At 68.2% G+C, this 52,903-nt stretch carries 51 protein-coding genes and 2 pseudogenes; 23 read left to right on the forward strand and 30 right to left on the reverse strand.

From position 1 onward, the window contains the following. Nucleotides 1-1,229, forward strand: a 1,229-nt coding sequence (locus ABD989_RS15955; protein WP_345314224.1) for a DUF4062 domain-containing protein, incomplete at its 5' end; no start/stop codon positions are given. A gap of 144 nt (nucleotides 1,230-1,373) precedes the next feature. Here the strand turns inward: ABD989_RS15955 and ABD989_RS15960 are convergent. After that, entirely contained in the window at nucleotides 1,374-1,913 is a 540-nt protein-coding gene (locus tag ABD989_RS15960; protein ID WP_345314225.1) for a hypothetical protein, read from the reverse strand. 230 nt (nucleotides 1,914-2,143) lie between these two features. Between ABD989_RS15960 and ABD989_RS15965 the strand changes: the two genes are divergently transcribed. After that, the gene (locus tag ABD989_RS15965) at nucleotides 2,144-3,133 is read left to right on the forward strand and encodes a hypothetical protein (RefSeq protein WP_345314226.1); all 990 of its coding nucleotides are present in this window, start codon (nucleotides 2,144-2,146) and stop codon (nucleotides 3,131-3,133) included. Between the two features lie 148 nt (nucleotides 3,134-3,281). Here ABD989_RS15965 and ABD989_RS15970 read toward each other — a convergent pair whose 3' ends face one another. Both ABD989_RS15970 and ABD989_RS15975 read right to left on the reverse strand, forming a co-directional pair. After that, nucleotides 3,282-3,950 (reverse strand): Ltp family lipoprotein, encoded by a 669-nt coding sequence (locus tag ABD989_RS15970; RefSeq protein WP_345314227.1) that lies wholly within the window; start codon nucleotides 3,948-3,950, stop codon nucleotides 3,282-3,284. 273 nt (nucleotides 3,951-4,223) lie between these two features. Further along, entirely contained in the window at nucleotides 4,224-5,606 is a 1,383-nt protein-coding gene (locus ABD989_RS15975; protein WP_345314228.1) for a cytochrome P450, read from the reverse strand. Between the two features lie 69 nt (nucleotides 5,607-5,675). Between ABD989_RS15975 and ABD989_RS15980 the strand changes: the two genes are divergently transcribed. The 7 genes from ABD989_RS15980 (at nucleotide 5,676) to ABD989_RS16010 (ending at nucleotide 11,241) form a co-directional block, all read left to right on the forward strand. Continuing rightward, nucleotides 5,676-6,275: a biotin transporter BioY gene (locus tag ABD989_RS15980; protein ID WP_345314229.1), complete on the forward strand. Its 600-nt coding sequence runs from the start codon at nucleotides 5,676-5,678 to the stop codon at nucleotides 6,273-6,275. A 7-nt stretch (nucleotides 6,276-6,282) separates the two neighbouring features. Continuing rightward, nucleotides 6,283-6,963, forward strand: a complete 681-nt coding sequence (locus ABD989_RS15985; RefSeq protein ID WP_345314230.1) for an energy-coupling factor ABC transporter ATP-binding protein — start codon at nucleotides 6,283-6,285, stop codon at nucleotides 6,961-6,963. Between the two features lie 69 nt (nucleotides 6,964-7,032). Continuing rightward, a complete protein-coding gene (locus ABD989_RS15990) occupies nucleotides 7,033-7,443 on the forward strand; it encodes a VOC family protein (protein WP_345314231.1) in 411 nt (136 codons plus the stop codon). Nucleotides 7,444-7,450: 7 nt separating this feature from the next. Beyond that, complete coding sequence (locus tag ABD989_RS15995) at nucleotides 7,451-8,053, forward strand: energy-coupling factor transporter transmembrane component T family protein (protein ID WP_345314232.1); 603 nt, start codon at nucleotides 7,451-7,453, stop codon at nucleotides 8,051-8,053. Nucleotides 8,054-8,098: 45 nt separating this feature from the next. Further along, entirely contained in the window at nucleotides 8,099-9,034 is a 936-nt protein-coding gene (cysK, locus tag ABD989_RS16000) for a cysteine synthase A (RefSeq protein WP_246994693.1), read from the forward strand. Next, nucleotides 9,034-9,633, forward strand: coding sequence for a serine O-acetyltransferase (cysE, locus tag ABD989_RS16005; RefSeq protein WP_246994692.1), 600 nt, complete (start codon nucleotides 9,034-9,036; stop codon nucleotides 9,631-9,633). The genes cysK and cysE overlap by 1 nt, the downstream gene beginning before the upstream one ends. Nucleotides 9,634-9,723: 90 nt before the next feature. Further along, nucleotides 9,724-11,241, forward strand: a complete 1,518-nt coding sequence (locus ABD989_RS16010) for an MFS transporter (RefSeq protein ID WP_345314233.1) — start codon at nucleotides 9,724-9,726, stop codon at nucleotides 11,239-11,241. A gap of 73 nt (nucleotides 11,242-11,314) precedes the next feature. On the opposite strand, the gene ABD989_RS16015 is transcribed toward ABD989_RS16010, so the two are convergent. From ABD989_RS16015 to guaB, 4 genes are all read right to left on the reverse strand, one after another. Then, nucleotides 11,315-13,093: a GMC family oxidoreductase N-terminal domain-containing protein gene (locus ABD989_RS16015; RefSeq protein WP_345314234.1), complete on the reverse strand. Its 1,779-nt coding sequence runs from the start codon at nucleotides 13,091-13,093 to the stop codon at nucleotides 11,315-11,317. Nucleotides 13,094-13,142: 49 nt separating this feature from the next. After that, nucleotides 13,143-13,562, reverse strand: a complete 420-nt coding sequence (locus tag ABD989_RS16020; protein WP_345314235.1) for a DUF1622 domain-containing protein — start codon at nucleotides 13,560-13,562, stop codon at nucleotides 13,143-13,145. 134 nt (nucleotides 13,563-13,696) lie between these two features. Further along, nucleotides 13,697-14,863, reverse strand: a complete 1,167-nt coding sequence (locus ABD989_RS16025) for a GuaB3 family IMP dehydrogenase-related protein (RefSeq protein ID WP_246994683.1) — start codon at nucleotides 14,861-14,863, stop codon at nucleotides 13,697-13,699. 25 nt (nucleotides 14,864-14,888) lie between these two features. Next, a complete protein-coding gene (guaB, locus tag ABD989_RS16030) occupies nucleotides 14,889-16,400 on the reverse strand; it encodes an IMP dehydrogenase (RefSeq protein WP_345314236.1) in 1,512 nt (503 codons plus the stop codon). A gap of 99 nt (nucleotides 16,401-16,499) precedes the next feature. On the opposite strand from guaB, the gene ABD989_RS16035 reads away from it, so the two are divergent. Continuing rightward, a complete protein-coding gene (locus ABD989_RS16035) occupies nucleotides 16,500-16,889 on the forward strand; it encodes a DUF5319 domain-containing protein (protein WP_246994679.1) in 390 nt (129 codons plus the stop codon). Nucleotides 16,890-16,969: 80 nt separating this feature from the next. Here ABD989_RS16035 and ABD989_RS16040 read toward each other — a convergent pair whose 3' ends face one another. The 3 genes from ABD989_RS16040 to ABD989_RS16050 all read right to left on the reverse strand — a co-directional run bounded on the left by ABD989_RS16040 (nucleotide 16,970) and on the right by ABD989_RS16050 (nucleotide 19,258). After that, the gene (locus tag ABD989_RS16040; RefSeq protein ID WP_345314237.1) at nucleotides 16,970-17,800 is read right to left on the reverse strand and encodes an anti-sigma-D factor RsdA; all 831 of its coding nucleotides are present in this window, start codon (nucleotides 17,798-17,800) and stop codon (nucleotides 16,970-16,972) included. After that, entirely contained in the window at nucleotides 17,797-18,369 is a 573-nt protein-coding gene (locus ABD989_RS16045) for a sigma-70 family RNA polymerase sigma factor (protein ID WP_345314238.1), read from the reverse strand. Before ABD989_RS16045 ends, ABD989_RS16040 begins: the two co-directional genes overlap by 4 nt. 88 nt (nucleotides 18,370-18,457) lie before the next feature. Continuing rightward, nucleotides 18,458-19,258, reverse strand: a complete 801-nt coding sequence (locus tag ABD989_RS16050) for a hypothetical protein (RefSeq protein WP_345314239.1) — start codon at nucleotides 19,256-19,258, stop codon at nucleotides 18,458-18,460. A gap of 245 nt (nucleotides 19,259-19,503) precedes the next feature. On the opposite strand from ABD989_RS16050, the gene ABD989_RS16055 reads away from it, so the two are divergent. Next, complete coding sequence (locus tag ABD989_RS16055; protein WP_345314240.1) at nucleotides 19,504-19,803, forward strand: WhiB family transcriptional regulator; 300 nt, start codon at nucleotides 19,504-19,506, stop codon at nucleotides 19,801-19,803. A gap of 118 nt (nucleotides 19,804-19,921) precedes the next feature. Here ABD989_RS16055 and groES read toward each other — a convergent pair whose 3' ends face one another. The 15 genes from groES to rplM all read right to left on the reverse strand — a co-directional run bounded on the left by groES (nucleotide 19,922) and on the right by rplM (nucleotide 33,142). Continuing rightward, on the reverse strand, nucleotides 19,922-20,221 hold the full coding sequence (gene groES / locus ABD989_RS16060; RefSeq protein WP_345314241.1) for a co-chaperone GroES: 300 nt from the start codon (nucleotides 20,219-20,221) through the stop codon (nucleotides 19,922-19,924). 165 nt (nucleotides 20,222-20,386) lie between these two features. Continuing rightward, nucleotides 20,387-21,415, reverse strand: a complete 1,029-nt coding sequence (gene tsaD / locus ABD989_RS16065; RefSeq protein WP_345314242.1) for a tRNA (adenosine(37)-N6)-threonylcarbamoyltransferase complex transferase subunit TsaD — start codon at nucleotides 21,413-21,415, stop codon at nucleotides 20,387-20,389. Further along, nucleotides 21,412-21,888, reverse strand: coding sequence for a ribosomal protein S18-alanine N-acetyltransferase (gene rimI / locus ABD989_RS16070; RefSeq protein WP_345314243.1), 477 nt, complete (start codon nucleotides 21,886-21,888; stop codon nucleotides 21,412-21,414). Before rimI ends, tsaD begins: the two co-directional genes overlap by 4 nt. Continuing rightward, a complete protein-coding gene (gene tsaB, locus ABD989_RS16075; RefSeq protein ID WP_345314244.1) occupies nucleotides 21,885-22,568 on the reverse strand; it encodes a tRNA (adenosine(37)-N6)-threonylcarbamoyltransferase complex dimerization subunit type 1 TsaB in 684 nt (227 codons plus the stop codon). Before tsaB ends, rimI begins: the two co-directional genes overlap by 4 nt. Further along, nucleotides 22,561-23,040 carry a tRNA (adenosine(37)-N6)-threonylcarbamoyltransferase complex ATPase subunit type 1 TsaE gene (gene tsaE / locus ABD989_RS16080; RefSeq protein ID WP_345314245.1) on the reverse strand — a complete coding sequence of 160 codons (480 nt, stop codon included), beginning with the start codon at nucleotides 23,038-23,040 and terminating at the stop codon, nucleotides 22,561-22,563. The genes tsaB and tsaE overlap by 8 nt, the downstream gene beginning before the upstream one ends. Then, nucleotides 23,037-24,227: an alpha/beta fold hydrolase gene (locus ABD989_RS16085; protein WP_425556549.1), complete on the reverse strand. Its 1,191-nt coding sequence runs from the start codon at nucleotides 24,225-24,227 to the stop codon at nucleotides 23,037-23,039. Before ABD989_RS16085 ends, tsaE begins: the two co-directional genes overlap by 4 nt. Then, entirely contained in the window at nucleotides 24,224-25,384 is a 1,161-nt protein-coding gene (gene alr, locus ABD989_RS16090; protein ID WP_345314246.1) for an alanine racemase, read from the reverse strand. The genes ABD989_RS16085 and alr overlap by 4 nt, the downstream gene beginning before the upstream one ends. Beyond that, on the reverse strand, nucleotides 25,381-26,832 hold the full coding sequence (locus tag ABD989_RS16095) for an NAD(P)H-hydrate dehydratase (protein ID WP_345314247.1): 1,452 nt from the start codon (nucleotides 26,830-26,832) through the stop codon (nucleotides 25,381-25,383). The genes alr and ABD989_RS16095 overlap by 4 nt, the downstream gene beginning before the upstream one ends. Before the next feature lie 3 nt (nucleotides 26,833-26,835). Continuing rightward, nucleotides 26,836-28,698 (reverse strand): glutamine--fructose-6-phosphate transaminase (isomerizing), encoded by a 1,863-nt coding sequence (gene glmS, locus ABD989_RS16100; RefSeq protein WP_345314248.1) that lies wholly within the window; start codon nucleotides 28,696-28,698, stop codon nucleotides 26,836-26,838. An 11-nt stretch (nucleotides 28,699-28,709) separates the two neighbouring features. Continuing rightward, nucleotides 28,710-29,657, reverse strand: a complete 948-nt coding sequence (locus ABD989_RS16105) for a dienelactone hydrolase family protein (RefSeq protein ID WP_345314249.1) — start codon at nucleotides 29,655-29,657, stop codon at nucleotides 28,710-28,712. A gap of 163 nt (nucleotides 29,658-29,820) precedes the next feature. Next, a complete protein-coding gene (locus tag ABD989_RS16110; protein WP_345314250.1) occupies nucleotides 29,821-30,396 on the reverse strand; it encodes a hypothetical protein in 576 nt (191 codons plus the stop codon). Continuing rightward, a complete protein-coding gene (locus ABD989_RS16115) occupies nucleotides 30,383-30,673 on the reverse strand; it encodes a hypothetical protein (protein ID WP_345314251.1) in 291 nt (96 codons plus the stop codon). The genes ABD989_RS16110 and ABD989_RS16115 overlap by 14 nt, the downstream gene beginning before the upstream one ends. Before the next feature lie 166 nt (nucleotides 30,674-30,839). Next, nucleotides 30,840-32,183 carry a phosphoglucosamine mutase gene (glmM, locus tag ABD989_RS16120; protein ID WP_345314252.1) on the reverse strand — a complete coding sequence of 448 codons (1,344 nt, stop codon included), beginning with the start codon at nucleotides 32,181-32,183 and terminating at the stop codon, nucleotides 30,840-30,842. Beyond that, nucleotides 32,184-32,702, reverse strand: a complete 519-nt coding sequence (rpsI, locus tag ABD989_RS16125; protein ID WP_246994646.1) for a 30S ribosomal protein S9 — start codon at nucleotides 32,700-32,702, stop codon at nucleotides 32,184-32,186. It lies immediately after the preceding gene. Further along, nucleotides 32,699-33,142: a 50S ribosomal protein L13 gene (gene rplM / locus ABD989_RS16130; protein WP_345314253.1), complete on the reverse strand. Its 444-nt coding sequence runs from the start codon at nucleotides 33,140-33,142 to the stop codon at nucleotides 32,699-32,701. Before rplM ends, rpsI begins: the two co-directional genes overlap by 4 nt. Nucleotides 33,143-33,334: 192 nt before the next feature. On the opposite strand from rplM, the gene ABD989_RS16135 reads away from it, so the two are divergent. Together ABD989_RS16135 and ABD989_RS16140 are read left to right on the forward strand one after the other, a co-directional pair. Continuing rightward, on the forward strand, nucleotides 33,335-33,868 hold the full coding sequence (locus ABD989_RS16135; protein ID WP_345314254.1) for a YceI family protein: 534 nt from the start codon (nucleotides 33,335-33,337) through the stop codon (nucleotides 33,866-33,868). Between the two features lie 224 nt (nucleotides 33,869-34,092). Then, on the forward strand, nucleotides 34,093-34,620 hold the full coding sequence (locus ABD989_RS16140; RefSeq protein WP_345314255.1) for a hypothetical protein: 528 nt from the start codon (nucleotides 34,093-34,095) through the stop codon (nucleotides 34,618-34,620). Between the two features lie 7 nt (nucleotides 34,621-34,627). On the opposite strand, the gene ABD989_RS16145 is transcribed toward ABD989_RS16140, so the two are convergent. The 5 genes and pseudogenes from ABD989_RS16145 to ABD989_RS16165 all read right to left on the reverse strand — a co-directional run bounded on the left by ABD989_RS16145 (nucleotide 34,628) and on the right by ABD989_RS16165 (nucleotide 41,794). Then, nucleotides 34,628-35,587: a type VII secretion-associated protein gene (locus ABD989_RS16145; protein ID WP_345314256.1), complete on the reverse strand. Its 960-nt coding sequence runs from the start codon at nucleotides 35,585-35,587 to the stop codon at nucleotides 34,628-34,630. Continuing rightward, nucleotides 35,584-38,049 (reverse strand): annotated as a pseudogene (eccCb, locus tag ABD989_RS16150) (type VII secretion protein EccCb); the annotation flags it as partial. The pseudogene eccCb and the gene ABD989_RS16145, both read right to left, overlap by 4 nt. Nucleotides 38,050-38,246: 197 nt before the next feature. After that, nucleotides 38,247-39,134 (reverse strand): HNH endonuclease, encoded by an 888-nt coding sequence (locus ABD989_RS16155; RefSeq protein WP_345314257.1) that lies wholly within the window; start codon nucleotides 39,132-39,134, stop codon nucleotides 38,247-38,249. Nucleotides 39,135-39,382: 248 nt separating this feature from the next. Continuing rightward, entirely contained in the window at nucleotides 39,383-40,663 is a 1,281-nt protein-coding gene (locus tag ABD989_RS16160; protein WP_345314258.1) for a hypothetical protein, read from the reverse strand. A gap of 96 nt (nucleotides 40,664-40,759) precedes the next feature. Next, nucleotides 40,760-41,794, reverse strand: a complete 1,035-nt coding sequence (locus tag ABD989_RS16165; RefSeq protein ID WP_345314259.1) for a hypothetical protein — start codon at nucleotides 41,792-41,794, stop codon at nucleotides 40,760-40,762. A gap of 501 nt (nucleotides 41,795-42,295) precedes the next feature. Between ABD989_RS16165 and ABD989_RS16170 the strand changes: the two genes are divergently transcribed. The 10 genes and pseudogenes from ABD989_RS16170 (at nucleotide 42,296) to ABD989_RS16215 (ending at nucleotide 52,812) form a co-directional block, all read left to right on the forward strand. Next, nucleotides 42,296-43,522, forward strand: a complete 1,227-nt coding sequence (locus ABD989_RS16170) for an IS110 family RNA-guided transposase (RefSeq protein WP_345314269.1) — start codon at nucleotides 42,296-42,298, stop codon at nucleotides 43,520-43,522. Nucleotides 43,523-43,549: 27 nt separating this feature from the next. Next, nucleotides 43,550-44,200, forward strand: a pseudogene (locus tag ABD989_RS16175) (transposase); the annotation flags it as partial. A gap of 1,403 nt (nucleotides 44,201-45,603) precedes the next feature. Then, on the forward strand, nucleotides 45,604-45,933 hold the full coding sequence (locus ABD989_RS16180) for a helix-turn-helix domain-containing protein (protein WP_345314260.1): 330 nt from the start codon (nucleotides 45,604-45,606) through the stop codon (nucleotides 45,931-45,933). Next, on the forward strand, nucleotides 45,930-48,155 hold the full coding sequence (locus ABD989_RS16185) for a DNA primase family protein (RefSeq protein WP_345314261.1): 2,226 nt from the start codon (nucleotides 45,930-45,932) through the stop codon (nucleotides 48,153-48,155). The genes ABD989_RS16180 and ABD989_RS16185 overlap by 4 nt, the downstream gene beginning before the upstream one ends. Further along, nucleotides 48,152-48,391 carry a glutaredoxin family protein gene (locus ABD989_RS16190; RefSeq protein ID WP_345314262.1) on the forward strand — a complete coding sequence of 80 codons (240 nt, stop codon included), beginning with the start codon at nucleotides 48,152-48,154 and terminating at the stop codon, nucleotides 48,389-48,391. Before ABD989_RS16185 ends, ABD989_RS16190 begins: the two co-directional genes overlap by 4 nt. Next, nucleotides 48,388-48,600 carry a hypothetical protein gene (locus ABD989_RS16195; RefSeq protein WP_345314263.1) on the forward strand — a complete coding sequence of 71 codons (213 nt, stop codon included), beginning with the start codon at nucleotides 48,388-48,390 and terminating at the stop codon, nucleotides 48,598-48,600. The genes ABD989_RS16190 and ABD989_RS16195 overlap by 4 nt, the downstream gene beginning before the upstream one ends. After that, a complete protein-coding gene (locus ABD989_RS16200) occupies nucleotides 48,597-49,532 on the forward strand; it encodes an NHL repeat-containing protein (RefSeq protein WP_345314264.1) in 936 nt (311 codons plus the stop codon). The genes ABD989_RS16195 and ABD989_RS16200 overlap by 4 nt, the downstream gene beginning before the upstream one ends. Further along, a complete protein-coding gene (locus ABD989_RS16205; protein WP_345314265.1) occupies nucleotides 49,519-50,016 on the forward strand; it encodes a hypothetical protein in 498 nt (165 codons plus the stop codon). The genes ABD989_RS16200 and ABD989_RS16205 overlap by 14 nt, the downstream gene beginning before the upstream one ends. Then, complete coding sequence (locus ABD989_RS16210) at nucleotides 50,013-51,185, forward strand: helix-turn-helix domain-containing protein (RefSeq protein ID WP_345314266.1); 1,173 nt, start codon at nucleotides 50,013-50,015, stop codon at nucleotides 51,183-51,185. The genes ABD989_RS16205 and ABD989_RS16210 overlap by 4 nt, the downstream gene beginning before the upstream one ends. Nucleotides 51,186-52,581: 1,396 nt before the next feature. Beyond that, nucleotides 52,582-52,812: a hypothetical protein gene (locus tag ABD989_RS16215; protein ID WP_345314267.1), complete on the forward strand. Its 231-nt coding sequence runs from the start codon at nucleotides 52,582-52,584 to the stop codon at nucleotides 52,810-52,812. Nucleotides 52,813-52,903 lie beyond the last annotated feature (91 nt).

The following is a 52,903-nucleotide window of genomic DNA, read 5'->3' on the forward strand; positions in this document are numbered from 1 at the left end:
CGGCCCCTGCCCCTCTTTCGATTCTTGAATGCTTCGCAACATCCAGAATCACGAAGGTCAGGGGCCTTTCACGTCAACGACACGCGACCGCCCTGACCAGGGACTGCCCGTTCAAGATCGAAGAGCCCCCAACGGGCGCAGTGATGGTCCGGAATGTCGGGGGTGCGTGGGATGATCATGGCGTGGATGAGAAGCGATATCAGGTGTTCGTAAGTTCGACGTACACGGACCTGGGAGACGAGCGAACCGCCGTGATCCAGTCGATCCAGCGGATGGACCACATTCCGGCTGGCATGGAACTGTTTCCGGCGGCCGATGAGAGCCAGTGGGACCTCATCAAGCAAGTAATCGACCAGAGCGATTACTACGTCGTGGTTGTGGCTGGCAGGTATGGAAGTGTTACTGCTGAAGGAATTAGCTACACGGAGAAGGAATACGATCATGCTGTCGAATCCGGTATTCCTGTATTGGGTTTCGTTCACGACGATCCTGATTCGATCCCGAGTGGTAAGTCTGAACTTGACAAAGAGGCGCAGGAGCTTCTCGCGAATTTCCGCGATAAGGTAAAAGGGAAGCCGGTGAACTTCTTTACGACGCCGGAGAGTCTCGCGGGCCTGGTTGTTACGAGCCTTCTGATGGCGATAAAAAAGAATCCGCGACCAGGGTGGGTCCGGGGGGACAAGGCTATGACACTGGAAACGGAGAAGGAGATTCTGGATCTTCGTCAAGAACTCGAAATGGCCAGGGCTGCGAAGGTTGAGGCGGAACGGACCCTGTTTGCGGATGCCTCCGAGCTTGCTCAGGGCACTGATATTGTAGAGCTTCGATACAGGGTCAAGCATCGCGCTCCCGATGAGTACGCGTTTAAGAATTTAGACTTCGACGTGCGAGTAACGTGGGACGAGATATTTGGAAGTATTGGACCTGTGCTCATCGATGAGGCAACGGTTATGCATGCGCGCGACCGTTGCAAGGTCCTTTTCAACGGTCGGATTCCGAAGAAAGTTATCGATCAAATTCCAACAGACTCGAACACAGACACTGTGATGTTTGCCGATAGTTGGGAGGTTATCGAGTTCCAGTTGCGCGCTCTCGGTCTGATTGAAACGGGCGAGAAGAAGCGGACAGTGCAAGATAAGAACAAGTACCTGAAACTTTCGGAAAAAGGTCTACGGCACTTAGCCGTGGTTCGCGCAATCAAGCGGCCAGAATCTGATTCATTCGAATAGCTGAATGACCTTGGACGGGTCGCGCCGCCGTCCTCTTCTGGAGTCCACTCACCGTAGCGTCCAGGGTCAGAACGAACAAGCCATTGCCGCGCCACTTGAAACAACGACCAGACGAAGCTGGTCTCCGCTTGGCCGTCGCGCATGTCAGTCTGGTTGCCGAACCTCGAGGACGTCGTCTCCAGACAGGGCCGCAAACGAGTTGCGCACTTTAATCGCAAGAGGATCCCGACGAAGCTCCTCGGGAGATACAGTCACGGAACCATAATCTTCCAACTGCACTGCGTACGCACCTTCGGTGACCGGAATGCTATCAAACTTGGCATACCAGTAGCACACGCCGATGGCAGTGTCCGGCTCGCTCAACGATTTCCGAAAGTCGGGGTGGGGCTCCAGTTGTGCGACTCCGAGTGTGTCGCCATTCGGACCGCTGATGGTCATGCGATCGCCGGTCTTTACGTCACCATCGTAGTATCGGCACCTTTCCTTGCCCTCATGTTTATTGACCAGAGAGTCGTTGTTGCCGATGAGTAGAACCTTGACCGGTTCTCCCGTCTGCCCGCCACCATCGCTCGCGCATCCTGCAAAGAGCGCCAAGGCCGCGATCGCGCCAACCAAGGCCGTAAATGTCCGTTTCATCGAATTATGTCCCGTCTGCGGAGTTCGTTTCCAGGAATGGTAAGCCACGCGGCGTGGGTTAGTTCGTTCGAACGACAACGACAACGACAACGACGCCATGCATAGCCGAACCCCGGCGAGTCTCGGTGCTGACGGAAGGCGACAGGCTCAGGTCGGAGTTGGGTCCGCCAGTCGCCACGACCGCGACGTCGCCGATCGGCAGCTAGTCCCGCAGTTCGTCAGTTCATGTTCCGCTCGGGCACCTCGGCCATGTCGTAGGGCCGTGGTTTCCTGACGCCATGGTCAAGCTCGGACTGATCCTCGTCGTCCTCGTCGCGGGCGTCTTCGCGGTGTCCGCTGCCGCGGCGCTCCTGTGGTCGTTGTGCGCCATGTTCGCCACGCTGATCCTCGCGCCGTTCCAGCACGGAACCGCGCGCCGACAGCAGCGGACCGCGCGGCGACGGCGCCGAGCCGAGGACGCCCACCCGCTGGCCCAGTTGGAACGCCGCCGCCGCACGAGACGCATCGACCGGCAGGCGCAGTGCGACGAGTTGCTTGCCGACGTCCGCGCCCGGCGGTGGACGCGCGAGGACACTCCCGACCGGGCCCACGGCTATCTGGTGCTGGCGTGGGATCAGTGGACCGGCGACGAGTTCGCCGATCGCCCGGTGCGCTCGTCCGGCTGGTTCAGCAGTCAGGACGGACCGGCCGACGACTCCCTGCCCGCCCGTGTGGCACACGGCTACGCCCTCTCCGACGAGGACAAGACCGCGCTGCGCCGACTGCAGAACCACAGCCTCGGCCAGTTCCCGTGGGTGGCGGCGCAGATCGTCCACCGGATCGCCGGGCGACCGGTGTGGGAGCACGACTTCTTCGACGAACACGCCGTCCGCCTCGACCTGGTCGCCGAACTGTCCGCCATCGGTGCCCGCGCTCGAGCGCTGAACGCGCAGCAGGCCCAGCTCGGCCCGGCCCCGAGCGGCGACCTCCGCGAACACCCCGACGTGGTGGACCTCTACGTCCGCAAGGCGGACCTCATCGACGAGGCCGTCGACCAGCTCCTCGAGCGCGTTAGCGCTCTGGCGGCGTACGCGGAGATGGTCGACCGCGTGCAGGCCATGCACCGCGACCAGCGCTACCGCGCTCGCCTGGAATCCTCCGACGACCTCGAGCAGATGGTCGAGACCGAGGTCGACCGCCACGAGAGCGCCCGCGTGCAGCAGGCCGCCGCCGACTCCGCCGTCCGCGCCGCCGCACTGCTGACTCCGCTGGACCCGCTCCGCAGCTGAACCATCGGGCCGCAGGAAACCTGCCACCACGCGCCTATCCGACAGCGAACCCCTCCATCGATCAGTTCGATGGAGGGGTTCGCCGGTGGAAGCCATGCAGCGCGGCGACCGCGACCTCAGGATCTTTGCTCGGGTCGCCGCGCTCCCGTCACAGCCCAGCCTTGTCGACTCCATACGCGGCCTGGGCCAGCGTGTACTGGTCGCCGTACGGCGATGACAGCTGTTCGATGAGCCCCTGCCGGGAGAACGGCGAGATCTCGAGGTAGTTCTTCGCCGCCTTGGCGGCCTGTTCGTTCCAGTTCGCATTCACGTGGTCGGCGGCGTAAGTGGCATCGGCCACCGAGTACCCCTCGCCGTAGTCGGAGGACAACTGCTCGATGAGTCCCTGCCGGGAGAACGGCGACATCGACAGGTAATTCTTCGCGGCCCGCAGCGCATTGCTCTGCCCCGACGTCATCGACGCCGTCGGCTCTACGGCCTCGGTCGTGGCCGTGGTCGTGGTTCGCTTCGGAGCAACAGTGACCGTCGTGGTCTCCGTAGCGACCGATGCTTGCGCCGTCGGTGCCGCAGAGGGCGTCGCGGTCACCGCGGACGACGGTGCCGACGCAACGTCATCGCCGCCGGAATTCTCCGTTCCTGCCCCACCGGCGGCTGCACCCACCACCACAACGACGACCGCTGCGCCGGCAAGCCACCAGCGCTTCTTCTTGAACCACGGCTTCTCAGCCGGCGGCGGCGGTGGGATCGGCGGCGGGAGCGGTCCGGGGTAGGAGGATCCGAACGGTTGGGTCGGCGGTCCCGGTGGCGGCATGGTCATTCGAGCGTCCTTCGGTGCGGCGAGGCCCGTGGGCGTCGCGGAGTGAATCGATCAACCTCACTCCTACGCGGAGCCGCCGACAGAAATGCCGCGCAGCCAGGCGGTCAACACACTTGAACGACAGAAATCAACCGATCGAACGACAGCCACCGCGGTCTCGGCGCCAACCCGTCGCGAAACCGACCCACTTGGTGGTCACAGCACACCAAGCGCGTCGGTTTCGCGGCAGCGCTGCTTCATCGGCCGGATGAAGAAGAAATACACCGCGAGGAACTACACGGCAGCGCGGGCGGAGAGCTTCACCGAGAACGGGACCGGGCGCAGGGTGCCGCGCTCGGTCATCTCCGGGTCCGACCCGGCGGCAGGCTCGGCCAACGACAGCTCGAACGCGTCGCAGATCCGCGACACCAGCAGCGCCGACTCCTGCATGGCGAAGGCCCGGCCGATGCAGCTGCGCGGCCCGGTGCCGAACGGCGTGAAGTAGCGGTCGGGGTACTCGCGCAGCGCCTTCGCCTCCCAACGCTCCGGATCGAAGGCCGCGGCGGTCGGACCCCACACCTCGGGGTCCCGCTGCGCGGCCAGCGTCAGGACGAACACCGCGTAGCCTGCGGGGATGTCGTACCCGCCCAACTGCTGGTCCTTGCGGGAGACCCGGAAGATCCCGGGCACCGGCGGCCACAGCCGCAGCGACTCGTTCAGGATGTTGCGGGTGGTCCGCATACCGGCCACACCGGAGTAGTCGAAGCCGCGGGTCCGCGCCTCGTCGGTCACCTGCTGCGCCAGGCCCGGCCGTGCGGCGAGGTACCAGAGCGTCACCTCCAGCAGCGCCGCCGTGGTCTCGTGTCCGGCGACGAGGAAGGTCAGCACCTGGTCGCGCACGTTCTGGTGCGGCAGCTTCTCGCCGGTGTCCGGGTCGACGGTGTCGAGCATCAGCCCGAGCAGGTCGTCACTCGCGGGCTCCTTCCCACTCACCCGGTCGGCGACGATGCCGTCGATGAACGCCCGCGTCTTCTCCAGGTTCGCCTGGAAGGCCCGCTCATGGAACAGTCCGCGCACCTGGCCCACGACGGGAAGATCGTTGGTCGATTCCGACGCCCACGTCAGCACCTGATCGAGCGCCACCAGCAGCGTCTGCGCCTGCGGATCGACGCCCTCCTGCGTGAACAACCCGAGGTTGCGCGAAAAGCCCGCGCGCGCAATCACTTCCAGCGTCGCGTTGGTCATCGCCGTGTGCACGTCGACCACCTCGCGGCCGGACCAGTACTCGATAAGATCGTCGGCCACCGACTGCATGGCCGCGTGATAGGTCCGCAACGCCGACTGCGCGAAGCCCGGCTCCAGCACCCGCCGCGCCTGGCCCCACAGCGGATCCGAGGTCTTCGCGGTGAACAGCCCGGAGCCGGTGATCCCGCGGAACTTCAGCGTGGGACCGGCCAGCGCCCGCGCCCAGTTGTCTTCGTCGTTACACTGCCCGGCGAGCTCGCCGCCGGCCACCAGCACCAGTCGGACGTCGAGCAGTTTGCGCTCGAAAATCGGCCCGAGCCGCTCCGCGAGGGTCATCTCGTGCTGCGTCGGATTGTTCCGGTCGACACCGAAGACGTCCCCCAACAGCGGAACTCGGGGACCCGGATGCGGAAGGCGCGAATCGAGTTTCACCGACCCAGTCTGGCACGAACCCGCAGGGCCACCGGCCCGGGGCACCACCGCACGACTTACCCTGTTCACGTGCCAGGCTTCCTCAAGTTCTCCATCAACGACCTCACGCAGGCCGCGGTCTTCGCCGCCCTGATCGTGGTCCTCGGCCTGCCCGGTCAGTTCAACCTCGCCGGCGGCGTCCCGATCACCCTGCAGACCATGGGTGTGATGATGGCCGGCGCCATCCTGGGCCCCAAGAAGGGCACCGCCGCCGTGGTCCTCTTCATGGTCCTGGCGATCGCGGGCCTGCCGATCCTGGCCGGCTTCCGCACCGGCACCATGGCGCTGAGCTCACCGACCGCCGGCTACTTCGTCGGCTTCCTGCCCGGCGTGATCGTGATCGGCCTGCTCACCGCGTTCATGATGCCGCGCTACAACCTGTGGCTGGGCATCGGAATCAACCTGCTCGGCGGCGTGCTGGTGATCTACGCGTGCGGCGTCGCCGGCCTCATGCTGCGCACCGACATCTCCTTCACCGCGGCGGTCACCTCGAACGGCGTCTTCGTCGCCGGCGACGTCATCAAGGCCGTGCTCGCGGCCCTCGTGGCGGCCGCCGTGCACCGCGGTCGCCCGGGCCTGATCCATCCCCTCCGCATCCGGCGCAGCCAGTTCACCCAGACCGCGGAATGATCCGGCCATGACCTCCATCGAGTTCGACGACGTCAGCCGCTCTTTCGGCGACCGTCCCGTTCTCACCGGCGTCAACCTCGCGCTCACCGAACACCGCATCGGGATCATCGGCGCCAACGGCAGCGGCAAATCGACGCTGGCCCGCATGATGAACGGCCTGGTCCGCCCGGACACCGGCACGGTCACCGTCAACGGCCTCAACGTCGCCAAGAACCAGCGCAAGGTCCGCAAGCAGGTCGGCTTCATCTTCTCCGACCCGGACCGGCAGATCATCATGCCGACCGTCCTGGAAGACATCGACCTCTCCCTGACCCGCGTCACCAAGGACAAGCGCGAGCGTCGCGAGCAGGCAATGGCCACGCTCGCCAAGTTCGGCCTCGCCGACCACGCCGACCAGCCGTCGCACACCCTCTCCGGCGGGCAGAAGCAGCTCCTCGCGCTCGCCGCGATCATGGTGATCGGGCCGTCGATCCTGATCGCCGACGAACCCACCACCATGCTCGACCTCCGCAACGCCAACATGCTGCGCGAGGTCCTCGCCGGGCTCGACGAACAGCTCATCGTCCTGACCCACCACCTCGACATGCTCGAGAACTACGACCGCGTGCTGGTACTCGACGGCGGCCGCGTCGTCGCCGACGACGCCCCGACCCCGGCCATCGCGTACTACCGCGGACTGATGGAGTAGTCACCGCTCGCAAGCGGGTAGATACTTGACGTATCCGCAGAACACGCACCACAGGAACGGTGACCGATCATGGCTGTGACCCCCTACCTCTTCTTCAGCGGCAACTGCACCGAGGCGTTCGAGCGCTACCGCGAGATCCTCGGCGGCGAGCTGCAGATCATGCGCAACTCCGACGTCCCTGAGGCCGACCGGATGCCCGGCGGCGGCGACTTCGTGATGCACGCGTCGCTCACGCTGCCCGACGGCGGCCTGCTGCTCGGCTCGGACGACCCCACCGGCGACGACGGCCCCAAGACCGGCTTCGCCGTCTCCACCAGCACCCCCGACATCGAGGCGGCTCGCACCGTCCACGCGGCGCTCGCCGACGGCGGAACAGTGTCTATGCCGGTCACCGCGACGTTCTGGTCCGCGGGCTTCGGCATGTGCGTCGACCGTTTCGGCGTGAGCTGGATGGTCGACGTCGAACACGCGAAACAGTGACGCCGCTGTGAGCATGCTCGGCACCTATGTGCCCGGGCGTTCCCCCATCCACCGGTTGCCCGCCGGGTTCAAACTGCTGGCCCTGATCGGCGCGATCATCGCGATGAGCGTGCTGGTCACCACGACGACCGGGGCGGCGGTCGCCGTCGGCGCCACGGTCCTGGTCTTCGCGGCGGCCGGCATCGGACCGGTACGCGCGTGGCCGCTCATGCGCGGGCCGCTGTTCGTCGTCGCCCTGATCTTCGGCTTCCAGCTCTTCATCACCGACTGGCAGCGGGCCGTGGTGGTGTCCGCGATCCTGCTGGCGTCGATCGGCTTGGCGGCCGTCGTCACGCTGACCACGCGCACGTCCGACCTGCTCGCGACCATCGTCGGCGCCCTGCGGCCACTCGAGCGTTTCGGCGTGCGGACGGATTTAATTGCCATGGCTTTAGCCTTGACAATTCGGTCCATACCGCTCATCGCGGAAGTCTTCACCCAGGTCGATCAGGCCCGCCGAGCCCGTGGCCTGCGGCCCGGGCCCCGCGTGCTGTTCGTGCCCGCCATCTTGGCGACGCTGGACACCGCGGACGGATTCGCCGACACTCTGGCCGCCCGGGGGCTGGACTAGGCTCGTTGTCATACGCATCACCCCACCGATGTCAAAGGAATTGCTGTGCCGAATGTGTTCGATGATGTGACCGCTGCCGTCGGTCGCACCCCGCTCGTCCGCCTCAACCGGATCACCGATGGCGCCGGCGCCACGGTGCTCGCCAAGCTTGAGTACTACAACCCCGCCAACTCGGTGAAGGACCGCATCGCGGTCGCCATCATCGACGCTGCCGAAGCCGACGGCACGCTGCCCGCCGGCGGCACCATCGTCGAGGCCACCAGCGGCAACACCGGCATCGCCTTGGCGATGGTCGGCGCGGCCCGCGGCTACAACGTCGTGCTGGCCATGCCGGAGACCATGTCGAAGGAACGTCGTGCCCTGCTGCGCGCCTTCGGCGCCGAACTGATCCTCACCCCGGGTGCCGAGGGCATGGCCGGTGCCGTGCGCCGCTCCGAGGAGATCGCCGCCGAGCGCCCCGGCGCCGTGCTGGCCCGCCAGTTCGCCAACCCCGCCAACGCCGCGATCCACCGCGCCACCACCGGCCCCGAGGTCTGGAACGACACCGACGGCACCGTCGCCGCCTTCGTCGCCGGCATCGGCACCGGCGGCACCATCACCGGCGCCGGCGGCTACCTCAAGAGCCAGAACGCCGACGTGAAGGTCTTCGCCGTCGAGCCGGAAGAGTCGCCCATCCTCAACGGCGGCGCCCCCGGCCCGCACAAGATCCAGGGTCTGGGCGCGAACTTCGTGCCCGAGGTGCTCGACACCGACGTCTACGACGAAGTGATCGACATCAACGCCGAGACCTCCCTCGCGTGGGCCCGTCGTGCCGCCACCGAAGAGGGCCTGCTGGTCGGCATCTCGTCCGGCGCAGCACTGGCCGCCGCCGTGCAGGTGGCCCAGCGCCCCGAGTTCGCGGGCAAGACCATCGTCGTCGTGCTCCCCGACTTCGGCGAGCGCTACCTCTCGACTCCGCTCTTCGAAGGACTCGTGGACTAGTGACGCCCGACAGTCGCGGACTTCCCGAACGTCCGGGGCTCTTCTTCCTTCTCCGCGAGGACCTGCAGGCGGCCCGGGACCGTGATCCCGCCGCCACCTCCAGGTTCCTCGTGGCGATCGCCTACCCGGGCGTGCACGCACTGTGGCTGTACCGCATCGCGCACGCGCTCTGGAACAAGAACCGTCTGCTGCGCCTGCCCGCGCGCCTCCTGTCGCAGTTCGCCCGTTTCATGACCGGCGTGGAGATCCACCCGGCCGCGGTCATCGGTCGACGCTTCTTCATCGACCACGGCATGGGCGTGGTGATCGGCGAGACCTCGGTGGTCGGCGAGGACGTCCTGATGTTCCACGGTTCCACCCTCGGCGGCACCAGCATGAACAAGGGCAAGCGGCACCCCACCGTGGGCGACCGCGTCCTCATCGGCGCCGGCGCCAAGATCCTCGGACCCATCACCCTGGGCGACGACGTGAAGATCGGGGCCAACGCCGTGGTGGTGCACGACGTCCCCACCGGTCACGTCGCGATCGGCGTGGCCGCCAAGTCGCGTCCCGGCCCCGACGTGATCGACCCGTACGCCGAGCCCGCGCTCTACATCTGAACAACTGACCTACAACCACAGGCCCCGCGGAGTTCCGCGGGGCCTGTGGTTGACTCCTTGTCGTAGAGTCCGCGACCGGAAGGAGCCCGGGTGCACACCGTGATGAAGAACAAGTGGTGGACGCTGGTGATCGTCTGCCTCGGCACCTTCATGCTGCTGCTGGACGTGACCATCGTGATGGTCGCCCTGCCGGACATGGAGCATGACCTGGGCGCGTCGTTCTCCCAGCTCCAGTGGGTCACCGATGCCTACGCACTGTCGTTGGCGGCGCTGCTGCTCACGGCCGGTTCCCTGTCGGACCGATTCGGTCGACGACTCATCTTCGCCATCGGCCTCGCGATCTTCACCGCCGGCTCGGCCCTGTGCGGCGCCGCCACCAGCCCGGAGATGCTGATCTTCTCGCGCGCGGCCCAGGGCGTCGGCGGTGCCATGCTGTTCGCCACCTCGCTGGCCATTCTCGCGGCCAGCTTCTCCGGCCGGGACCGAGGCATCGCGTTCGGCGTGTGGGGTGCGATCACCGGTATCGCCACAGCCCTGGGCCCCATTCTGGGCGGCGCCATCACCACCGGGCTCGACTGGCGCGGCATCTTCTACGTCAACGTCCCGCTCGGCGCGATCGCCCTGGTCCTCACCTTCATCCTGATGGGCGAATCGAAGGCGCCGTATGCGCGCCGCATCGACTGGGCCGGCATGATCACCTTCACCGGCGGCCTGTTCGCCCTCGTCTACGCCTTCACCGAAGCCGGCGAGACGTCGTGGACCGACAGCACCGTCCTCTGGTGCTTCGGCGTCGCCGCCGCGCTGCTGATCGCTTTCGGCGTGGTCGAATGGAAGCTCCGCGAGCCGATGTTCGACCTGGATCTGTTCCGCGTGCCGACCTTCCTCGGCGGCTCCATCGCAGCGTTCTGCATGAACGGCTCGATGTTCGCGATGATGCTCTACTTCGTCCTGTACCTGCAGAACCAGTTGGGCTACAACGCCTTCGACGCCGGGCTCCGACTCCTCGTGTTCTCCGCGATGACGATGGTGGTCGCCACCATCGCCGGCCGTCTCACCGACCGCGTGCCCGCCCGCTGGATGATCGGCCCGGGTCTGCTGCTGGTCGGCATCGGCCTGCTCACCATGATGGGTCTCGACGCCGAGAGCACCTGGACCCACCTGATCGTCGGCTTCGTGCTCGCCGGTATCGGCGGCGGTCTGGTGAACCCGCCGCTGGCCTCCACCGCCGTCGGCGTGGTGCCCGTCGACCGCTCCGGCATGGCGTCGGGTATCAACAACACCTTCCGCCAGGTCGGTATCGCCGTCGGTATCGCCGTCTACGGCACGCTGTTCTCGTCGAAGATCGTCGACAGTCTGCGCGAATCGCTCGGGCACACCCGCCTGGCCGACCACGTCGACGGCATCGCCAAGGCGGTGACCGCAGGCGACCAGAAGGCGCTCGTGGAGAAGGTACCCGCCGACTTGCGCACCGACGCGGCCGACACGATCGCCACCGCCTTCACCGACGGCCTCAATCAGCTGTTCCTGATCAGCGGCGTGGTCGCGATCGTCGGCGGTGTCGCCGCGTTCTTCCTGATCCGCAGCAAGGACTTCGTCCAGGCCGAGTGAACCGGGCGGACAGACCCGACGATGCCGCCGGCCCGGGCAGTGCGGAGCGCACAGCCCGGGCCGGTGGTGTTCGTCATGCCGTCGGCTGGTCCGCGTCCGCGGCGACCTCGGCGGGCTGGGCCGGAGCGCTCTGCACCGGGGTGATCGACAGGCGCAGCGCACCCGGGGCGCTCGCGGGCACCACCGGGGAGACCGGCGCGATCGGATCCATCCGTTGGTAGCTGTCGCCCTGGGCCGGACGCGCATCGTCGTCGCCCTTGTTGGGCCACAGCGACGCGGCCCGCTCGGCCTGCGCGCAGATCGACAGCGACGGGTTCACGCCGAGGTTCGCCGAGATCGACGCCCCGTCGGTGATGTGCAGCGTCGGGTAGTTCCACACCCGGTGGTACGGATCGATCACACCGTTGGCCGGATCATCGGAGATCACGCAGCCGCCCAGGTAGTGCGCGGTGAGCGGCATGTTGAAGATGTCGCCCCAGGTGCCGCCTGCCATGCCGCCGGGCAGGAGGTCCGCGGCCCGCTGGTTGGCCTCGTTGCCCTTGGGGATCCAGGTGGGGTTGGGCTCGCCGTGGCCCTGCTTGCTGGTCACGTACTTCAGCGGACCGCGCTTACGCATGAACGTGGTCAGCGAGTTGTTCGAGTTCTGCATCACCAGGGCGATCACGGTCCGCTCGCTCCACTTGCGCACCCACAGCAGGCGCACCAGCAGCAGCGGATTCTTGATCACCTCGCGCAGGAACTGTCCGAGGCGGTTCGGCACGCTGCCGCCCTGGGTCATCAGGGTCTGCAGGTAGGCGATCGCGTTGCTGCCCTTGCCGTAGCGGACCGGCTCCACATGCGTGTTGGGCTCGGGGTAGAACGACGACGTGATCGCCACGCCCTCGGAGTAGTCGCTGGCCGGATCCACCTTGGCGGCCTGCGCACCCAGGATCGACTCCGAGTTGGTGCGGGTCAGCACACCCAGCGAATCGGACACCTTGGGCAGCGTCGAGTCCTTGGCACCGAACATGATCTTCTGCGTGTTGAACGTGCCGGCCGCGACGATCACCTGATCGGCAGTGAATTGGCGACGACGCGCGCCGAACGGGCCCCACGCCGACGAGCCGCGGGTGGAGACCACCCAGCTGCCGTCGCTGCGCTGCTCGAGACGGTCGACGGTGGTGCGGTCGATGATCTGCGCACCGTTCGCCTCGGCCAGGCCGAGGTAGTTCTTCATCAGCGTGTTCTTGGCGCCGACGCGGCAGCCGGTCATGCAGGCGCCGCATTCGGTGCAGGCGGTACGACGCGGACCGGCCCCGCCGAAGTACGGGTCGTCGACGGTCTGTCCCGGCGCGCCCTCTCCCCCGGTCTTGGCACCGAAGTACACGCCGACCGGCGTGGAGCCGAAGGTGTCGCCGACACCCATGTCCTCGGCGACCTGCTTCATCACGCGGTCGGAGTTGGTGAACGTCGGGTTGGTGACGACGCCGAGCATGCGACGGGCCTGCTCGTAGTGCGGGGTGAGCTCGGCTTCCCAGTCGGTGATGTGCGCCCACTGCGGGTCGGTGAAGAACGGCGTCGGCGGCTTGTACAGCGTGTTGGCGTAGTTCAGCGAACCGCCGCCCACCCCGGCGCCGGCCAGGATCATCACGTCCTTGAGCGCGTGAATGCGCTGGATGCCGTAGAGGCCCAGGCGGGGCGCCCACAGCCACTTGTGCAGGCGCCAGCTGGTCTTGGCGAACTGGTCGTCTTCGAAGCGGCGCCCGGCTTCGATCACGCCGACCCGGTACCCCTTCTCCACCAGGCGCAGCGCGCTGACGCTGCCGCCGAATCCGGAACCGATGATGAGGACGTCGTAGTCACTGCTGGCCATAGCAAAGACACTAATGACCGTTGTCACGTTTCAGATAGGAAGCATGCCCTTACTTGCCGGTAGAGGGCGCCTCCGCGTCGCGGCGCACTTCTCGGGCGACGACACTCGCCCCGCTGGTCAGCAGGGCGCGACGCCACGGCAGCACGCCCTCGATCTCGATTTGGATGGACAGCGACAAGACGGTCCGAATCAGCACGATGAGACCCAGGATCAGCGCGTCCTCCATCGACGGCTTGGACGTGATGGTCCGAACCAGGTCGGCGGCGACGAGCACCTCCAGGCCCAGCAGGATGGCCCCGCCGAGCGTCCGGCGGATCACGCCGAACGCATCGCTGCCGGGCTGTCCGCGCAGCGCCGCCCGCATACCGAGCGCGATAGCGACCATCGCGCCGACCACCATCGTGACCGCCCCGAGCAACTCGAAACTCAGCGCAACCCAGGAGAAGGCTTCGTCGATCAGTTCTTCCACGCGCTCACCCTAGCCTTGCTCGCCTCCTGAGCCAGTCGAAGGGCAGAAGCCGAAATGCACACGCTCCCCGGGCCGGTCGCACACCCTTCGACAAGTTCAGGGAGCGGACCGCACGGGGAGCGTGTGCGGACGGATCAGGCGCGGACGGAGAGGCCCACCTTCTGGAACTCCTTGAGGTCGCTGTAGCCGGCCTTCGCCATGGAACGACGCAGCGCGCCGATCAGGTTCAGCAGTCCGTCCGGGTCGTCGGACGGGCCGGTCAGGACGCGCTCGAGCGAGGCCCGGCCTTCCGGCGGCGCCACCTGCAGCAGCGCGCCGCGCGGGGTATCCGGGTGGGCGGCCGCCGACGGCCAGTACCAGCCCTTGCCCGGCGCCTCGTCGGCGGCGGCCAGCGGGGTGCCGAGCGAGACCGCGTCGGCGCCGCAGGCCAGCGCCTTGGCGATGTCGCCGGAGGTGTGCAGGTCGCCGTCGGCGATCACGTGCACGTACCGGCCGCCGGTCTCGTCCAGGTAGTCCCGACGCGCGGCGGCGGCGTCGGCGATGGCGGTGGCCATCGGCACGCCGATGCCGAGCACCTCGTTGGTGGTGGTCGCACCTTCGGCGGAGCCGTAGCCGACGATCACACCGGCTGCACCGGTCCGCATGAGGTGCAGCGCGGTGCGGTGATCCTGCACGCCGCCGGCGATGACGGGGATGTCCAGGTCGGAGATGAAGGTCTTGAGGTTCAGCGGCTCGGCGACGAGCCCCTCTTCCGTTCCGCGGTCCACCAGCGTCACGTGCTCGGCGGAGATGATGGTGCCGTGCACCACGAGGATCTCCACACCGGCCTCCAGCAGCGCCGGGGTCACCTCGGGCGCGTGCTGCGGGCTGACGCGGACGGCGGTGGTGACACCGGCGGCCCGCACCTGCTCGACGGCGCCCGCGAGCAGTTCCGGCCGCACCGGTGCGCGGTGCAGCTCCTGCAGGAAGGCCACTGCGGCCGACGGGTCGTCGTTGCGGTCGGCGATCTCCAGCAACTCGGCGAGCTTGGCCTCGACGTCGTCGTGGCGGGCCCACAGGCCCTCGCCGTTGAGCACGCCGAGCGCACCCAGGCGCCCGAGCTCGATCACCGTCGCCGGCGAGCCGATGGCATCGGTCGGATGGTTGAGGATCGGGGTCTCGAACCGGTAGGCATCGATCTGCCAGGCCGTCGACACGTCCTTGGACGAACGGGTCCGCCGGGACGGAACGATCGAGATGTCGTCGAGTTCATAGGTCCGACGAGCAGTCCGGCCCATGCCGAATTCCACGAGGTCACGCACGAGGGGCGCCTTTCTTCTTCGCTGCTTAGCGAGTGTAGTAATTCGGCGCTTCGGCCGTGAGGGTCACATCGTGCGGGTGGGACTCCTTGAGTCCGGCCGCGGTGATCTGAACGAACTGGGCCTGCTGCAGCTCGGCGATCGTCTGAGCACCGGTGTAGCCCATGGCCGCCCGCAGGCCGCCGGTCAGCTGGTGGATCACCTGGTTCAGCGGACCGCGGAACGGCACGCGTCCCTCGATGCCCTCGGGCACCAGCTTGTCCTCGGCCAGCACGTCGTCCTGGAAGTAGCGGTCCTTGGAGTACGACTTGCCCTGCCCGCGGCCCTGCATGGCCCCGAGCGAGCCCATGCCGCGGTAGCTCTTGAACTGCTTGCCGTTCACCAGGATCAGTTCGCCCGGCGACTCGGCGGTACCGGCCAGCAGCGAACCCAGCATCGCGGTCGACGCACCGGCGGCGAGGGCCTTGGCGACGTCGCCCGAGTACTGCAGGCCGCCGTCGGCCACCACCGGCACGCCGGCCGCCTGCGCCGCGGCGCACGCTTCCAGGATCGCGGTGATCTGCGGGGCGCCGACACCGGCGACCACGCGGGTGGTGCAGATCGAGCCGGGCCCGACGCCCACCTTGACCGCGTCCACACCGGCGTCGATCAGCGCCTGCGCGCCGCCGCGGGTGGCGACATTGCCACCGATCAGCTGCACGCGGTCGCCGATCTCGGCCTTGAGCTTGCTGATCATCTCCAGCACGCCGCGCGAGTGGCCGTGCGCACTGTCGACCACCAGGACGTCGACGCCGGCCTCGGACAGGGTCATGGCCCGCGTCCACGCCTCGTCGCCCGCGCCCACCGCGGCGCCGACCAGCAGGCGCCCGTCGGCGTCCTTGGTGGCGTCCGGGTGCTGCTCGGTCTTGACGAAGTCCTTGACGGTGATCAGCCCGGTGAGGCGACCGTTGCCGTCGACGATCGGCAGCTTCTCGATCTTGTGGCGACGCAGCAGCCCGAGTGCGGCTTCAGCGGAGACGCCCTCCTGCGCGGTGACCAGCGGCGCCGGGGTCATCACCTCGGCGACCGGACGCGACTGGTCGTGCTCGAAACGCATGTCGCGGTTGGTGATGATGCCGATCAGCGCACCGGCGTCGTCCACCACGGGCAGTCCGGAGATTCGGAATCGCGCGCACATGGCGTCGACCTCGGCGAGGGTGTTCTCGGGGCTGCAGGTCACCGGATCGGTCACCATGCCGGCCTCGGACCGCTTCACCGTCTCGACCGACGCGGCCTGCGCCTCGATCGACAGATTGCGGTGCAGCACGCCCATGCCGCCGGCGCGGGCCATCGCGATGGCCATCCGGGATTCGGTGACGGTGTCCATCGCCGAACTCACCAGGGGCACGCGCAGCGTGATCTCCCGGGTCAGTTGCGAGGACGTGTCGACCTTGTTCGGGACCACGTCGGACGCGGCCGGGAGCAACAGGACATCGTCGAAGGTCAGGCCGAGCATCGCGACCTTGTTGGGATCATCTCCACCAGTGCGTACGGGGGTCATCGCTCTATCGTATCGACAGACTTACCGAACGGCTCCCGCCGGTGACCGGGGGCACGTCAGAAGGAGCGCCGACCGGCCCCGATCGGCTACGGTGGAGGCGTGCACGACCACTTCCCTCCCGGCATGCCGCCGGACCCGTTCGCCGACGACCCGAGTGACCCGGCCGCCGCGCTCGATGCGCTCGAACCCGCTGTGCCGCTTGATGATCATGAGCGCGAAGCGGTGCGCGAGGATCTGGTCGACCTCGAAGTCTACGAACGCCTCCTCGCGCCCCGCGGCATCCGCGGACTCGTCGTGATCTGCGAGGACTGTCGGGAAGATCACTTCCACGACTGGGACATGCTGCGCGCCAGCCTGCACCAACTGCTGCTCGACGGCTCGGTCCGTCCGCACGAACCCGCGATGGATCCTCGCCCCGAGGACTACGTCACGTGGGACTACTGCCGCGGCTTCGCCGACGCGCACGCGATCTTCCGCGACCGCCGCTGACGCTCACCGCACCGACGAAACCGGCGCCGACTTCACAGTCGGCGCCGGTTCGCTTCGACGCTTGACTCGGTCCTTCGGGGTCAGTTCTTCGGGACCGTGCTGGAAACGCTGCTCGACGACACGCTCGAGCTGCCGGAGGCCGACGTCGAACTCGATGCCGACGACGAGGACGGCGGTGTCGACGACGACGGTGGCGGTGTCGACGACGACGGTGGCACGGACGGCGTCACCGTAACGGTCACCGACGTCGATTCCGACGCCTCCGCAGGCGGGGTGGCCGGATCGGTCGACAGGGTCGACGGCCGCGGCGTACTGGGCGCCGGATCCTTGGCGAGAGCTTCGCTGTTGCGGAGTCGGGTGATCCACTGCTGCATGCGCGTGCGCGTGTCCGCGTCCTGCACGGGTTCCAGTGCCCGCTCCGCCCGATCGACGAAATCGGATGCCTCGCTGACCTGCCCCTCCGACAGTGCGGTCTCGGCCCGCTCGAGGCCGTTCTGCACGTCGAACGCGGCCTGCGTCTGCTGGGCCTCGTCCGCGAAGACCACCTTCTTCACGTTCCACAGCGGGTCGCCGGGCTGCGAGTTCTCCGACAGCACCAAAAGACCGGCGGCAGCGACCGCGGTGATGGCGGCGGCACCGGAGATCATCCGCAGGTGCCGCGACACGGCCTGACGCTTGCGGTCGTTGTCGGTGTCGGCGATGGCTTGCTCGACGTCGTCGAGCGTGGGCTCGGCAGGCATCGGCGCGGCGAGCGCCTCGGTGCGCCACGCGAACAGCAAGGCGCCGAGTTCGGCTTCGGCCGGGTCCACCGGGCCGTCGCCGGGCAGCGCGGTGCCCTCGATGAGCGCCTGCAGGAATTCGTCGTCGTGGTGGACGGCACTGATGTCGACCGACGGGTCGTGCTCGTTCATCGGCCACCTCCTGCGGCAATGATCTTCTTCAACTTCGTGAGTGCGCGGTGCTGGGCCACGCGCACTGCTCCGGGCGTGCTGCCGATCATCTCGGCGGTCTCTTCGGCCGACAGTCCGACCACGAGGCGGAGCACCAGGATCTCGCGCTGTTTCTCGGGGAGCTGGTCGAGCAGCTCACCCATGCGGCGACTGGCGTCGTTGTCGAGCGCCTGCTGTTCCGGACCGGACGAGAAGTCGACGGTCTCCGGAAGGACGTCCACGGGGTCGGCTTTGACACGGGAGGCCGAGCGCATGGCGTCGGCGACCTTGTGCGAGGCGATGCCGTAGACGAAGGCCATGAAGGGACGGCCCTGGTCTTCGTACTTGGGTACGGCGGTCATGACTGCCATCAACACCTCCTGCGCAACGTCGTCAGCGGAGAATAGGTGTCGTTCGCCGACACCTACCCGTGCTCGGCAGTAGCGCAGGACTGGTTCCCGCACGCTCTCGAGCACTGAGCTCAGCGCCGCGCGGTCCCCAGCCACCGCTTCCCGGACCTTGCGGTCCAACGCCTCACCTGTCAGTTTCATCGTCACGTCGTGCTCGAAGTGTTACATCGTCGATCCGACGGGCTCGCGCGGCGGCGGGCAGGACGGGTCGGCAGATCACCAAACCACCCTATCGGCCGTGCCGCTCGTCCGAGGACAGGGGCGCGAAGGGCATGCCGTGGCGAGCCAGCCGATCGCGCAGAACTCCCAGCTCAGCACCGTATTTCGGATCGCCGTCGACCCCGGACAACAGCGCCGCGGCAGCCCACTGCAGCGGCAGGAAGCCATGTTCAGCGGCGTCGGCGAAGACGCCGCGACCGGCCGTCGCGGCAGCGTCGACGTCCCCGCCGGCCGCCGCGACGGCGGCGCCGATCAGCGCGGTCTTGATGCGATGGCGGGGCGACGGGACGACGGCGACCAGTTCGGCCGAGCGCGACGCCGCGGCGCGGGCGACGTCCATCCGCCCGCAGTAGAGACCCCATTCGCAGCGCACCCACGACAGGCGCAGCGCGGTGCGGGCCGCGGTGCGCCAGTCGGCGTCGTCGTTGCGCGGCTGCGCGGCCGCATGCGCGGCGGCGCGGTCGAGGAGCCGCTGCGACGCGGCGAAGTCGCCGAGCCCGAGGTTGTCGGCGGCCAGGCCGATCAGGCCGTCGAGCCACGCGGCGTGCAGCCACTCCGATTCGCTCGGAGCAGTGGTCGCGTCGACGGCCAGCAGGCACGCGCGGCCGTCGCCGATCCGGGCCACCCCGTGGCCGCCGGCCTGCCGCAGCAGCGAAGCCCGCGTGCTGTGCGCGAGCGAGACCACCGCGGGCGCGCTGCGCGGGTCGTCGGCCACCGTGGCCAGCACCCGGCGGGCCGCGGCGGCCCGCCCCTGCGCGCCCAATTCGACGGCGCGCTGCCACGCCTGCACTCCGGTCGGCTCGCGCCTCATCGTCCTCTTCTCATCAGTTTCCCCAGGGGTAACACTCGGTGACTTCTCGTCGTCGTACCCGGGTCTTTCGCCACCTCATGTTTACCCGCTGTTACATCGCGGCGACGAAACCGCAGGAGCCGCACCGGTTGTTCACCTGGGAGCAAAAATGCAGTTCAACCCGGGTATTCAAGCGGTTTGACGGGCCGGAAACGTCCGCCCTAGCGTGAGCGATGCACCTAGCCATATCGAGAGAAGGAACAGCCGTGACCATCACCGCAGACCGACTGCCCGGGCCCAACGCCGACTTCTGGGATTGGCAGCGCGAGGGCGGGTGCCGGGGCCTGGATTCGTCCGTCTTCTTCCATCCCGAGGGCGAGCGCGGCCATGCCCGACTCCAACGCGAGCGACAGGCCAAGAAGATCTGCGGCGCGTGTCCGGTGATCGAGCAGTGCCGCTCGCACGCGCTGTCGGTGGACGAGATCTACGGGATCTGGGGCGGACTGTCCGAGCACGAACGCAATCTGATCCGTCGCCGGCAGCCGGCCCGCTACCTCGCCTCCTGAGCACGGGGAATCCCGAAACACCACCTGCGACAACGACTCCGCCCCGGCGGGCCGCGAGGCCTGCCGGGGCGGAGTGGTCTAAGAGGTCAGCTCAGCTGACACAGGTTCTGAAGTCAGCTCAGCTGACGACGGCGAGGATGTCGCGCGCCGACAGGATCAGGTAGGCCTGACCGTTGTAGCTGATCTCGGTGCCGCCGTACTTGCTGTAGATGACGGTGTCGCCCTCAGCGACGTCCAGCGGGATCCGCTTGTCGCCGTCTTCGTCCCAGCGGCCGGGGCCCACTGCGATGACCTTGCCCTCCTGGGGCTTCTCCTTGGCCGAATCCGGAATGACCAGGCCCGAAGGGGTGGTCGTCTCGGCCTCGATGGCCTGAATAAGGATCTTGTCCTCAAGCGGCTTGATGTTCACGCCTGCCACGATGTCAGTCCTTCTCATCTCGTAATACTGCTGAAGAGTGATCGGCTGGAGTCGGTTGCCACGTCGTCGCGGGTGCCGTGGCGGTGATCCAGTACCGACTAGCACTCTACCCATGAGAGTGCCAGCGCTTCAACCCTTCCCGAGGGTGAACCTCGCGGGGCCCGGTCAGAGCTTGCTGATCTGCACCGACATGCCGGGATCGGTGGCCACCGTGAGGGGCGACGGCGGCGCTCCCCCGCCGATGACGTGCGCGCCGAGGGTGGCCACCATGACGCCGTTGTCGGTGCACAGGCGCGGCGCGGGTACGCGCAGCTGCACCCCGGCGGCGTCGGCACGCTCCTGTGCGAGCGAACGGATCCGCGAGTTCGCGGTGGCACCGCCGCCGAGCACCAGCGTGTCGACGCCGCGCTCGGCGACCGCCCGCATGGCCTTGGCGGTGAGGACGTCGGCGACGGCCTCCTGGAACGACGCCGCGACGTCGGGGACGCTCACCGCGCGGCCGGCCCGGACCTCGCCCTCCACGTAGCGGGCGACGGCGGTCTTGAGCCCGGAGAAGGAGAAGTCGTAGGCCGCATCCCGGGGGCCGGTCAGGCCCCGTGGGAAGGCGATGGCGTGCGGATCGCCGTCGCGGGCGGCCACGTCGATCGCCGGTCCGCCCGGGTAGCCCATGTCGAGCAGGCGGGCCACCTTGTCGAAGGCCTCGCCGGCGGCGTCGTCGATGGTGGTGCCGAGTTCGTCGATCGGCTTGGCCAACTCGTCGATGCCGAGCAGGTGCGTGTGTCCGCCGGAGACCAGCAGCGCCACCGCCGACGGCATCGGCCCGTGTTCCAGGGTGTCGACGGCGACGTGCCCGCCGAGATGGTTCACCGCGTACAGCGGCACGTCCCAGGCCAACGCGTACGCCTTGGCCGCGGCCACGCCCACCAGGAGTGCACCGGCCAAGCCGGGTCCGATGGTCACCGCGATCGCGTCGGGCCGGTCGATACCGGCCGCTTCGCGGGCACGCGTCATGGTCGGCACCATCGCCTCCAGGTGCGCGCGCGAGGCCACTTCCGGAACCACGCCGCCGTACCGCGCGTGCTCGGCCTGACTGGAGGCCACTTCATCGGCCAGCAGCGTGGCGGCCTCGCCGTCCCAGGAGACGATGCCGACGCCGGTCTCGTCGCAGGAGCTCTCGATGCCCATCACGATCACGACTGGTTCACCTCCGCAGCCGCGGGCCGCACCATGGTGTAGGCGTCGGCGCCGGACGGCTGATAGTAGTTGCGGCGCACCCCGGCCACCGCGAAGCCGCTGCGTTCGTAGAGAGAGATCGCCACGGCGTTGTCGGTGCGCACCTCCAGAAATACCGGCGCGGACGCGGCATCGGCAACTTCCAGCAGCGCATCGAGCAGGGCCCGACCCGAACCTCGCCCGCGATGGGCCGGATCGACGGCGATGGTGTGCACCTCGCATTCGTGCGCGCCGCGCGGACCGAGCACGGAGATTCCGGCGTAGCCCACCACCTCGGCGTCCGACTCGGGGCGCAGGGCGAAGTAGTGGTTGTACGACGCCGCGAGCTCGCTGACGAAGCCGCTCAACGGCCACGGCGAGTCGCCGGCGAAGAGCTCGGCTTCGATCTCAGCGCACCGCGGCAGGTCGCGGGGCGTGAGGGCGTCGACGATCACAGCAGCGACTTGCGGCGCTGGTCCTTGAGCTCCACGGCGTCCGGTCGGCGCAGGTAGAGCGGCGTCAACTCGGCCGGGGGCGCCGCGAGATCGGCGACGGCCACCAGCGCGGCCGCCGTCGGCACCGTCGCCGACGACACGGCCAGCTCGTACCGGTCGGTGAATCCGGGAGTGCCGGCCACGACGGTCGCCTCCCCGGTGTCCACCGCGTCCGGGGCGGTCACCTCGGGGCCGACGAGACGCTCCCCGTCGCGGTAGCGCGCCCAGTACACCTCGCGGCGTCGGGCGTCGGTCACCACCAGCACCTCGCCTGCCGGAGCTGCTTCATCGGACTCGGCCGCGGCGTGCGCGGCGGCGATCGCGTCGAGCGAGCAGACCCCGTACGCCGGAATGCTCAAGGCGTCGGCGTAGGCCGCGGCGGTGGCCATGCCGACCCGCAGACCGGTGAACGGCCCGGGGCCGCAGCCCACCACCACGTCGGTGAGATCGGCTCCGCGACAACCGCTTTCGGCCAGCACCTGCTGCATCAGGGTGGTCAGCATCTCGGCGTGCCGCCGGTGGTCGTGCACCACCTGCTCGGCGAGGGTCGTCGGGCCGTCGTCGGTCACGGCCACCACGCCGACCACCACCGCGGGGGTGGCGGTGTCCAGCGCGAGCACCAGTCGTTGCGGTTCAGTCATTGCGCACCCATTCCCAGCTCACCTGCCGCACCTCGCTGAGGTCGTCGCGGCGCAGCCGCACCAGCAGATATTCGTCGACCAGTCGTTCGGCCACACCCTCGCCCCACTCGACCACCACCACCGACTCGTCCAGGTCGGTGTCCAGGTCGAGGGCGTCGAGATCGTCGAGCCCGCCGAGTCGGTAGGCGTCGACGTGAATCAGGCCCGGCTGTTCGGGACCACCGGGCGGATGGGCGCGCGCGATGATGAACGTCGGCGACGACACGCGTCCGCCCACGCCGAGTCCGGCGGCCAGCCCGCGGGTCAGGGCCGTCTTGCCCGCCCCGAGGGGGCCGTCGAGGATCACCAGGTCACCGGCGCGCAGCAGCGTTGCCAAGGCGGCGCCGAAGGCTTCCGTGTCGGCCACCTCGGGCAGTTCGCGCGTGCCGGCGTCGCCCCGCGCCCCGATATTCATCGCGTCCCCGACGTTCATCGGGCGCCCCAGTACCAGCGCATCTTGGGCCGCGCCGGGGCGCGGCGGGACCGCTGCACCAGATCGTCGATGCCTTCGGTGACCAGATCCGGCGCTTCCATCGGCAGCATGTGGCCGCAGCCCTCGCCCACCTTCAGCCGCGAGTCGTCGCCGAGCGCGGCGAACATGCGCAGCGAGTTCGGCAGCGGCGTGAGGCGGTCGATGTCGCCGCACATCACCACTGACGGCACCTGGGCGAGGACCGGCAGCGCCGTGGACTCGTCGTGGCTTTCCAGCGCGTGCAGGAAGTTGACCATCGTCGAGATGGAGGTGTTCTGGATCATCGACTCCACCGCGTGTCCGGCGGCGGGACTGTAGAAGTCGGGACCGAAGCTCGCGGCCACCAGCACCGGTTCCACTGCTTGGCGGGTGATGCCGCGACCGGCCTGCACCAGCCGCGGGAAGTAGCGGACCGAGACGCGCAGGGCGTCGACCACCGGATTGTTGAGGCCCTCCCCCAGACCGGCCTCGGTGATGCCGCGCGCGGCGGTGGAGACCAGCGCGACGCCGGTGACTCGGCCCTTGTGTCCGAACAGGTCCGGGTGCGCCCGCGCCAGCGCCATGATCGTCATGCCGCCCATCGAGTGACCCACCAGCACCACCGGTCCGGTGGGGGCCACCGCACGGATCACCGCGGCGAGGTCCTCGCCGAGCTGTGCGATCGACGAGCTGGCCGCCGAGCACGGATCGCTGCGGCCGTGGCCGCGCTGGTCGTAGAAGACCATCCGCACGCGCCGCTGCGCCCAGCGTTGGGCCAGCTGGTAGCGCTGGAAGTGCCAGCCCGCCATCCGCAGCGTGAAGCCGTGGACGAAGATCACGGTGAGTTCGGGTGCGAGTCCGTTCGCCGGTCCGGTGACGTGGGTGCGCACCGCGAGCGCGACGCCGTCGTCGGCGATCACCGTCGACGATTCGTCGTCGTAGATGGTTTTGAAGTCGACCTCGGCGTACGGGTCCACCGCGGTACCGCTCTTCTTGCGCCGCCGGGTGCGCCGCATGTTGCCGCCGAGGGTGGCGCCCAGCGATCCGACGTCGCGCAGGCCGGACGCCCAGCTCGCCCTCTCCCGGGTGGCTGCCGTCGCGGTGTTCTCGTGCGTGTCACCGGCGATCGGATCGTCGGAGCCCGTCGACTGCTCGTCAGGGCGACTCACTTGGCCTCCTCGCTCGGATCGTTCACGTAGCGGCGCTGCGCGCGACCGCGGATACCGGAGATGATCTCGTAGTCGATGGTGTCGACGCGTTCGGCCCAGTCGACGGCCTTCGGCATCGCCGGCTCGCCCGGGACATCGGCACCGAACAGGATCGCGCGATCCCCCTCGGCGACCCCGCCGCCGTCCGGGCCGAGGTTCACTACCAGCTGGTCCATGCAGATACGGCCCACGCCCGGGAACCGGCGGCCGTTGATGGACACCTCGAAGCGCTCCGACAGCAGGCGCGGCACACCGTCGGCGTACCCCGCGGGCAGCACGGCGACGATCGTGTCATGCGGCGCGATCCACCGGTGGTTGTACGAGATGCCTTGTCCCGCAGCGACCTTCTTCACCAACGCCACCTCGGCGCTGAGGGTCATCGCCGGGATCAGACCGAAGTCGCCGCGGTCCGGGATCGGCGAGCAGCCGTACAGGGCGAGGCCGGGCCGCACCAGGTCGCGGGCCAGGTCCGGGCGGGTGAGCGCGGCCGGCGAGTTGGCCAGGTGCAGCACGTCGGGAATCACGTTGCGGCGCTTCAGGTCTGCCGCGGCCTCGTCCAGGCGCTGTGCCTGCTGCGAGTTCATCGGGTGCTCGGGCTCGTCGCCGAAGGCCAAGTGGCACATCATCGCCCGCAGGCGGACGGCACCGTCGGCCTGCGCGGCCGCCAGCAGGTCCGCGGTCTCGTCCCAGTCGGACGCGGCGATCCCGCTGCGATTGAGCCCGGTGTCGACCTTGGTGGTCACCGTCGCCGGGACGCCCGCGGCGCGCGCCGCCGCGATCACCGCCGCCAGTTGGCGGGGCGAGGAGACGGCGAGGTCGATGTCGGCGGCGATGCCCGCGGCGAAGTCGGTGCTCGGGGTGTGCAGCCACGAGGTGATGTGCGCTTCCACGCCGGCGGCCCGCAGGGCCAACGCCTCGGTCAGGTGCGCGACGCCCAGTTCGGCGGCACCGGCCGCCAGTGCCGCCCGAGCCACCGGTGCCGCGCCGTGTCCGTAGCCGTCGGCCTTGACCACCGCGATCACCGGGGCGCCGGCGCGTTCGGTCACCACGCGGACGTTGTGCCCGATCGCCGCCAGGTCGACGGTCGCCGCCAGCGCGGGCAGTTCCGTGGTCGTCATGTCCGTTGCACTCCCGTCGCTCCCTGTTCGTCCACCAGCAGGTCCCGCAGCGCCGTCGGCACCGCACCGAGCAAGTCGGAGGCACCGATCGGCACACCGCGGGACGCTGCCCGAGCGGCTCGTGCGTGCACGCGCGCGGCGGCCGCACCGGCCACCAGCGGCGAGCGCCCGGCCGCCAGCAGCGCACCGGCGATCCCGGACAGCACGTCCCCGGCACCCGCGGTGGCCGCCCACGACGAGCCCGCATCGTTGCCGTACACCTGCCCGTCCGGGTCGGCGACCAGCGTGATCCGGCCCTTGAGCAGTACCGTCGCGCCCAATCGTGCGGCGAGCTCCCGCGTCGCCGTCAAGCGATCGGGTCCGACCGGCGCACCGGCCAGACGCGCGAACTCCCCGGCGTGCGGGGTCAGCAGCGTCGGTGCGGTGCGCCCGGACCGCAGGTCGGGGCGACGCGCGAGGACGGTGAGCCCGTCGGCGTCCACCAGCACCGGAACGTCGGCGGCGAGCACGCGCTCCACCATGGCCTCGGCCCTCTCGTCCACGCCGAGTCCCGGCCCGACCACCCAGGCCTGCACGCGCCCAGCGTCGTCGAACCTCTCGACCGCGACCACCTCGGGGCGGTGGGCCACCACCTGCGGTGCGGCGCCACCGATGAAACGCGTCATGCCGGAGGTGGCGGCCACGGCGCCACCGGTGCACAGCACGGCCGCGCCCGGATACTGCTGGGAGCCGGCGACGATGCCGACCACGCCCTGGGTGTACTTGTCGTCGTGCGGGCCGGGCACGGGCCAGGCCGCGGCCACGTCGGCGTCGGTGAGCGCGGCCACCGAGCCGTCGCCCGCGGCGCCGAGGCCGATGTCGATCACGGTGACGCGTCCGCACTGCTCGGCCGCCAGCAGGTGGGCGCGCCGGAGGACCCCGAAGGTCACCGTGATGTCGGCGCGCACGGCGGGGTTGTGGATAACACCGGTGTCCGCGTCGACGCCGGACGGCAGGTCGACGGCCACCACCGTGGTGTCCGGATCGAGGGCGGCGAAGACCGCGGCGGCAGCGGGGCGCAGCGGACCGCGTCCGCCGATGCCGACCACTCCGTCGACCACCGCGTCGAGCCCGGCGGGCAAACTCGCGACGATGCGGCCCCCCGCGCGACGCAGCGCAGCCAGTCCGCCCTCGTGCGTCTGGTCCGGCACCAGCAGTACCGCGGTCACCGCGACACCGTGCCGACCGAGCTCGGCACCGGCGTACAGGGCGTCGCCGCCGTTGTTGCCCGCGCCGATCACCAGGCCGACCGACCGGCCGTAGCAGCCGCCGGTGCCGCGGAGCTCGGTCAGCACCGCCTGCGCCACGCCGTGGGCGGCGCGCACCATCAGGGTGCCGCCGGTCAGCAGGTCACCGGTGGCCGCCTCGGCCGCCCGGACCTCGTCGGCGGTGCAGTAATAGACCGGCACGGTCTACTCCACCGTGACGGACTTCGCGAGGTTCCGCGGCTTGTCGACGTCGTAACCGCGCTCCTGCGCCACCGTCGCCGCGAACACCTGCAGCGGCACCGTGGACACCAGCGGCTGCAGCAGGGTCGGGGTGTGCGGGATCGGGATGAAGTGGTCGGCGATGGCCCGGGAGGCCTCGTCGCCCGGCTCGGCGATCATGATGGTGCGCGCACCGCGGGCCTGGATCTCACGGACGTTGCTGATCATCTTCGAGTGCAGCACCGCGCGCCCCTCCGGGGACGGCATCACGACGATCACCGGCAGACCATCCTCGATGAGGGCGATCGGGCCGTGCTTGAGCTCCCCGGCGGCGAAGCCCTCGGCGTGGATGTAGGCCAGTTCCTTCAGCTTGAGCGCGCCCTCGAGGGCCACCGGGTAGCCGACGTGGCGACCCAGGAACAGGACGGTGTTGCTGGCGGCGTACTGGCGGGCCAGCTCGCGCACCGGCTCCATCTGCTCGAGGACCTTCTCGACGGCGGCCGGAATCTCCTCGAGTGCTCGGAACTCACGCACCACTTCGTCAGGGTACTTGGTGCCGACGGCCTGCGCCAACGCCAGGCCCACCATGTAGGAGGCGGCGATCTGCGCGAGGAAGCACTTGGTCGACGCGACGCCGATCTCGGGACCGGCGTGCGTGTAGAGCACGGCGTCGGACTCGCGCGGGATCTGGGCGCCGTTGGTGTTGCAGATGGCCAGCACGCGGGCCTTCTGGTCCTTGGCGTGGCGCACCGCTTCCAGGGTGTCGGCGGTCTCGCCGGACTGGCTGATCGCCACCACCAGCGTCGACCGGTCGAGCACCGGGTCGCGGTAGCGGAACTCGCTGGCCAGCTCCACCTCGACGGGCAGGCGGGTCCAGTGTTCGATGGCGTACTTGGCGATCATGCCCGCGTTGTAGGCGGTGCCGCAGGCCACGACGAAGACCTTGTCGACGTCGCGGAGGTCCTGGTCGGACAGGCGCTGCTCGTCGAGCACGATCCGTCCGTTCTCCAGGTGCCCCAGGAGCGTGTTCGCGAGCGCCTCGGGCTGCTCGGCGATCTCCTTGAGCATGAAGTAGTCGAAGCCGCCCTTTTCCGCGGCGGCCAGATCCCAGTCGATGTGGAACGGGGTGCCGCCGGTCGGGTTGCCGTCGAAGTCGGTCACCTCGTAGGAGTCAGCGGTGATCACCACCACCTCGTCCTGGCCGAGTTCGACGGCGTTGCGGGTGTGCTCGATGAATGCGGTCACGTCCGAGGCGAGGAACATCTCGCCGTCGCCCACGCCCACCACCAGCGGCGTCGACCGGCGAGCGGCCACCAGGACGCCCGGGTTGTCGGCCGAGGTGAAGACGACGGTGAAGGCACCTTCCAGACGACGCAGGATCGCGTACGCGCTGGCCACGAAGTCGCCGACGTGCTTGCCGGAGGCGTATTCGCGCTGCAGCAGGTGCACGGCGGTCTCGGTGTCGGTGTCCGACTCGAATTCGACGCCGACGTCCTCGAGTTCGGCGCGCAGCGGCGCATAGTTCTCGATGATCCCGTTGTGCACCACGGCGAACTTGCCGTCCAGGCTGCGGTGCGGGTGGGCGTTCCGATCGGTCGGCTTGCCGTGCGTGGCCCACCGGGTGTGGCCGATGCCCGTGGTACCGGCGAGCTGGTCCGGGCCCACCTCGGCGATCAGCTTCTCGAGGTTCTCCAGGCGACCGGCCTTCTTCTCCACCGCGAGGTGTCCGGCGCCGTCGACGATGGCCACGCCCGCAGAATCGTAGCCTCGGTATTCCATCCGTCGCAGGGCCTCAACCACGACGTCTAGTGCCTGACGCTGCCCCACATATCCGACGATTCCGCACATGGTGGGCGAGTTTACCTGCCGAGGGCGGGCAGCCTCCGCTTGCTGGCGTCGTCGTCGGGCTTGTAGGCGGGGTTGCCCAGGAGCTGAGCGAAGTGATCGGCGTCGGCACGACGAATCTTGCCCTCCTCGACGGCCATCACGGTCCCCATCGAGATCTCCGAGTCGGCGAACGCGGCGTACTGCTCCTCCCCGGCCAGCCGGTACAGCAGATAGCCGGTGACCTGGGCCCGAACCGCCGCGTGCACCTTGCGCTCGGCACCGTTGACGCCGAGGAAGCCCTTCACGGTCGGGTTCTCCAGGAGGTCGTTGGCACTCACGCCGGCCAGTGTGCGCAAAACCACGTCGCCACCGAGAAGTTCCGTCAGTTCCACGGCGTTGCCGGTCATCGAATCGAGCGCATCGTCGGCCGCCACGAGCAGCGCGGGGGCGGTGACCTTCGCCGCGTCGACCCGCAGGTCGGCGGAGGTCGGCGCCGGGAACAGCGGCACCAGGGCGCGCACCGGGATCGGCGGCCGACCCAACAGGGTGCGATCGGCGGCCGCGCGCACGGCCGCCGCCGCGCCGAAGCCGTGGCCCACCAGGCCGAGGCGCTCGGCGCTGACCGACACCCGACCGGGCGCACCCAACTGGACGCCGGAGCACACCGTCAGCGCCGCGCGCAGGTCGGTGGCGAGCTCGATGTCGGAGGCCAGCGGACCGCGCTCGGAATCGGGGGCGGCCACCACGATGCCCCAGGAAGCGAGATGGAAGAGGAGGTCGCGGTACGACTTGGAGCTGCGCATCCAGCCGTGCGCGAAGGCGACGGCGGGCAGGTCCTTACCCTCGGTGGGTGCGAAGACCTGGCCGGCCAGTCCGACGATGCCCAGATCGCCACGGTTGACCTTGTGCGGTCCGCGGCGAGCCAGGAGCTTCATCAGCTCGTCCGGCGGGGGCGCTACGACCTTCTTCTTCCCGAACACGGTCCTACCCTATCCAGTTCCACCGGCACCATCAGTCGCGGTAGCGATTCGGGTTCGTCGACGACCACCGGCGCGGGCGGAGCGGAGCGACGGTACGCGCCCCGGGCCGCCGCCAGTTGGGCCCGCGCCCGGGCGCCGATCTCCTCCAATCGGGCCTGCGTGCTCACCGATCACCCGCCAGCACCAGTTCCCCGCCGGAGAGGTCCCCAGCCGAGCGCCATTCGTCGCCCAGCACGGCGATGCTGTCGTCCACGGCCGCCGACGCCGCGCGCCCCGCCTCCGCCGCCAGTTCCAGGCGGGCGTTCAGCTCGGCACGCGCCTCCGGCAGGGCCAGTCCGGCGGCCAGCGGATCGGTCGCCGCCGACATCGTGGTCCGGTAGTCGTCGAGCACTTCGCTCAGCACGTCCCGCGCCGCGGTCACCGAGGCGGCATGGCGCGCGACCGCCTCCGCGGTGGGAACCAGGTCGACGGCCAGCCTGCTCGCAGCCGTCTGCAGTGCCGTGGCCGCCGAGCCGGTCCAGCTCTGCGGCACCTCGGCGCCGACGTCGGTCAGTGCGCTCACCGCGTCGTGGAGGGTGCCGGACTGGCGGCGGAGGGTGTCGGCCAGCTGCCCGAAGGCGTCCAGGTCGAAGGCACTGACCGCGGCATGTGGGGCGTGCACGGCGTCGTCGTCGAAGGTCACCGCGCCGCGGTCCCGCCACTGGCGCAGCAACTCCAGGAACAGCTCAATCGGGTTCACCGACCGACTCCCGATCCGTCTGCACCACCGCCGCGGCATGGCTGCCGATGCGTTCGGCGAGCCCGGCCACCCCGGCACTGGCCGCCGTCAGGCGCTCGACGATGTGGTCCAGCCGCTGGTCCAGCGCCGCCGCGGCCTCCCGGTGCGCGGGCGACTGCGCCCAGCCGGGCCGCAGCGCCAACCGCTGCGCGCAGGCGGCCAGGGTCTGCGCCACAGCGTGCTGTCGTGCGATGAGCCGGTCCAGGCCCGCGGCGTCGAGCCGCACATCTTCGGTCATGTCTGGTTAGACGCACGCCCCGTCGTTCCGGTTCCCCGACACGCCGATCCGCCCCTCCCGCGCGAGTCGCGACCCTGTTGACGGGTCGCTCGCGGAGCCCGGGCAGCGACCCGTAAGCGGGGTCGCGACTCGCCACACGGTCGGGGTGGCGACGAGGAGACGCAGGTCAGACGGCGGCGACGACGGCGGCGACGCGCTCGGCGATGGCCTGCGCGGCGTCGGCCGTGGTGGCCTCCACCATCACGCGCACCAACTGCTCGGTGCCCGAGGGACGCAGCAGAATCCGGCCGCTGCCTTCGAGTTCGAGTTCGGCCTCGGCCACCGCCACTTCGACGGTGCGGTCGACGGCGACCTGGTGCTTGTCGCTCACCGGCACGTTGATCAGGACCTGCGGGAGGATCGTCATGACCGACGCCAGGTCGGCCAGACGACGACCCGTTTCCGCGACGCGGCGAGCCAGCAGGAGGCCGGTCAGCACACCGTCGCCGGTGGTACCGGAGCCGGGGATCACGATGTGGCCGGACTGCTCGCCGCCGAGGGCGTAGCCGCCGGCGCGCAGCTCTTCGAGGACATACCGGTCGCCCACCCCGGTGATCCGGAGGCCGATACCGGCTTCCTTCATCGCCAGGTGCAGACCGAGGTTGCTCATCACGGTGGCGACGAGGACGTCGTCGGTGAGGGCGCCGCGCTCATGCATCGCGAGCGCGAGGATCGCCATGATCTGGTCGCCGTCGACCACCGCGCCGGTGGAGTCGACCGCCAGGCAGCGGTCGGCGTCGCCGTCGTGCGCCAGGCCCAGGTCCGCGCCGTGCTCGAGCACCGCACGCTGCAGGTTCCCCATGTGCGTGGAACCGCAGTCGTCGTTGATGTTGAGGCCGTCGGGATCGGAGTGGATCGCGATGACGCGCGCGCCGGCCGCTTCGTAGGCGCGCGGGCCGACCTCGGACGCAGCGCCGTTCGCGCAGTCAACCACCAGGGTCAGCCCGTCGAGGTGGCTGCCGCCGGACGCGGCGAGGTGTTCCAGATAGCGGTCGACGGCGTCGGGCGCGTCGAGCAGGCGGCCGACGTCGGCGCCGACGGGACGCGGCTGCGGGGCCGACATGGCGGCCTCGATCGCGTCCTCGACGTCGTCGCCGAGCTTGTGTCCGCCGGCGGCGAAGAACTTGATGCCGTTGTCGGGCATCGGATTGTGGGAGGCGGAGATCATCACGCCGAAGTCCGCCGCGTATTCGGCGGTCAGGAAGGCGACCGCGGGGGTCGGCACCACGCCGACCCGGATCGCGTCGGCGCCTGCGGCGGCGAGGCCGGCGCACAGGGCTGCTTCCAGGAATTCTCCGGACGCTCGCGGGTCACGACCGACCACCACGCGGGGACGGGCCGAGCCGGGCGCGGCGAGAGCGTCTGCACCGAGAACGCAAACGGCGGCCGAGGCCAGGCCCAACGCCAGCTCTGCAGTGAGCTGATCGTTGGCCCGGCCCCGGACGCCGTCGGTGCCGAAAAGGCGTGCCATTTAGCGCTTGCTGTACTGCGAAGCCTTACGGGCCTTCTTCAGGCCGTACTTCTTGCGCTCGACAGCACGCGCGTCACGGGTGAGGAAGCCGGCCTTCTTGAGGGTCGGACGATCCTCGGGGCTGACCTCGATCAGAGCGCGGGCGATAGCCAGACGCATGGCGCCGGCCTGGCCCGAGGGGCCGCCACCGACGAGGTTGGCCTGGATGTCGAAGACATCGGGGCGCTCGACGGCCACCAGCGGCGACTTGACCAGCTGCTGGTGCACCTTGTTGGGGAAGTACTCCTCCAGGGTGCGGCCGTTCAGCTTGAACTCGCCGTTGCCGGGCAGCACGCGCACGCGCACGACGGCCTCCTTGCGGCGGCCGACGGTCTGGATAGCGCGGTCGAAGACGACCGGGCCGCGCGAGACGACCTCGGTGGCCTCGGCGTCGTCGGACTCAGTGGTGTAGGTGCCGTCTTCCAGGACGATCTCCTCGTCCACGACCTCGACCTCGTTGTTCACGTCTTCGTTGGTCACTGGGCCACCTGCTTGATCTCGAAGGGCGCGGGGTGCTGCGCCGCGTGGGGATGGTTCGGGCCTGCGTAGACCTTCAGCTTCGAGGCGATCTGATCGCCGAGCTTGTTCTTCGGGATCATGCCCTTGACGGCCTTCTCCACCAGACGATCCGGACGGGTCGCGAGGACCTCACCCACGGTGCGGGACTTCAGGCCGCCCGGGTGACCCGAGTGGTGGTAGAGCTTCTTATCGGTGGCCTTGTTGCCGCTGATAGCGACCTTTTCGGCGTTGATGATGATGACGTAGTCGCCGGTATCCATATGGGGGGCGTACGTCGGCTTGTGCTTGCCACGGAGCAGCGTTGCTGCCTCCACGGCGAGGCGGCCGAGCACCACATCGCTGGCATCGATGACATGCCACGTGCGGGTGATGTCACCGGCCTTCGGGCTGTAGGTAGACACAGTAGTCCTCACTGTTTGATGTACTTCTGCCGGTCACAGTGCATGGACACAGCTGATTCCCGGCGACCAGTAGAGACCCGGGGCTGACGACGAGGTCATGCACCAGCGAACTAATTTACTGGACCCGGTAGCCGCAGGTCAAAACCGAGGAACAACCCGGCGGCCCGCGGGCCGGGATGCGAGGGTGGAGGCATGAACGATTCCTGGACACTGACCGACGACGACGGCGAACTCCTCCTGCACACCGGGACCGCCGGCCGCGCCGCGCGCACCGGCCACAAGCTGACGATCGCCATGAAGAAGTGGACGGCCCAGGTGTCCGTCGACGACGGTCGGCCGGTCGCGGTGACCCTCACCGTCGACGTCGACTCCCTCACCGTCCTCAAGGGCGAAGGCGGCATCGCCCCGTGGACCGGCGCCGAGCCCGGCATCGCCCGCAGCAACGCCCTCAAGTCGCTGGAGGTGAAGAAGCATCCGACGATCACCTACGTCTCCAGCGGCGTGACCCGCGATGGCGACGTCTACGCGGTCGACGGCGATCTCACCCTGCACGGTGTGACCCGCCCGCACCCGATCACCGTCAACCAGGACGGCGACCGCTTCACCTGCGAGTCGACGATCACCCAGACCGATTTCGGGATCAAGCCGTTCTCCCTGATGATGGGTACGGTGAAGGTGGCCGACGACGTGCGCCTCACCATCTCCGCCACCGCGCCCCGCGCCTGATTCCGCGTGGCATGGTCTGCCATTCTCGGACCTGAGTTTCCCTTTCACTGACACCGGCGAGGTCACCGTGGTCAATATGACCAAGGTGCCCCCACTGGTGCCAGTGAAGTGTGGTGACGGTGGCCGGAATCGGCGACCTTCGGTCTGGGAGACCCGGTTCTGGGACCGCAATCTCTGAAAGAATCCCCGAGAATGCCGCTGTCGGCGTCAGAAAGGAGGCCGCCGTGTCCGACCTTCAGCACGTCGATCCACGCAGTGCGCGACGCCGCTTCATTCTCACCGTGCTGGGCGCGATCTTCGGCGCGGTGATCACCGCGACGGGCGTCGCCATCGCGATCGGCCAGTACTCCCAGGCCGACACGGCCGCCTACGTGCAGCGGGCCAAGGAGTGCCAGTCCAAACTCACGCAGTTCACGCTCGACGGCTACGCGATCGACGTCGAGATCACCAAGGACATGAGGGAGTACGACACCACGGCCACGCTCACCCCCGCCTACCGCGGGCTCGTGCTCACCGGCATGGAGGCCGACGTGGTCTGCTCCACCGGCGAGGGCGACTTCTACTCCAGCGCCACCAGCGACGCGATGGAGCAGGTCATCGACTTCTACACCGAGTCCTTCGGCACCGCGACCATGCCCGACGGCAGCCCGCTGACCGACGACGCCGCCGACAAGTACCTGGTCCCCCGCCTGGAGATCGTGGCAGACGCCGCCGAACGCGCCGCCGAGGCGTACGCCGACCGGCTGTCGTGAACGTCGCTCACTCCGCCACCCGAACGCTGCCCACTGCACGACGGCAGGCATCGTCGACCCGGCCGGCACCGGTGCCCTCCTGACAACCGACACTCACCTGCAGCCCACTGTCGACGACGATGTACCAGCGCACCGACGGCCCGGACCCCGGCGCCTCCCGATAGCTGATCACCTGCCGCCCGCCGTAGGTGCTCGACGCCGCGAACTCCACCACCACGTCGTCGCCGCGCTGGGCCACCCGCTGGGCCAGACTCGACGCCACCGACGCTCGATCGGCGCCCGCCCGCAGCGCGGTCACCACCACGATGAGCCTGCGGCCGTCGGCCTCGTCGGCGAAGACCGCCCGGATGCCGCGACCGTCCTCGGGCCGATCTCCGGACAGTTCGGTGCGCTGCCAGCCGCCGGGCACCGTCAGTTCCACCGGTCCGACGCGCGCCGCACCGTGATCGACGACGGCAGGCCGCGGCCAGCGCGCCACCAGCCCCACCACCCCGAGCGTCAGCACCGCCGCGATGACGACCACGAGCAGTGCGCGCCCGCCGCGTCGTCGGGACGGCTCCGGCGGCGACGGAAAGTCGAAGTCCAGCGGTGCGCGCGGCAGATGTCGTCCGCCGTGACGCATCAGCAGCGCCGGGTCGACGCGCGCCACCCGAGCATCCGGCAGGTTCCGCGCCAACTCGGCCGCCAGTTCCCGAGGACGTGGGCCGTCGACCAGCACCACGTCCGCCGCTCGGCCGAGTTCGCGCAGTTCGTCGGGCAATCCCGCCGTCAGTTCGTCCGCCGCGCTGCGCACCACCTCCCACCGTCCGCCGTCCCGGTGCAGCACCTGCGCCCGCCACAACGGCGGCCCCCACCCGGGCGGCTCCCCCGGCACCCACAGCTCCTCGATCACCAGGCACGTCTGCGCGGCGGCATCGCTGTGGCTGGCCGCGATCGCCACCGCACGAGGCACGGCCGGAGCGGTCACCGCGCCACCTGCACCATGTCGGCCCGGCGCGACCGCGAGATCAGCTCGCCGCGCCCGGCCGGGAGCTTCTGCATGCGGTGCCGCCCCACGATGTAGCCCTCGTCCGGGTCCCCGGACAGCAGCAGCACCTCGCACGACAGGTCGCGCAGCCCGGCGACCAGCGGATCGAAGAGCCCGCGCCCGATGCCGCCGGACCGGCGGGCCAGCACCACCCGCAGCCCGATGTCGCGGGCATGCCCGAGCAGTTCCAGCAGCGGCGTCAACGGGTTGCCCATCGCGGTGGAGACCAGGTCGTAGTCGTCGATCACCAGGTAGACCTCGGGGCCGGTCCACCAATCCCCGCGCGCCAGCTGTTCGGCGGTCACATCCTCGTTCGGCAGCCGGGCACGCAGGTAGTCGGCGAGCTCCACCATCATCGGCGCCGCCGTCTGCGCCGAACTCGCGTACCCGGCGAGGTGATCGGCGTCGACCAGCCCCAGCAGGGTGCGCCGGTAGTCGACGACCACCAGCTTGCAGACCTCGTGGCTCCCACTCGCCATCAATCCGGTGATCAGGGTGCGCAGGGTCTGCGTCTTGCCCGACTCCACGTCACCGACGATCAGCAGGTGCGGTTCGGCCGCGAAGTCGGCCACCACCGGAGCGAGGTCCGACTCGCGCAGCCCCAGGACTGCTTGCCCTGCACTCGGCGGATCCCCGTGAGTCGCAACGGCTTCGGTGATCGAACCGAGGGCGATGTCGTCGGCCAGCAATCGCACCCGCGGTGCCGCGCACTCGCCGTAGACCGCGGTCGTCGCGGCGACGAAGGCCGCGGTCCCCTCCGGCAGCGTCTCGACGTCGGCCACTCCGTCGGTCCGCGGCAGCGCCACCAGCAGGTGCAGTTCCTCGCCGGTGAGGCCGCGACCCGGCCGACCCGTCGGCACCGTGGCGGCCACTTTGCGACTCATCTCCGAATCGAGCGGATCGCCGAGCCGCAGCTCGAGTCGGGTGCCGAGGAGGTCCTTCATCGCCGGGCGGATGTCGGCCCACCGCGCCGACGCCACCACCACGTGAATTCCGAACGAAAGGCCTTGCGCCACAAGCGCGTTGACGTCGTCCTCGAGGGTCTCGAAATCGCTCCGCAGGGTGGTCAGGCCGTCGATCACGAGTACGACGTCACCGTGCGGGTCGTCGGTGTACCGGCCCGCCCGACGAGCCGCCCGGTACTCCCGCATCGACTCCAGCCCTTCGGCTTCGAACAGCGCTTCCCGGGTCGTCAAGACGGCGCGGACCTCGGCCACGGTGCGGCGCACCGCATCCCGGCGCGCCTTGGTGGCGACCCCGGCCACGTGCGGCATACCGGCGAGCGCGGCGAGCGTGCCGCCGCCGAAGTCCAGGCAGTAGAAGCTCACCTGCTGCGGGGTGTGGGTCGCCGCAGCAGCACAGATCAGAGTGCGCAGCGCGGTCGACTTGCCGGCCTGCGGACCGCCGACGACGGCGACGTTGCCCGCCGCTCCCCCGAGCTCCAGCCACAGCGTTTCGCGCCGCTGGTCGTACGGTCGGTCGACCACGCCCAGCGGGATCCGCAGATCCCCGGTCGCGGCGTAGCCGCTGGTGAAGGCGTCGAGGGTCACCGCCGACTCCAGCGGCGGCAACCACACCGCGTGCGGGCGACGACCGTGCTCGGCGGCCCGCCCGACCAGGGTCTCCAGCAGCGACGACCTCTCCGACGACGCCGGCGCCGGTGCGTCGTCGACGACGTCGGGCAGCGGTACCCGCTCGGCGGTGAAGCGCAGCACGTCGCCCGTGGCCCGCCCCGCGCCGCGCGTGCCCTCGCCTCCGTTGAGCGGCGGCTCGTACGGTCCCGACACGAACGACGTGTTGAACCGCACCGGCGCGGCCGAGTCGCACTTGAGATAGGCCGCGCCCGGCGTGCTCGGCAGGTGATAGGCATCCGGCACGCCGAGGACCGTGCGAGATTCGTTGGCGGAGAACGTCTTCAGTCCGATCCGGTACGACAGGTGGCTGTCCAGGCCGCGCAGTCGACCTTCGTCCAGACGCTGCGACGCCAGCAGCAGATGGATGTGCAACGACCGCCCGAGGCGACCGATCGCGACGAACAGTTCGGCGAACTCCGGTTTCTGCGCCAGCAACTCGGAGAACTCGTCGACGACGATGAACAGCGCAGGCAGCGGATCCAGCGGCGCGCCCGCCGCCCGGGCCCGCTCGTACTCGCCCACATTCGCGAAGTTGCCCGCCGCGCGCAACAGTTCCTGCCGACGGTTGAGCTCCCCGGACAGCGCGTCGGCCATACGGTCGACCATCGCCAGCTCCTGCTCCAGGTTGGTGATCACCGCCGCCACGTGTCGCGTGGTCAATCCCAGGAACGTGGCCCCGCCCTTGAAGTCGACGAGCACCAGATTCAGTTCGTCCGGCGAATGCGTGGCGATCAGCGCGAGGACGAGCGTGCGCAGGAACTCGCTCTTAACGCAACGTGGATAGTGACTGCGACTGGCGCGAACACCGACCCGCCTGGCCACCCTCAGAACAGCCCGTTTTCTGGACAGTTCCTGACCGCAGGCGCGGCGAACGGGGATCTGGTGCGTGCGCTAAAGCTGAACATGTGGCGGTTGTTACCTCCCCGTGTGGTCGCAGAACTCACCCCGTAAGCGGTATGCCAGTGCTACGAAGCATGCTGTGCCTCCACTTTGCGGTTAATGCGGGTGAGGTATTTGTCGGCCACCAACTTGAGTTCATCCCGAGCCTCGTCGAGCAAGTTCCGTATGTCCTCGCTATCGACTATCGGAGAGTACTGGTGCTTGCTGGCATAGGCTTTGATGACGGCGATCCGGTCGGCGGCCTGTTGCGGGTCGTCGGCATACATCTTCCGCAGGTAGTCATCAAAGTTGGTGTTGCTCTTCTTGCCGTTGCAGGAACCGCAGGCCGGCACAAGGTTACCGAGCTTGTGCTCACCGACGTGGACGCGATTGATCGGGACCGCGTGATCGATCGTCAGACCAGTCGTGTTGCCGCAGTACACGCATCCGAGCTCTTCCTTCGCAGCGTGCCACTGCTTCTCGCTGAACTCATCGCGCCCGATGTTGCTCAACAAGTAGCGAACCAGCGCATTCTGCGCAACACCGATCGCATACGAGCGGTACCGGGGGCCGCCGGGTGCCGACCCAGTCGCGCCAAACTCGGCAACTGTCGTGCGGGCCCACTCCTTGAAGTCCTCGCTCAGACCGCTAAGCTCAATGTTCTTATCCATCAGGTAGTTAACGAAGTGCGCGGTGTGCAGCCTTGCGACCCATTCCGAGGTGACGCGGTATCCTGCGGCGGCGAATGGACCCGACGACTTCGCCGTCCAGTACCGTTCCACCGTATCGTCGGGGTTCGCCAGGGTCAGCACCGGATAACTCTGCCGGAACGTGGCGAGACAGTAGTCCCGGTCCGACAGCCTCGCAAACTCCTCGGGATCTGTGCCCTGGCAGTAGTCGAAGATCCGCGGCAGGTTGTCCCGCACGAACTTCCCGATGGGACCAACCTCGTTCGGATCTGGAAGTTTGCTCATCAGTTTCTCCTTGGCTAATAGGTGGCAATGGCACGGTGGTACCAGCCCGGCACATCGCAGGAATACCTGCCGCTGAAGGGGCGGACGCCTCGCCCGATTCTTCGCTGCGGTTGTCTGCCACTGCTCGAACCTGAGGTCGTTGCCGACGTGGTAGAGAGTGCAGGGCCCGGCTGACCGAGCATACTCGGCGACGAGCTTGCTGCTCACGTGATCGAGGGTCGGCCGCCTCATCTTCTTTCCAGTGGGTCCTACGCGGACGTCGAGACCCGAATCTCTGGCAGCCGCCCGATGTCGTCGGCGAGATGGCTTGCATGTGCGCCCATCGGTGTGCACGCCCAACCGGGGTTGATCTGTAGGGGGACGAGGGCCGGGCACTGCCTCGGCGACGGCAACTCCTGCTCGCACTCCTGGAGCCATTTCGCAATCTTCTCGGCCCGACCCAGGTAGTCGTGCGATCCCCATTCCTTGAGCACGTCAACGCTCCTGACGTCGAAACCGAGAGCTGCGCTGAGCTGACCGGTAATCCGTCGGTACTCACGTTCACTGGTCGCGTAGAAGTCATCCATAGCCTGCGAATAGCACTGCCTATCGAAGGCGATGGCTTGTTCGCGCTGCTGTTCGGCCCGGGTAACCGCCCGGCGCTTGAGCAGGATCCGCGCGCCGATCAGAGCCAGCAGCGCCGCTACCACACCCAAGATCCCTCCGACAATGGCCCCGATGAAGGCGTCAAATGTCCGTCGCATCGATATCGCTTCGCGAATCTCTTCGAAGGTCGGCGCCGGTCGGTTCGTCGTAGGTTGGGTGACGAACGGGCGCCCTGTGCCGTCGTAGAGTTCGAGGGTCCGCTTGACCGTCAGTGCCGCGCCGGTGTCCGGGTCTTGCGGGAGCAGGTGCTCCTGATCGGGGCGGACGATCTGCGCGGTTGCCAAGGACTGGTCGTCGCTGGAGTGGGAATGGGTAACCGCGCCGACTACAGCCGAACCCACCGAGATCACGAGTGCTAGGAGAATCGGAATCAACCAGGACGCTTTGACCCGGTTGCGGTCGACCGGGGGGTGGGGTACGGGCTCTGCTGGAGCCGGGCCGTAGAACCCATTGATCAGGCACTCACGGTCCACCGGACTGAGTCTTGCGACGGCGTCGCTGACCTGGTCGACGACCATGCTCTGCCACAGTTTCGAAATGCTGACCACACGATCGACCCATGCTCGCGCCGCAGGCAAGTACTTGCTGTCGAACCACAGGCCATCTTCGGTTGAGCTTCGCCACATCGCATAATCGCGGTGGGCGCTGCGACGGTCCGCGGCGCTGATTTCCGATACCGTTTGCGCGGCCAGTGAATCGATGCGGGCCAGCAGCTGTCCGTTGTGCTCGACGAGGTCGGTCCGCAGATCGTCGACGCTGCTGCTCAGGTTCTTCATCTGCCGATGGTTGTTGATGGCGAACCCCACCATCGTCGCGAGTTGCGCACCTTGCATCCAGGTCTGGGCTCGTGTGTGGCGGTTGGTGCTTAACGCGAGGTCATACATTCTGGGCATGGAGAGATAGGTCCTTTCGATGCGGCCAGTGGAGGATGGGAAACGCTCCGACATGGGCCGTGATGACGGGCGGGCGCTCCGGGGAGGTCAGCCCACTCGATAGCGCGTGAACGACTCCTTGGAGAGGGTGAATCCGTAGCCTTCGAGGTTCTCACATCGGATGCCGGCCTCGGTTGACGAGCAGACGATCCTCAGGTCCGAGCGCGGCCGGAAGGTCACCGATTCGCCGTATCCCAGCACAGCTTTCGCTTTCATCAGATTGCCTTGGATGATCGTGGCGCACAGGGGCTGGTCGAAGTTCGACCAGCCGAAGCTGGTGACGCTGTTCTCGGCGTCCTTGTAGTAGCCGCACTGCAGGTCACTGGACACCTTGTGCGGGTGGTCGGGCATCTGGCAGATTAGGCCGGTGTCGAAGGCACGGCAGTTGATCGCGCCCGAAGGAGACCTGAACTCGTAGGACGGGCCCGCAGCGAAGTCCGATGCTGGCCGATTGGTGAACGACGAGGCCGTGGGCGATTCGGCATTCGGCGACGGTTTCGGCGCCGCGTCCCCCGCTCGGACCTCGCGCTGTGACCCGAAGTCAACGATGTAACTGCGGCCCGACTGGTCCGGTAGATCCGAGATAACCTTGCCTGTCTCCGGGTCGAGTTTGTAGACGACCTGCTGCCATTTCGGCGGGTCGATCCCACGGTCACGGGTGTCGACGTCGACGACGATCCCCGATCGCGTCGCGGACACGAACCGGATTCCCTTGAACAGATACGACTTCGGGGTTAGCTGTGGCTCGCCATTGACGAAGATGACAACAGCCTGGACCGCCGAGGCACCAGTCCCTGCCGGAGCCGACCGGTCACCGATCCCGCCGTCGTAAATCAGGTACGAGAAGCACGGCCCTACCTCGCTACTGGCTGGCACTGTGGCGTGCAAGTACCTGCTGTCGCTGAGTTTGAACACCCCGGTCGGGATGTTGGTCTTGTTGGTGCACGGTCCCTTCGCAGAATCGCCCTGAGCCGTCGGCACGGCCGATCCGCTGTACGACGGCGTAGGCGAGTTCGCGCGCGGCTTCTCCGGAGTCGAGCAGCCTGTAACCAGAACCACCGCGATGACGGCGAGAACCCCCACTAACAGACCTGTGCGGCTCAAACGGCGACTAAACATCAGATACCCCCCTGTTTGGAAACTTAACTTCCGAGACTAGGGCATCACTCGGACAATCCGTGCGGTCCGGAGTAGCCAACCCGCCGACGCGCCGCAGCAGCATTAGCCTGGATCTTTCATCAGTGAATCCGAATCGCCGGGCTTGAAGAATGAAGAAAGGTGCTCTCAACTGCGATAATCGTTCTTGCGACAGTCCGATTACGTCAGAGCAAAGGAGCACCTAATGAGTCCTGGGGGCCTTCGGGCCTCTTGGATGGCAGTTCGCCGCTGGGTGAGCACACGGAGCACCTGGACCACGGAGTCCTACAGAAAGATCGTGCCCTCTGCGGCGGTGCCGGGAGCCCCGGATCGCCGAAGGGATGTTGTGCCCGTGTTGCACGTGAGCACCAGCTCATTAGGTCGCGAACACTCTCCTGGCCGGACTACCAAGTCATGTCGACGCGCAGCGGGAACGGAAGTGATCAGGTGTTGTTCATCGGGGACGATTGGGCTGAGGGCCATCATGACATCGAGGTCATGGACGGCGACAGGCGCACAATGGCCCGCACACGGTTGCCGGAGGGCGTCGCGGGAATCACGCGGTTCCATGACATCGTGTCTCAATTCCTCGAAGTGGACGCTGACCCCGCGACGGTACTGATCGGGATCGAAACCGACCGGGGACCGTGGGTGGCCGCGTTGGTCGCAGCCGGTTACAGGGTGCATGCAGTCAATCCGTTGCAGGCCGCCCGGTATCGGGACTTGCGTGGGGTGTCGGGCGCGAAGAGCGATGCGGGGGATGCGCACGTTCTGGCAGATATGGTGCGCGTTGATGGGCACCAACTGCGGGCGGTGGCCGGTGACTCCGCGGACGCGGAGGCGTTGAAGGTCGTCAGCCGTGCGCACAAGACGTTGATCTGGGAGCGCAATCGCCATTCGAACCGGCTGCGGCATGTGCTCCGCGACTACTTCCCCGCAGCATTGGAGGCGTTCGAGGACATCACGGCACCGGATGCTCTCGCGTTGTTGGCGAAGGCACCGGATCCCGATGCCGCGGCGCGGTTGACGGTGCCGCAGATCCGCGCCGCACTCAAAGCCGCCCACCGCCGCGGGATCGAGGGGAAGATCAGCCGGATCCGTGCCGCTCTGCGCACGGACCAGCTCCGTCAGCCCCCGGCACTGACTGCTGGCTGTGCGGTCGTTGTCCGGTCGATCGTGGCCGTCCTGCAGACGCTCAACACCCAGATTGCGAGTCTGCAAACGGATGTGGAAGTAGCGTTCGCTGCGCATCCGGACGCCGAGATCATCGGCTCCCAACCCGGTATCGGTCAGGTTCTCGGTGCCAGGGTCCTCGGGGAGTTCGGTGACGACCCGACCCGGTATCGGTCGGCGAAAGCTCGCCGCAACTTCGCCGGCACCAGCCCGATCACGCGGGCATCCGGCAAGAAGCGGGTGGTAGCGGCTCGTCATGTTCATAACGACCGACTCGTTGATGCGGTCCTGCAGCAGGCGTTTACGGCGATCAGGACCTCGCCCGGCGCCCGCGCGTATTACGAACACGAACGCGCACGAGGAGTCGAACCTTACGCGGCGCTGCGTCATGTCGGGAACCGGCTGGTCGGAATCCTGCACGGCTGCCTCCGCACCCGCAGCACCTACTGCGAGACGATGGCGTGGCCAAACCAGCCCGCACACGTGACGAAGACGGCTTGACATTTCACGACCAGGGATATCTTTCTGGTGAAGAACTCTACCGTGTTCTACCCGCACATCCACGCCACCGCCGACGGCGAGAATCTCGTGTCCCACGCCGGAACTGTCCTGTTGACCCGGACCGTCGAGGTCAGCAGCCTCGCAGCCGAGTTGCCGACCGCACTCGAGCCGTGGCGCACACCGTTGGCGACGCATGATCCGGGCAAGATCATCGCCGACCTCGCCGTCGCGTTGGTCGCCGGCGGCGACTGCCTCGCCGGCATCGCGACCGTCCGCGAACGCCCCGATACCTTCGGCCACGTCGCCTCGGACCCGACGGTGTCCCGCCTGATCTCCACCCTGGCCAAGTCGCCGATCCAGACGCTGTCGGCGATCGCCGCCGCGCGAGCGGCGACCCGGGCACGCGTGTGGTCGCTGGCCGGCACCACCGCGCCGAACCATGCCATCTCAGCGAAGAAGCCACTGGTCATCGACCTCGACGCGACCCTGGTCACCGCGCACTCCGACAAGCAATCGGCGGCAGGAAATCACAAGGGAGGCTACGGATTCCATCCGATGACCGCGTTCATCGACCACGGTCCCGGCGGTGCCGGAGAAGCCGGAACGATCCTGCTACGACCAGGCAATGCCGGATCGAACACCGCCGTCGATCACATCGCCGTCACCCGGGCTGCGTTACCGGCGTGTGGATAGTGACTGCTTACGAGCGAAGCGATCCGTGATCGCGTCACAGATCACACTCCAGCTTGCCGCCGCGCTCGGCCGGCGCGCCCCGGTGGCGATCGACATGCCCGCGGCACCATCACTGCCGCAGCACTCCTGGTCATGATCGACGATCTCGCTACGGCTGGCGGTAGATGGCGCCCCGGTCGATCGCGACGCCTCCACGGCCGCGGTGCGTCTGCCACACACCGGTTGCACACGACGCGCCCAGCAGAAACAGGTGGCCGCGGCACGCATAGGTTGCGTACAACGTCGGCGCCACCGCGACGCTCCCGGTTGTGATTGACGTCGACGGCACGGCATACCCGCCGCTGTACACCCTCGGTTGCGATCGACGACCACACCGCAGTGCCAGCGCGTCCACAGGCGTTCCCGGTTGGGATCGTCGTGTGCAGCGAAGCGAGGCCATCGCGGCACCCCCTGTTGATCACGCCGTCCCCATTACGGCAGCAGGCGGCCGCAGCGCTCCCGGTTACTCACGACCTCTTCGCGGCCGCAGCACCGCTGCTGCACTGTCCCATTGTCCCGGAGTTGGAATCCGCGAATCCAACTCCGGGACAAACTTTGGGACACGCCCGCCGAAGATTTCCGCAGCTGACAGCCCCGGAAAGAGCGATAGGTTGATCAATGTCCCGCTGTCTCGGATCTGTAGAGAAAGTTTTCTATGGAGATTCGTTTCGGTTCGTTGGGTCCATGTAGGAATCTTTTTCACGCAAAGTGTGGGACAACGGGACGACCTGCGGTTTTACAACAGATCAACGCCTCTACCTGCACATATAGTGTCCCTAAGATTGAGCCCCAACTGTGGGACGCCGCATAATGCCCCGGTTGAGCAGACGTCGATGCAACGGCAGCGGCCCGTGATGCGCGCTCGGTTGCGCACGACGTACTCAGCGGTAGCGGGTAGCCGCAGGCACCCCGGTTGCGACCGACGTCGGCGCTACGACAGCCCGCGCCGCCGTTGGCACTCCCTGATGACTACGACGTGCTCAGCAGCACAGGCCACAGTGGCAGCACCCGGCAATGATCGACGTCGCGCCCGGCGGAAGCATGCCGCTGTGCATCCCCGGTGGTGACGACGTCGACGGTACGGCACACCCGTCGCACACCTTGCTCAGTTGCGCTATAATGGAGGCGATCTCGTTGGTCGGCTTCGCGCCGGACGGTGACATCCTTCACCGGAGATCCTCACCTGGGTCGGAATTGGATTGTCCGGCGGGTCGCGCTGCCGCGCACCCCTTGCCTGTGCGACGGAGCAGGCACGCCCAACTCGCCTTGAGGCAAAAGTTGCCGGGCTAGGACACCGATAGGTCCTGGTAGCGCACCCTGTGACGGGGTGCAGCTCCCAGGAGACCTCTATGTCCACATCCACGCTCCCCTCGGCTGCAGTTGCAGTCGAGGACCTTCTCACCCTGCGCGAGGCCGCCGAGCTCGGTTACGGCGCCTACTCGACGCTGCGCAAGCGGATCCGCGAGGGCAAACTCACCGCGTACCACCTCGGCAATCGCATTGTCCTGCACCGCGACGACCTCGACGCGCTGATCACGCCCGTTCACCCGGCCGGCCCGTCACTGGACCCCGCCGTCGCCGCGTGGGTGGAGTCGGTGGCGGCGACCGCGCCGCCGCTGTCGCCCGCCGACGCCGCAGCCGTCGCAGCGCTTCTGGTTCGCGGGGGTGCAGCGGCATGAGTGCAAAAGAAAACCCCGAGCGGGCACTCGGGGCTCTCGAAGAAATCACATGCGGTGCGGTTTCCGATTCCAAGGATACCAGCTTCGACATCGATTTCCCGCTGACGCCGGCGGACGCTGCGCGTGCTCGCGCGGCCGTCCACGACCGCGTCATCGACGCCGACCGGCGCGCCACCAAGGAGATGTTCAACCAGCTCGCCCGGCGCGCCGGCAACGATCCGCGACTGAGCCAGGGCGGTGTGCCCTACACCCGTTCGGTCGCCGAACTGTCCAAGGTCGTCTGCGACCACTTCCTGCGCGAAGAGCAGGTCTCGATGCTGCGCAAGGTCAGCCCCGACACGGTCAGCCTGGGCCTGCGCGGTGCGATCAACGATGCTGTCGAAGAGCAGAACGAGCAGCTCAAGCGCGACCTGGTCGTGGGCAAGAAGCTCATGCACATCACCCGGCTGAGCCACGCCGAGATCGCGCGCCTGATGGCCGCACTGCATCCGATCCGCCGGCTACAGGCGGGACCGCGGCCGAAGTCGGAAGACCCGCTGATCGTCTACATCGACGACGCCGCAGCGCCCGGCTACGGCACATACGAGATGAGTGAGGAGGCGCTGGACCAGATCGCCCGGCGCTACCAGCCGGACCTGACCACCAAGGAGTTCACCGAGGTTCTCTCGGCGCTCAAGGGCGCGGTCGCGCGAGTGCACCAGTCCGATGACCGCGACCTCGTCGCCTGCCGCAACGGCCTCGTGGACTACAACGGCGGCGATCCGATCTTCCGAGAGTTCAGCCCCGAGCACGTCGTCCTGGCCAAGCTCGACGTCGACTGGAACCCCGACGCCGAGAACCCGCACATCCAGACCCCCGACGGCGACGTCTGGGACGTCGAGTCCTGGATGAACTCCCTCTCCGACGACCCCGAGGTCGTCGAGCTGCTCTGGCAGACCACCGGTGCGATCATGCGGCCGCGGGTGCGGTGGGATCGCTGTGTCTTCTACTACGACGAGCTCGGAAACAACGGCAAGGGAACCCTGCTGAGTCTGCAGCGAAATCTGCTGGGTGAGGGCGGTTCGGTCGGCATTTCACTGGCCGATCTGGGCACCACGCACGGCCTGGAGCCGCTCATCGGCGCCGGACCGGTGGCGTCGGCGATCCTCACCGACGAGAACGACGTGGGCACCTTCATCGAGAAGGCCGCGAACTTCAAAGCGCTGATCACGCACGACGTCATCACCGTGAACCCGAAGCACCGGGCCATCGTCAACCTTCGCTGGTTCGGCTTCATGGTCCAATGCGTCAACGATCTGCCGACGATCAAGGACAAGTCCGACTCGATCTACCGTCGTCAGCTGTTCATCCCGTTCACCAAGTGCTTCACCGGTCGCGAGCGCAAGTACATCAAGGACGAGTACTTGAAGCGCTCCGACGTGCTCGAATACGTGCTGCGGCGTGTGCTCACCATGAGCTACTACGAGCTCTCCGAACCGATGGCGGTGAAGGCGCTGCTGAGTGAGTTCAAGGAGTACAACGACCCGGTGCGCGCGTTCTGGAACGAGGTCAAGACCCAGTTCTACTGGGACCTGGTGCCCTTCCAGTTCGCCTACGACCTGTTCGTGGCCTGGATGAAGCGGAACATGCCGCACAGCAATTCGATCGGCAAGATCAAGTTCATCAAGGCGCTGGTCAAGCTGGTGCAGGCCGAGCCCGACGGGGTCTGGGTCTGCAAGGACCAGAACGCTCAATATCGCCCGGGAACGCGCATGATGTCCACCGAGCCGTTGATCGCCGAGTACAACCTGCTCGACTGGGCCAACGTCGCCGCGCGCGACGACCCGAAGAAGTTCGCCCGGATCCCCATCGACAAGCTCAAGTCGAAGTACCGCGGCCTGGTGCGTCGTGAACTCACTGACGCCGACTTCGCCCAGGAACAGGACGTCCAGCCGGCCGCGGTGGCCGAGGCGGACGCCGCTGGGGACACCGCAGTAGGGGGTGCGACGCCTCCCATGGACCCGCTCACGGTCGAGTCGATCGCGATCCCCGAAGACGGGGCATCGGGGCCGGCTGTCCAGCCCGCGGCTGTGTCGGCCGACGGCACACCCGCACCCGCATCGGATGCGCCGGATGACGGTGATGCGTCGCCGCCGGCCCGGCCCTCGCCCGAGCGTCTGGCGAGACTCGCCGGTGTCGGTGCGATCACGGCCACCGACGACACCGAGGCGGTGACCCGATGACCGTCACCGTCTACACCAAGCCGGGCTGCGGCCCGTGCCGGATGACCTGCCGCCGGCTCGACGCCGAGGGCATTCCCTACACCACCGTCGACATCACCCAGAACGACGCGGCCCGCGACTACGTCATGGCGCTGGGCTACCAGCAGGCCCCTGTCGTCGTGGCCGGCACCGAGTACTGGTCGGGGTTCCGGCCGGAACGGATCGCGGCACTCAGCATGGAAGGAGCAGCAGCATGAATCGCAAGCAACGCCGCTCGCTCGGCGTTCTCCCCCAGCGCGCGTTCGAGCGAGAGCTTCGCCGGGCTGTCGACGGAGACCCGGCGGCTGATCCGTCCGTCGCCGCGTTCTGGGGTCACTTCGCCCGTACTGGCGGCATCGTCGCCGCCTACGTCGAGGCCAACGGCGACGTCAGTTACATCAGGAACAACACGAGGAGTGAGCAATGACCGACATGATTCCGCCTGTATCGGCGATCGACTCGGCCCGGGCGTCCTATGAACAGGCCGTGACTCGTGGCCCGGCGGTGGTCGCCGATCACAACGGCGATGTGAGTGTGTACATGGTGCCCGCGCGAGGGGGTGACCGCGATGGGGATCGCGTACGTGTCTATGACCCGAGCGGTGGCCGTTTGGTCGATGTGGAACCGCATGGGCGGGTGACTGTCGATGGGGACCGCGTCGCGATCGCACCGGACGGTGTCGTGTCGGTTGAGCTGATGAGTGGGCATGAGGTCGTCGTCGACGAGTTCGAGGGTGTTGCTGTTCGGGAGGGTTCACGCGATGCGCGTTGGCGCGGACGCGGTGTGACCCTGGGGCCGGACGGGGTATTCGACGTCGGGGGCCTGACTCGCTATGCCGATGGTGTGATTCGGATCTGGCCGACCGAGCACCGTACATTCGCCAGCGGCCCCTCAGCGGTGTTCCACCCCGATGGCCGCGTCTTCGTCCAGTACAGCGAGAACGAGCGTTGGGTGTATGGGGCCGACGGCCCCGGCTCTGTGGCCAACTTGCGCCGGTGCGTCTCGCGTGAGCGGTGGCACGGCCGTGACGTGGTGCGCACACCGCTGGAAGGACCGGATTTCCTGGAGGGTCATCTGGTCGAGGTGTTCGCCCGCGGCGGCGTGACGGGCTTCGGCCGCACGGTGGTGGTGCGCCTGGGTGTTCCTTACGACGTACACCCGACAGCGCAGTACCGCCGGTGGGGGTTCGTGTCGACAGACATCGACACGACCGACCCCGCGGTGGTGCGTCTGGGTCAGTCGTCGGGTCCTCTACCGGAGCCGGCGCAGGTGGTGCCGACCGAACCGGTGGAGCCCGAGGCGGGTTCCGATGTCGACTGGTTCGGACTCGATGAGGTGGCCGATGATGACCGCGAGTGAGTGGATCGCGAAGGTGGCCGGGCCGCCGCGCACCAACCGTCGGCTGTTCTGGTGGTCGACAGTCGGGCTGGCCGGGTTGTTGGCGGTGACCGGTGCGGTCGGCAATGCTGCGGCCGCCGACAGCGCCGGTGGCGCGGTGGCAGGCGTCGTGGTGGCCGCAGCCGTTCCCGCGCTGCTCGTTCTGATCGCCGTCGCCATGACCGCTGTGCTGCGGTCGATGGTTCGCACCGACTACATCGACGAGGGCTTCGTGGTCGTCCCGGTCATCGGCGGCGCGGTGTTCCTGACGCTGGTCGGCACGGCACTGGCCTTCATCAGCCAGCCGGTGCGCGAGTTCGCGGTCATGGGCGGGATCGCCGAGGACTGGGCCGGGTCGTTTCCGTTCGTCGTGGAGACCGCCTTCGTGCTTCTCGCGATCGGCTTCGTGGCGGCGGGCGTCCGATCTCCCGCAGCCGACGACAAGACGGAGGAGGTGTCGGCATGAATCACGGTCGCAAGACCTACGGGTTGGCCTACGCCTGGACGTTGGTGGCCTTCTTCACTGGGGCGTCGGTCCTGCTGAACGGTGCTCACGCTGTGCTCGGCATGGCTCAGGAGTCCCTCTGGGCGCGCTTCTGGGCAGTGCTGACGGCGATCCTGTTCCCGCTGGCAGTGCTTGCCGAGACGCACTTCCTGGTGAACCTGATTCGCGAATGGGACACGCGGGCCCGCTGGATCGCGGCCCTGCGGATGGTGTGCATCGCCGCTGTCCTGGTGGTCGCCTACATCGCCTTCGTGCGCAGCTTCTATGCGCTTGGCGACATGGCGGGGTTGATGGGGATCCCGGACGAAGACTGGTGGATGCTCCCTGCGTCGATCGACGCGATGATTATCCTGGCCACTCTCGGGGTGGTGATCGCTGAGGGGCAGATGGCGCTGGACCGCGCCGATGCGGCGCCTGCGCAACCTGCCGATGGATCGGGCCATGAGCACCATGCGCAGCTCGATGGCCTTGCCCATGAGCAGGTCGACGAGGTGCCTGCGCACCCTGTTCACGAGCACCCTGCGCAGCCTGTCACCGAGCCTGCGCACCCTGTTGACGATGTGCCTGCGCAGGTTGCCGAGGGGGCTGTTGCGCAGCCTGCTGCTGCACGCTGCCAGCAGGGTGCGCAAGACGATCCTGTCGCCTTGTCACCGCAGGTCAATGGCTATGCGCACCCTGCCGCGGGCAAGCTGGACCGCGGGCCTGCCGGTCAGCCTGCGCACCCTGCCGGTGCCGGGCCTGCGCAGCTCGATGACCTTGCCCATGAGCAAGCTGCGCACCCCGTCCATGACCTTGCCCATGAGCAGGTCGACGAGGTGCCTGCGCACTCTGCGGAGGGACCTGCGCGCGCTGTTCACGAGCACCCTGCGCAGGATGCCGGCGGCGTCGATCACGCGGCCCTCGCGGCCTGTCTGATCGCCGAACGCGGTGTGGACGCGGATGCGCCCGTCGTGGCCGAGGTGCTCGCCCTGCGCGCCGAGGACGCGGCATGGAGCCGGATCGCCGAGGCGTCCGGGAAATCGCCGTCGACAGTGCGGCGCTGGGTCGACGGCGCGGCCGAGCTCGACGGTGCCTACGCGGTGTCGGTGGGCAAGCGCCCGAAGGCCGCTCTGGCCGTGGTTGGCGACTGACTCCGACGCCCCAAAGACCCCGCCTGCCCCTTGGCCGGCGGGGTCTTTGCATGTCGCCGCCGAGCCGCACGCGGCACATCATGGGTCATCCAGGTGCTCCTCTAGGGGTCACTCGGGTACCCCGCTACAGGGCACCGGGATGCCTCTCTATGAGGCACTTGGCAATCCCATGTCGGCGTAGTGCCCTGACAAGGGTCACCTGGGTGGGTCTAGAAGCGACACCGAGGCGCTCTGACAAGGGTCATCCAGGTGACCCTCGTCGTGTCTGCGGCGCTTGCCTGCATATTCTCGGCGAACTTCGCGGTTATGCCAAGGCATATTCCGTCGACCCCGCTGCCGCACCCGCCGACGTCATCCACGACCCCGCCGATCAGCCCCCGACGGACGCCGACACCGGGTGGGCACGATCTGCGCGACGGCGCTGGTGTGCAGCGGCCCGGTGCGGGCGGAGCCCGCCCGGGACGATGCCTTGTCGGCGGGTTCGTGCAGATCCGGTGTCGGCCACCCGCCAGACCTGGCCACCGGACGCTTCACCGCCACGGCCCCGGTCCGGCCGCAGCCGCTGAAGAACGTCCCGATGCCCGTTCCGGCCGCCTCATCACGCTGCTGCCGGCCCCGCGGCCCGATCGGCACCACCGGGGCCATCCAGGGCCGAAATCGCCTCGAACGGCCGGAAATCACCCCCTGCGCCACCTGCGTCACAGGCATTAAAAAGGCGGCGCAGGGTCACGGGGTATCTGACCTGCGGAAACGGCAAGGCGCGAATAACCCTGCGACGTAGAGAAACGGCACGGCGCAGGCCCCTCTGCGAAACCCCTGTTTTCACAGGTAGACCCCTGCGCCATCGACCTGTTTTCGGGGCCGTTTCGGCGAGGTGCTCGAAAACCGTAACTGGCATAAGGGAGAGTGACGCACTTCGAGTTTCGGCGCTGGTCACCGAACCCCTGCCCGGACGCCGGTGGCCGCGAGCGAGCGAGTGGCCATCCGGTGCCGGGATCCAGGCAGGCCGGCACGGATGCGAGCGCGCGAGCATTCGGGTCTGCCGCCGACCCCACGGGCCCGTTACCGCAGGTCGCGGGCCCTGCCGCGCTGCGCGCGGACCGAGGGCCGCAGGCCCGATCCCTGTTATCCCCCGCGCGAAGCGCGGCTCCCCAAGCGAGCGCAGCGAGCGGTGGGAATCACCGGGCCGCAGGCCCGCCGAGCGCAGCGAGGGTAGTGATTCCAATGGGGCCTAGGAATCACCCCTGTTTCCGGGTAGCATCGACGGGGAAGCGCAGCGAGGGCCCCCGTCGATGCAGGGACCCGGGAACAGGGGTGAGGCCTACCGGCCGTCAGGCCGGCCATAGAGATCAGGGAGGAGACGCCGAGCATGTCGGACACCGCGAGCAGAGCGAGCATGGACTTCCGCAGCATGCAGTCGGCGAGCCCGGCCGCGGATGCGACGCGGCGGATGAACACTTTGTACGAGTCGATGCGCAAGACCGCCGGTCCGCAGGCTGTCGCGATGTACGCGGCGCAGAACCCAGCGATCAATCCGGATATGACTCGGTTTAATCGGGACTTTGTCAACGACGGCGAGGGCGGGTACCGCGGTCAAGTCCCGGGTAGTGGTGTAACTGGTTTCTGATCCTTCGTTGGTGATCAGGCGGGTAGTTCCATCAGTGGATCGGTGCTCACCTCCGTCTGCGAGTCGGTGTCGGTGGTCGGGGTGAGTCGGC

The sequence above is a fragment of the Gordonia alkaliphila genome (assembly GCF_039542465.1).
Classification (GTDB): domain Bacteria; phylum Actinomycetota; class Actinomycetes; order Mycobacteriales; family Mycobacteriaceae; genus Gordonia; species Gordonia alkaliphila.

What these genes read in the sequence shown, in the direction of transcription:
- ABD989_RS16115 (WP_345314251.1), bottom strand. Translation starts at nt 30,673, where the DNA reads ATGACCGAAGATGTGCGGCTCGACGCCGCGGGCCTGGACCGGCTCATC.
- ABD989_RS16015 (WP_345314234.1), bottom strand. Translation starts at nt 13,093, where the DNA reads ATGGCCAGCAGTGACTACGACGTCCTCATCATCGGTTCCGGATTCGGC.
- ABD989_RS15985 (WP_345314230.1), top strand. Translation starts at nt 6,283, where the DNA reads ATGACCTCCATCGAGTTCGACGACGTCAGCCGCTCTTTCGGCGACCGT.
- ABD989_RS16210 (WP_345314266.1), top strand. Translation starts at nt 50,013, where the DNA reads ATGAATCACGGTCGCAAGACCTACGGGTTGGCCTACGCCTGGACGTTG.
- ABD989_RS16190 (WP_345314262.1), top strand. Translation starts at nt 48,152, where the DNA reads ATGACCGTCACCGTCTACACCAAGCCGGGCTGCGGCCCGTGCCGGATG.
- tsaE (WP_345314245.1), bottom strand. Translation starts at nt 23,040, where the DNA reads ATGAACGTCGGGGACGCGATGAATATCGGGGCGCGGGGCGACGCCGGC.
- ABD989_RS16195 (WP_345314263.1), top strand. Translation starts at nt 48,388, where the DNA reads ATGAATCGCAAGCAACGCCGCTCGCTCGGCGTTCTCCCCCAGCGCGCG.
- ABD989_RS16040 (WP_345314237.1), bottom strand. Translation starts at nt 17,800, where the DNA reads ATGAACGAGCACGACCCGTCGGTCGACATCAGTGCCGTCCACCACGAC.
- glmS (WP_345314248.1), bottom strand. Translation starts at nt 28,698, where the DNA reads ATGTGCGGAATCGTCGGATATGTGGGGCAGCGTCAGGCACTAGACGTC.
- ABD989_RS16160 (WP_345314258.1), bottom strand. Translation starts at nt 40,663, where the DNA reads ATGTATGACCTCGCGTTAAGCACCAACCGCCACACACGAGCCCAGACC.
- ABD989_RS16155 (WP_345314257.1), bottom strand. Translation starts at nt 39,134, where the DNA reads ATGAGCAAACTTCCAGATCCGAACGAGGTTGGTCCCATCGGGAAGTTC.
- ABD989_RS15970 (WP_345314227.1), bottom strand. Translation starts at nt 3,950, where the DNA reads ATGACCATGCCGCCACCGGGACCGCCGACCCAACCGTTCGGATCCTCC.
- tsaB (WP_345314244.1), bottom strand. Translation starts at nt 22,568, where the DNA reads ATGACTGAACCGCAACGACTGGTGCTCGCGCTGGACACCGCCACCCCC.
- ABD989_RS16180 (WP_345314260.1), top strand. Translation starts at nt 45,604, where the DNA reads ATGTCCACATCCACGCTCCCCTCGGCTGCAGTTGCAGTCGAGGACCTT.
- ABD989_RS16045 (WP_345314238.1), bottom strand. Translation starts at nt 18,369, where the DNA reads ATGAAACTGACAGGTGAGGCGTTGGACCGCAAGGTCCGGGAAGCGGTG.
- ABD989_RS16050 (WP_345314239.1), bottom strand. Translation starts at nt 19,258, where the DNA reads ATGAGGCGCGAGCCGACCGGAGTGCAGGCGTGGCAGCGCGCCGTCGAA.
- ABD989_RS16185 (WP_345314261.1), top strand. Translation starts at nt 45,930, where the DNA reads ATGAGTGCAAAAGAAAACCCCGAGCGGGCACTCGGGGCTCTCGAAGAA.
- ABD989_RS16135 (WP_345314254.1), top strand. Translation starts at nt 33,335, where the DNA reads ATGAACGATTCCTGGACACTGACCGACGACGACGGCGAACTCCTCCTG.
- ABD989_RS16215 (WP_345314267.1), top strand. Translation starts at nt 52,582, where the DNA reads ATGGACTTCCGCAGCATGCAGTCGGCGAGCCCGGCCGCGGATGCGACG.
- ABD989_RS16200 (WP_345314264.1), top strand. Translation starts at nt 48,597, where the DNA reads ATGACCGACATGATTCCGCCTGTATCGGCGATCGACTCGGCCCGGGCG.
- glmM (WP_345314252.1), bottom strand. Translation starts at nt 32,183, where the DNA reads ATGGCACGCCTTTTCGGCACCGACGGCGTCCGGGGCCGGGCCAACGAT.
- guaB (WP_345314236.1), bottom strand. Translation starts at nt 16,400, where the DNA reads ATGACCCCCGTACGCACTGGTGGAGATGATCCCAACAAGGTCGCGATG.
- ABD989_RS16205 (WP_345314265.1), top strand. Translation starts at nt 49,519, where the DNA reads ATGACCGCGAGTGAGTGGATCGCGAAGGTGGCCGGGCCGCCGCGCACC.
- ABD989_RS15965 (WP_345314226.1), top strand. Translation starts at nt 2,144, where the DNA reads ATGGTCAAGCTCGGACTGATCCTCGTCGTCCTCGTCGCGGGCGTCTTC.
- ABD989_RS15990 (WP_345314231.1), top strand. Translation starts at nt 7,033, where the DNA reads ATGGCTGTGACCCCCTACCTCTTCTTCAGCGGCAACTGCACCGAGGCG.
- alr (WP_345314246.1), bottom strand. Translation starts at nt 25,384, where the DNA reads ATGACGACCACGGAACTGCCCGCGCTGGCGGCGACCGTCGACCTGGCG.